This window comes from Olleya marilimosa CAM030, assembly GCF_000518485.1.
Classification (GTDB): Bacteria; Bacteroidota; Bacteroidia; order Flavobacteriales; family Flavobacteriaceae; genus Olleya; species Olleya marilimosa.
On sequence record NZ_KI912443.1, the window covers coordinates 288,357 to 341,204 of the forward strand.

The 52,848-nt window shown below is 32.1% G+C and carries 49 protein-coding genes and 1 pseudogene (1 of these 50 cut by a window edge); 33 read left to right on the forward strand and 17 right to left on the reverse strand.

Annotated elements, in window-relative coordinates; all coding sequences use genetic code 11:
• The 5 genes from M890_RS0115210 to rlmN form a co-directional block, all read left to right on the forward strand.
• A protein-coding gene (locus M890_RS0115210) for a DUF3858 domain-containing protein (RefSeq protein ID WP_028284340.1) crosses the window boundary here: on the forward strand, positions 1 to 1,328 show its 3' portion. The gene continues 574 nt to the left of window position 1, outside the view; only the last 1,328 of its 1,902 coding nucleotides appear in the window; the start codon falls outside the window, past its left edge; its stop codon occupies positions 1,326 to 1,328.
• A 126-nt stretch (positions 1,329 to 1,454) separates the two neighbouring features.
• Positions 1,455 to 1,781 (forward strand): nucleotide pyrophosphohydrolase, encoded by a 327-nt coding sequence (locus M890_RS0115215; RefSeq protein WP_028284341.1) that lies wholly within the window; start codon positions 1,455 to 1,457, stop codon positions 1,779 to 1,781.
• Positions 1,782 to 1,817: 36 nt separating this feature from the next.
• Positions 1,818 to 3,050, forward strand: a complete 1,233-nt coding sequence (locus M890_RS0115220; RefSeq protein WP_028284342.1) for a 3-phosphoshikimate 1-carboxyvinyltransferase — start codon at positions 1,818 to 1,820, stop codon at positions 3,048 to 3,050.
• Between the two features lie 86 nt (positions 3,051 to 3,136).
• Positions 3,137 to 4,186 (forward strand): tRNA preQ1(34) S-adenosylmethionine ribosyltransferase-isomerase QueA, encoded by a 1,050-nt coding sequence (queA, locus tag M890_RS0115225; protein ID WP_028284343.1) that lies wholly within the window; start codon positions 3,137 to 3,139, stop codon positions 4,184 to 4,186.
• A 244-nt stretch (positions 4,187 to 4,430) separates the two neighbouring features.
• Positions 4,431 to 5,471, forward strand: a complete 1,041-nt coding sequence (gene rlmN / locus M890_RS0115230; protein WP_028284344.1) for a dual-specificity RNA methyltransferase RlmN — start codon at positions 4,431 to 4,433, stop codon at positions 5,469 to 5,471.
• Between the two features lie 76 nt (positions 5,472 to 5,547).
• Here the strand turns inward: rlmN and M890_RS0115235 are convergent, their stop codons facing one another.
• Positions 5,548 to 6,708, reverse strand: a complete 1,161-nt coding sequence (locus M890_RS0115235) for a T9SS type A sorting domain-containing protein (RefSeq protein WP_028284345.1) — start codon at positions 6,706 to 6,708, stop codon at positions 5,548 to 5,550.
• Positions 6,709 to 6,852: 144 nt separating this feature from the next.
• On the opposite strand from M890_RS0115235, the gene M890_RS0115240 reads away from it, so the two are divergent.
• The 10 genes from M890_RS0115240 (at position 6,853) to dnaG (ending at position 17,020) form a co-directional block, all read left to right on the forward strand.
• Positions 6,853 to 7,830 carry a polyprenyl synthetase family protein gene (locus tag M890_RS0115240; protein ID WP_028284346.1) on the forward strand — a complete coding sequence of 326 codons (978 nt, stop codon included), beginning with the start codon at positions 6,853 to 6,855 and terminating at the stop codon, positions 7,828 to 7,830.
• 82 nt (positions 7,831 to 7,912) lie between these two features.
• On the forward strand, positions 7,913 to 8,473 hold the full coding sequence (locus M890_RS0115245) for an RNA polymerase sigma factor (RefSeq protein ID WP_028284347.1): 561 nt from the start codon (positions 7,913 to 7,915) through the stop codon (positions 8,471 to 8,473).
• Positions 8,460 to 9,182 (forward strand): hypothetical protein, encoded by a 723-nt coding sequence (locus tag M890_RS0115250; protein ID WP_028284348.1) that lies wholly within the window; start codon positions 8,460 to 8,462, stop codon positions 9,180 to 9,182. The genes M890_RS0115245 and M890_RS0115250 overlap by 14 nt, the downstream gene beginning before the upstream one ends.
• Before the next feature lie 31 nt (positions 9,183 to 9,213).
• A complete protein-coding gene (locus tag M890_RS0115255; RefSeq protein ID WP_028284349.1) occupies positions 9,214 to 10,263 on the forward strand; it encodes a hypothetical protein in 1,050 nt (349 codons plus the stop codon).
• A gap of 419 nt (positions 10,264 to 10,682) precedes the next feature.
• Entirely contained in the window at positions 10,683 to 12,080 is a 1,398-nt protein-coding gene (locus M890_RS0115260) for a type III PLP-dependent enzyme domain-containing protein (RefSeq protein ID WP_028284350.1), read from the forward strand.
• Entirely contained in the window at positions 12,070 to 13,008 is a 939-nt protein-coding gene (gene speB / locus M890_RS0115265; RefSeq protein WP_028284351.1) for an agmatinase, read from the forward strand. Before M890_RS0115260 ends, speB begins: the two co-directional genes overlap by 11 nt.
• Positions 12,998 to 13,972, forward strand: coding sequence for a deoxyhypusine synthase family protein (locus M890_RS0115270; RefSeq protein ID WP_028284352.1), 975 nt, complete (start codon positions 12,998 to 13,000; stop codon positions 13,970 to 13,972). Before speB ends, M890_RS0115270 begins: the two co-directional genes overlap by 11 nt.
• A 14-nt stretch (positions 13,973 to 13,986) precedes the next feature.
• Positions 13,987 to 14,310: a hypothetical protein gene (locus tag M890_RS0115275; protein WP_028284353.1), complete on the forward strand. Its 324-nt coding sequence runs from the start codon at positions 13,987 to 13,989 to the stop codon at positions 14,308 to 14,310.
• A gap of 179 nt (positions 14,311 to 14,489) precedes the next feature.
• Positions 14,490 to 14,825 carry a hypothetical protein gene (locus M890_RS0115280; protein WP_028284354.1) on the forward strand — a complete coding sequence of 112 codons (336 nt, stop codon included), beginning with the start codon at positions 14,490 to 14,492 and terminating at the stop codon, positions 14,823 to 14,825.
• 239 nt (positions 14,826 to 15,064) lie between these two features.
• Positions 15,065 to 17,020 (forward strand): DNA primase, encoded by a 1,956-nt coding sequence (gene dnaG, locus M890_RS0115285; protein ID WP_028284355.1) that lies wholly within the window; start codon positions 15,065 to 15,067, stop codon positions 17,018 to 17,020.
• Here dnaG and M890_RS0115290 read toward each other — a convergent pair.
• Both M890_RS0115290 and nadE read right to left on the reverse strand, forming a co-directional pair.
• Positions 17,015 to 17,638, reverse strand: a complete 624-nt coding sequence (locus M890_RS0115290; protein WP_028284356.1) for a response regulator — start codon at positions 17,636 to 17,638, stop codon at positions 17,015 to 17,017. The genes dnaG and M890_RS0115290 overlap by 6 nt on opposite strands.
• A gap of 100 nt (positions 17,639 to 17,738) precedes the next feature.
• Positions 17,739 to 18,530 (reverse strand): NAD(+) synthase, encoded by a 792-nt coding sequence (gene nadE / locus M890_RS0115295; protein ID WP_028284357.1) that lies wholly within the window; start codon positions 18,528 to 18,530, stop codon positions 17,739 to 17,741.
• A 91-nt stretch (positions 18,531 to 18,621) separates the two neighbouring features.
• Between nadE and gldB the strand changes: the two genes are divergently transcribed.
• Both gldB and gldC read left to right on the forward strand, forming a co-directional pair.
• Entirely contained in the window at positions 18,622 to 19,584 is a 963-nt protein-coding gene (gene gldB, locus M890_RS0115300; protein WP_028284358.1) for a gliding motility lipoprotein GldB, read from the forward strand.
• A complete protein-coding gene (gene gldC / locus M890_RS0115305) occupies positions 19,584 to 19,916 on the forward strand; it encodes a gliding motility protein GldC (RefSeq protein ID WP_028284359.1) in 333 nt (110 codons plus the stop codon). Before gldB ends, gldC begins: the two co-directional genes overlap by 1 nt.
• Before the next feature lie 74 nt (positions 19,917 to 19,990).
• Here the strand turns inward: gldC and pruA are convergent, their stop codons facing one another.
• The 3 genes from pruA to M890_RS0115320 all read right to left on the reverse strand — a co-directional run bounded on the left by pruA (position 19,991) and on the right by M890_RS0115320 (position 23,488).
• A complete protein-coding gene (pruA, locus tag M890_RS0115310) occupies positions 19,991 to 21,619 on the reverse strand; it encodes an L-glutamate gamma-semialdehyde dehydrogenase (protein WP_028284360.1) in 1,629 nt (542 codons plus the stop codon).
• A 143-nt stretch (positions 21,620 to 21,762) separates the two neighbouring features.
• Positions 21,763 to 22,149 carry a Co2+/Mg2+ efflux facilitator ApaG/CorD gene (apaG, locus tag M890_RS0115315; RefSeq protein WP_028284361.1) on the reverse strand — a complete coding sequence of 129 codons (387 nt, stop codon included), beginning with the start codon at positions 22,147 to 22,149 and terminating at the stop codon, positions 21,763 to 21,765.
• Positions 22,150 to 22,237: 88 nt separating this feature from the next.
• Entirely contained in the window at positions 22,238 to 23,488 is a 1,251-nt protein-coding gene (locus tag M890_RS0115320) for a type IX secretion system plug protein (RefSeq protein ID WP_028284362.1), read from the reverse strand.
• A gap of 159 nt (positions 23,489 to 23,647) precedes the next feature.
• On the opposite strand from M890_RS0115320, the gene M890_RS0115325 reads away from it, so the two are divergent.
• From M890_RS0115325 to M890_RS0115395, 15 genes are all read left to right on the forward strand, one after another.
• The gene (locus M890_RS0115325; protein ID WP_028284363.1) at positions 23,648 to 25,003 is read left to right on the forward strand and encodes a Na(+)-translocating NADH-quinone reductase subunit A; all 1,356 of its coding nucleotides are present in this window, start codon (positions 23,648 to 23,650) and stop codon (positions 25,001 to 25,003) included.
• A complete protein-coding gene (locus tag M890_RS0115330; RefSeq protein ID WP_028284364.1) occupies positions 25,003 to 26,217 on the forward strand; it encodes an NADH:ubiquinone reductase (Na(+)-transporting) subunit B in 1,215 nt (404 codons plus the stop codon). Before M890_RS0115325 ends, M890_RS0115330 begins: the two co-directional genes overlap by 1 nt.
• A 2-nt stretch (positions 26,218 to 26,219) precedes the next feature.
• Positions 26,220 to 26,981, forward strand: coding sequence for a Na(+)-translocating NADH-quinone reductase subunit C (locus M890_RS0115335; protein ID WP_028284365.1), 762 nt, complete (start codon positions 26,220 to 26,222; stop codon positions 26,979 to 26,981).
• 2 nt (positions 26,982 to 26,983) lie between these two features.
• Positions 26,984 to 27,628: an NADH:ubiquinone reductase (Na(+)-transporting) subunit D gene (locus M890_RS0115340; RefSeq protein ID WP_028284366.1), complete on the forward strand. Its 645-nt coding sequence runs from the start codon at positions 26,984 to 26,986 to the stop codon at positions 27,626 to 27,628.
• Between the two features lie 7 nt (positions 27,629 to 27,635).
• A complete protein-coding gene (gene nqrE, locus M890_RS0115345) occupies positions 27,636 to 28,349 on the forward strand; it encodes an NADH:ubiquinone reductase (Na(+)-transporting) subunit E (protein WP_036597752.1) in 714 nt (237 codons plus the stop codon).
• A gap of 1 nt (position 28,350) precedes the next feature.
• Positions 28,351 to 29,664: an NADH:ubiquinone reductase (Na(+)-transporting) subunit F gene (gene nqrF, locus M890_RS0115350; RefSeq protein ID WP_028284368.1), complete on the forward strand. Its 1,314-nt coding sequence runs from the start codon at positions 28,351 to 28,353 to the stop codon at positions 29,662 to 29,664.
• A gap of 159 nt (positions 29,665 to 29,823) precedes the next feature.
• Positions 29,824 to 32,694, forward strand: a complete 2,871-nt coding sequence (locus tag M890_RS16310) for a T9SS type A sorting domain-containing protein (RefSeq protein WP_051437564.1) — start codon at positions 29,824 to 29,826, stop codon at positions 32,692 to 32,694.
• A 64-nt stretch (positions 32,695 to 32,758) separates the two neighbouring features.
• The gene (locus M890_RS0115360; RefSeq protein WP_028284369.1) at positions 32,759 to 33,631 is read left to right on the forward strand and encodes a DUF4846 domain-containing protein; all 873 of its coding nucleotides are present in this window, start codon (positions 32,759 to 32,761) and stop codon (positions 33,629 to 33,631) included.
• A 53-nt stretch (positions 33,632 to 33,684) separates the two neighbouring features.
• On the forward strand, positions 33,685 to 34,059 hold the full coding sequence (locus M890_RS0115365) for a DUF8840 domain-containing protein (protein WP_028284370.1): 375 nt from the start codon (positions 33,685 to 33,687) through the stop codon (positions 34,057 to 34,059).
• Between the two features lie 38 nt (positions 34,060 to 34,097).
• On the forward strand, positions 34,098 to 35,081 hold the full coding sequence (locus M890_RS0115370) for an FAD:protein FMN transferase (protein WP_028284371.1): 984 nt from the start codon (positions 34,098 to 34,100) through the stop codon (positions 35,079 to 35,081).
• A gap of 94 nt (positions 35,082 to 35,175) precedes the next feature.
• On the forward strand, positions 35,176 to 38,088 hold the full coding sequence (locus tag M890_RS0115375) for a sensor histidine kinase (protein WP_028284372.1): 2,913 nt from the start codon (positions 35,176 to 35,178) through the stop codon (positions 38,086 to 38,088).
• 10 nt (positions 38,089 to 38,098) lie between these two features.
• Positions 38,099 to 38,851: a LytR/AlgR family response regulator transcription factor gene (locus tag M890_RS0115380; protein WP_028284373.1), complete on the forward strand. Its 753-nt coding sequence runs from the start codon at positions 38,099 to 38,101 to the stop codon at positions 38,849 to 38,851.
• A gap of 102 nt (positions 38,852 to 38,953) precedes the next feature.
• Positions 38,954 to 41,032, forward strand: coding sequence for a T9SS type A sorting domain-containing protein (locus tag M890_RS0115385; RefSeq protein ID WP_028284374.1), 2,079 nt, complete (start codon positions 38,954 to 38,956; stop codon positions 41,030 to 41,032).
• 152 nt (positions 41,033 to 41,184) lie between these two features.
• Positions 41,185 to 42,045 carry a hypothetical protein gene (locus tag M890_RS0115390; protein ID WP_028284375.1) on the forward strand — a complete coding sequence of 287 codons (861 nt, stop codon included), beginning with the start codon at positions 41,185 to 41,187 and terminating at the stop codon, positions 42,043 to 42,045.
• Between the two features lie 37 nt (positions 42,046 to 42,082).
• Positions 42,083 to 42,439 carry a hypothetical protein gene (locus tag M890_RS0115395; RefSeq protein ID WP_157243308.1) on the forward strand — a complete coding sequence of 119 codons (357 nt, stop codon included), beginning with the start codon at positions 42,083 to 42,085 and terminating at the stop codon, positions 42,437 to 42,439.
• Between the two features lie 50 nt (positions 42,440 to 42,489).
• On the opposite strand, the gene M890_RS0115400 is transcribed toward M890_RS0115395, so the two are convergent.
• The 4 genes from M890_RS0115400 to map are packed head-to-tail and all read right to left on the reverse strand — an operon-like array spanning position 42,490 to position 45,258.
• Entirely contained in the window at positions 42,490 to 42,858 is a 369-nt protein-coding gene (locus tag M890_RS0115400) for a DUF423 domain-containing protein (RefSeq protein ID WP_028284377.1), read from the reverse strand.
• Between the two features lie 16 nt (positions 42,859 to 42,874).
• Positions 42,875 to 43,645: a class I SAM-dependent methyltransferase gene (locus M890_RS0115405; RefSeq protein ID WP_028284378.1), complete on the reverse strand. Its 771-nt coding sequence runs from the start codon at positions 43,643 to 43,645 to the stop codon at positions 42,875 to 42,877.
• 5 nt (positions 43,646 to 43,650) lie between these two features.
• Positions 43,651 to 44,430 carry a DUF3050 domain-containing protein gene (locus M890_RS0115410; RefSeq protein ID WP_036597755.1) on the reverse strand — a complete coding sequence of 260 codons (780 nt, stop codon included), beginning with the start codon at positions 44,428 to 44,430 and terminating at the stop codon, positions 43,651 to 43,653.
• A gap of 9 nt (positions 44,431 to 44,439) precedes the next feature.
• Positions 44,440 to 45,258, reverse strand: coding sequence for a type I methionyl aminopeptidase (gene map, locus M890_RS0115415; protein WP_028284380.1), 819 nt, complete (start codon positions 45,256 to 45,258; stop codon positions 44,440 to 44,442).
• 122 nt (positions 45,259 to 45,380) lie between these two features.
• On the opposite strand from map, the gene M890_RS0115420 reads away from it, so the two are divergent.
• The gene (locus M890_RS0115420) at positions 45,381 to 46,652 is read left to right on the forward strand and encodes an acetyl-CoA hydrolase/transferase family protein (protein ID WP_028284381.1); all 1,272 of its coding nucleotides are present in this window, start codon (positions 45,381 to 45,383) and stop codon (positions 46,650 to 46,652) included.
• A 2-nt stretch (positions 46,653 to 46,654) separates the two neighbouring features.
• Here the strand turns inward: M890_RS0115420 and M890_RS0115425 are convergent, their stop codons facing one another.
• From M890_RS0115425 to M890_RS16895, 7 genes and pseudogenes are all read right to left on the reverse strand, one after another.
• Positions 46,655 to 47,056 (reverse strand): BT0820 family HAD-type phosphatase, encoded by a 402-nt coding sequence (locus tag M890_RS0115425; RefSeq protein ID WP_028284382.1) that lies wholly within the window; start codon positions 47,054 to 47,056, stop codon positions 46,655 to 46,657.
• A gap of 375 nt (positions 47,057 to 47,431) precedes the next feature.
• A complete protein-coding gene (gene gpmI, locus M890_RS0115430) occupies positions 47,432 to 48,949 on the reverse strand; it encodes a 2,3-bisphosphoglycerate-independent phosphoglycerate mutase (protein ID WP_028284383.1) in 1,518 nt (505 codons plus the stop codon).
• 80 nt (positions 48,950 to 49,029) lie between these two features.
• A complete protein-coding gene (locus M890_RS0115435; protein WP_028284384.1) occupies positions 49,030 to 49,797 on the reverse strand; it encodes a M48 family metalloprotease in 768 nt (255 codons plus the stop codon).
• A gap of 23 nt (positions 49,798 to 49,820) precedes the next feature.
• Positions 49,821 to 50,549, reverse strand: coding sequence for a M15 family metallopeptidase (locus M890_RS0115440; protein WP_028284385.1), 729 nt, complete (start codon positions 50,547 to 50,549; stop codon positions 49,821 to 49,823).
• Complete coding sequence (locus M890_RS0115445; RefSeq protein WP_051437565.1) at positions 50,546 to 51,019, reverse strand: GNAT family N-acetyltransferase; 474 nt, start codon at positions 51,017 to 51,019, stop codon at positions 50,546 to 50,548. The genes M890_RS0115440 and M890_RS0115445 overlap by 4 nt, the downstream gene beginning before the upstream one ends.
• Positions 51,020 to 51,227: 208 nt before the next feature.
• Positions 51,228 to 52,337, reverse strand: a complete 1,110-nt coding sequence (locus M890_RS0115450; protein WP_232219164.1) for a T9SS type B sorting domain-containing protein — start codon at positions 52,335 to 52,337, stop codon at positions 51,228 to 51,230.
• Positions 52,338 to 52,368: 31 nt separating this feature from the next.
• Positions 52,369 to 52,848: pseudogene (locus M890_RS16895) on the reverse strand (hypothetical protein); the annotation flags it as partial.

Here is a 52,848-nt window from a genome sequence, read left to right on the forward strand (position 1 = left end):
TAGAAGATTTTAAAATCGAAAAACCTTCTGAATTTTATTACGAAGCTAAAAATATATCTGCTTTAAGTAACGAAGCCTATAGTCCGTCCTTTACACAAATAGTACCATCTGTAAAATTTGCGCTTAAACAATTTAGCATGGAAAGTGTAGCAGGTGAAAATACAGATTGGAATGAGTTTGGAAAATGGATTAATGACAAGTTAATTGCAGGAACGCAAGATTTACCAGAAACAGTAAAATTAGAAATTTTAAACCTTACAGCAGATGCAAAAACACCTCTAGATAAAGCTAAAATTGTGTATAATTATATGCAAAATAAAACACGCTACATTAGTGTGCAAATTGGTATTGGAGGCTGGAAGCCTATGCTAGCAAGTGATGTTGATAGGTTAGGTTACGGAGATTGTAAAGGTTTGTCAAATTATACTAAGGCACTATTGGACGTTGTTGGTGTACAATCTTATTACACCATCGTTTATGGTGACTCAGATATTAGAGATATAGATGCTACCTTTTCATCCTTACAAGGTAATCACGCCATTTTATCAATTCCAGATAATGACAGCTACATTACGTTAGAATGTACAAGCCAAACCGTTCCGTTTGGTTATAATGCTAATTTTACGGACGACAGAGATGTACTAATAGTTACACCTACAGGAGGTCAAATAGTGCATACTAAAGCCTATGCTACAAATGAAAATTCTCAAATAACTAAAGCCACAGTTAATTTAGATATTAGCGGAAATATTAACGCCAAAATAAATATAAAATCTAAGGGTACACAATATTCTAAATATAGAAGGTTAGAAGCTCAAACCGAAAAAGAAAATATTTTAGATTATAAAGCGTATTTTGATGGGATTAATAATATTCAAATAACTAATTTATTATTTAATAATGACAAAGATAGTATTGAGTTTGAAGAGCAAATAGCTTTAAATGCCAAAAACTATGCTAAAAAAGCAGGTAATAGATTGTTGTTTGAGCCCAACCTATTTAATAAGTCAAAAAACATACCTCCAAAATATGCAAACCGTAAATTACCATTTAAAATAGACAGAGGTTTTGTAGATATTGACCAGTACACAATAGTATTACCTAACAATTTAAAAGTAGAAGCGCTACAAGAGGATGTTACTATAAAAAACAAGTTTGGAGAGTATCAATTTTCAATTACAAAAACAAATGAAAACACTTTAGTTTACAACAGGACGTTAACAATAAATAAAGGAGATTTCAATAAAGAAGACTATAAAGCCTATAGATTGTTTAGAGCCGAAGTTGCTAAGCACGATGCTTCAAAAATTGTATTGCAAATAATCTAAGCTTTAAAAACTAGTAATTTTAAAAGCGTAATTAGTTTTACATATTTAGCAAAACAAACTAGTGACACAATTCAAATAGTAGTAAATTTATAAATTGAAAAAAAAGTACTTAAAAAAGTTAAAAAAATGGACATTAAAAACGCACAGTTAGAGGTAGATAATTGGATTAAAAATCATGGTGTTCGTTATTTTAACGAGCTTACTAATATGGCACAATTAACTGAAGAGGTTGGTGAAGTTGCACGTATTATAGCTAGACGTTATGGAGAGCAAAGCGAAAAAGAGTCTGATAAAAATAAAGATTTAGGAGAAGAGCTTGCAGACGTTATGTTTGTGGTATTATGTTTGGCAAATCAAACAGGAATAGATCTTCAGGAAGCTTTTGATAAAAAACTAGACCTAAAAACTAAGCGTGATCACGACAGACATCACAACAATCAAAAATTAAAATAAAGTACTAATTTCTGTTATAACAGAAATCCTTTAATTATGAATTTACACTTACACCAATCAACAATACAACCAACTAACGCTATCCAAATTACAGGATCAAAAAGCGAATCAAATAGACTGTTATTGTTGCAAGCTTTATATCCTGAAATTAAAATAAATAATATATCAAACAGTGACGATTCGGTTTTAATGGCTAAAGCCTTAGCCTCAAAAGATACGGTTATAGACATACATCATGCTGGAACAGCAATGCGATTTTTAACAGCGTATTTTTCAACACAAGAAGGCAGAACCATAGAGCTTACAGGATCTAAACGCATGAAAGAGCGTCCCATTGCTATTTTAGTTGATGCCTTAAATCAATTAGGAGCAGAGATTACTTATAAAGAAAACCAAGGGTTTCCACCATTACTAATTACTGGTAAAAAGTTAACCAATAACAAAGTGACACTTCAGGCTAATGTAAGTAGTCAGTATATTTCAGCACTATTATTAGTAGCTTCAAAATTAGAAAACGGACTAGAATTGACGCTTGAAGGCGAAATTACGTCTGTACCATACATTAACATGACTTTAAGCTTATTGGAAGAGATTGGGACAAAAACCAAATTTCAGGATAATGTAATTACCATTTACCCACAACAGCAACTAGCTGATAAAACGCAACAATTAACAGTAGAAAGTGATTGGTCATCAGCATCCTATTTTTATAGTATAGTAGCAATGTCTGCAATAGGTACAACAATTTCGTTATCATCATATAAGCAAAACAGCCTGCAAGGAGATTCCGCTTTAGCGACAATTTATAACGCATTTGGTGTGACCACAACCTTTAAAAACAATACAGTTGTCCTTCAAAAAACCGAAGCAACATCACCAGATACTAAAATTAATTTCGATTTAAAAAATGCGCCAGATATTGCGCAAACTATTTCGGTAACCGCATTTGGATTGGGATTAGAGTGTCACTTAACAGGATTACATACCCTTAAAATTAAAGAAACAGACCGTTTAGTAGCCTTAAAAACCGAAATTGAAAAATTAGGAGGACAAGTAGCTATTACAGATAATAGCCTAACATTAAAAAAAGCAATTAATTGGCATCAAAATGTTACTATAGCAACCTATAATGACCACAGGATGGCTATGGCATTTGCACCATTAGCCTTAAAAGTGCCAATAATTATAGAAGACTCAAAAGTAGTCTCTAAATCTTATCCAACGTTTTGGGACGATTTGGCTGCTTTAGGCTTCATTTTTAGTGTTTAATAAATAATAAATGGTCATTTACTTGACAACGCCTATCTCCAGATTGTATATTTGCAATCTTGTTAACTTAACATCTATATTAATAAATGAAATTATCACACTTCAATTTTGAACTACCTGAAGAGCTATTAGCAGAATATCCTGCAGAAAACAGAGACGAGTCTCGTTTGATGGTTTTAAACCGAAAAGAGCAAACTATCGAACACAAAATGTTTAAAGACTTAATCGAGTATTTTGACGAGAAAGATGTGATGATTCTTAACAACACCAAAGTATTTCCTGCACGTTTATTTGGTAACAAAGAAAAAACTGGAGCAAGAATCGAAGTGTTTTTATTACGCGAGCTTAACCAAGAACAACGTCTTTGGGACGTATTAGTAGATCCAGCACGTAAAATACGTATTGGTAACAAATTATACTTTGGAGACGACGAGACGTTAGTAGCAGAAGTTATTGACAACACAACATCTAGAGGACGTACATTACGTTTTTTATATGATGGATCATACCAAGAGTTTAGAATCAAACTACAAGAATTAGGAGAAACACCTTTACCTAAATATATTAAAAGAGAAGTAGAGCCAGAAGACGAAGACCGTTACCAAACCATTTACGCAAAAGAAGAAGGTGCAGTAGCAGCTCCAACAGCAGGACTTCACTTTTCTAAGCACTTATTAAAGCGTTTAGAAATCAAAGGTGTAGACTTTGCAGAAGTAACTTTACACGTAGGTTTAGGAACTTTTAATCCAGTAGAAGTAGAAGATTTATCTAAACACAAAATGGATAGCGAAGAGCTTAAAATTGAAGCTAAAGCTGTTGAGGTAATCAACAATGCTAAAAAAGATAAACGTCGTATTTGCGCAGTTGGTACAACAGCAATGCGTGCAATAGAAAGCTCAGTATCTTCAAGCGGAACACTAAACGAAATAGAAGGATGGACCAACAAATTTATCTTTCCACCATACGACTTTAGCATCGCAAACGCAATGATTACTAACTTCCACACGCCAAAATCTACACTATTAATGATGGTGTCAGCATTTGCAGGACACGACTTCATGAAAAAAGCATACGAAGAAGCAGTAAAAGAAAAATACAAGTTTTACAGTTATGGAGACGCGATGTTAATCATCTAATCCTATCAATATAAATTACTAAAACCTCTTTTCACTTTAATTAGTAAAGGAGGTTTTTTTATGGCATTACCCAAGGGTCGCGCTCTCGACAGTCGCTTTGCATTTGCTTTAAGGCAAATGCAAGAGCTTCAACAAATGTCTCCATCGCTAATGCACATGCCAAAGACCAGTTTTAAAATAATCTACAGTAAATCGTCAATCCTAATTCGTAAATCAATAAACGATTCACTATTTTTGCATTCCAATGGAAATCAAGAAAAAAGACATACGCGCATTAAGCAAGGACCAACTTAGAGACTTCTTTCAAAAAGAAGGAGACAAAGCCTTTAGAGGTAATCAAGTTTACGAGTGGTTATGGAGCAAAGGTGCACATACCTTTGAGGATATGACCAACCTATCCAAAGAGACGCGTCAAATGCTAGAAGACCACTTTGTAATAAACCATATCAAAGTAGACGTAATGCAGCGTAGTAGTGATGGTACAGTAAAAAACGCAGTACGCTTACATGACAATTTAGTAGTCGAGTCCGTTTTAATACCTACAAAAACAAGGACTACAGCCTGCGTATCAAGTCAAGTTGGATGTAGTTTGGATTGTAAGTTTTGTGCAACAGCACGATTAAAACGCATGCGTAATCTAAATCCAGACGAGATTTACGATCAAGTAGTCGCAATAGACAGAGAAAGTAGACTGTACTTTGACAGACCATTAAGTAATATTGTATTTATGGGAATGGGAGAACCATTAATGAACTACAATAACGTACTTAAAGCAATAGATAAAATAACATCACCAGAAGGATTAGGCATGTCGCCAAAGCGTATTGTGGTGTCTACATCAGGAGTGCCAAAAATGATTAAAAAAATGGCGGATGATGATGTAAAGTTTAAATTAGCAGTCTCACTGCACTCTGCAATTGACGAGGTTAGAACATCCATAATGCCTTTTAATGCAACCTTTCCGTTAGCAGATTTAAGAGAAGCATTAGTCTACTGGTACGAAAAAACAAAAAACCGTATCACCTATGAGTATGTGGTTTGGGAAGGTATAAATGACAAACGTAAAGACGTTGATGCATTGGTTCAATTTTGCAAATTTGCACCAAGTAAGGTTAATATAATTGAATATAACCCAATTGACGATGGTCAATTCCAACAAGCAAAATCTCAGGCAATTGATATGTATCAAAGTGTTTTAGAAGAAAATAACATAACCGTAACTATAAGACGTAGTAGAGGTAAGGATATTGATGCAGCATGTGGACAATTAGCTAATAAAGACTAATTTCAAAATATTTTAAATATAAAAAAGCGACTTTCAAATCAATTGAAAGTCGCTTTTTTTTATAATTATAACAATGTTATTCCTTAACAAACTTAAGCGTTTGCTTTTTGTCTTGAGTATTAATTGTCATTAAGTAAATACCATTATTTAAAGAGGCTACATTAATTAAGTTTTCAGTAATATCTGCACCTTTTCTGTTAATCACTAGTTGTCCTAGTTGGTTATATATTTCAACAGATTCAATAGCTAAGTCTGTTTTAATAGTTATAACATCTTTAGCAGGATTAGGATAAATACTAAAACTATTGTCTAATGTAAACTCATCAGTCGATAATGCAGGATCTGTTTCAGTTGTAAATGACCAAACAGCACTAGCAGTAGACCCAAAGCAATTAAAAGACTCAATAGACCAATAGTATGTCGTGTCATAAGCCCAGTTATAAGTAATACCGTTTCCATTAGTAGCACCATTTATAGTGCCAATATTTGTTCCTGCTGGATCTGTACCCAAAGATAAATTAAAAACGGTTGCAGATGGTCCAGGAGTCCAGTTAAACGGAGTAATTAAGGGTGTTGTACCTGTAACATCTATAGCTACATTTGTGGCACCATTAGCAGGAGTAGTTGCAGTTGCAGCAGTAGGAGCAGTAGTTTCTGTACAAGAAAAGACCTTTACATTGTCAAAAGCCCAAAAATAAGACCAATCTCCAACCCATCTAAACCTTACTTTTGCATTACTTACACCTGCCAATTGTGCAGATACATTATAAGATTTAAAACCAAAATCAAGGTCGTTTGCTCCACTAGTATTGTTTGTGCTGTTAAATAGTGCAACTTGTACCCAAGCTGTTCCATCAAATACTTCAACAAAACCATTACCACCAATTTCTGCACGAATAACATGATTAAATGTTAATTGCACATCAGTTAATGCAGAAGCATCGAAAGTTGGACTTTCTAAATAAGTATCTTCAGCTTCACCATCATCACCCAAAGCATCACTATCAAAAATCGGATAACTTCCAGAAAAACCTTGATCATACAAAACAACGTTTCCTGCTCCAAAACCAGGAGCTTCTCCAGTGTTGTCAAATGACCAAACACCACCATTAGCAAGTTCAATATTAGACCAACCTGCAGGTGTGCTTAATCCTGCATCAAAATTTTCATCAATTAAAACTTGACCAAATGCAAATGAAGCAGTGAGAAATAAAAATAAAAATGTAATTTTTTTCATGTGTGTGTGTTTAAGGATTAATATGTTTAAATATACTAAAAATTAAAGCATTAGCTTTTTTTAGTATAAAAATTGCGAATTAATAATATTATGGTCTATTAGTTTATTCGTATTTTTGGTATTACTAAAAGTTACATCTTTATTTTGAAAATAACAGAACAAATAAAACAGCCTATTGCTTTTGAGATGGATCTTTTTGAGCAAAAATTTAGGCTTGCTATGTCATCAAAAGTTGCTCTGTTAAATAGGATCACTTATTACATAGTCAATCGTAAAGGAAAACAAATGCGTCCAATGTTTGTTTTTTTAGTGGCTAAAATGGTGTCAAATGGTGAGGTTAGCGAAAGGACTTACAGAGGAGCATCTGTTATAGAGTTGATTCACACTGCCACATTGGTTCATGATGATGTTGTGGATGATAGTAATAAGCGTCGTGGTTTTTTCTCTATTAATGCACTATGGAAAAATAAAATAGCAGTTTTAATTGGTGACTTTTTACTGTCTAAAGGGTTGTTGTTATCCATTGATAATAATGATTTTGATTTATTAAAAATCATTTCTATTGCTGTAAGAGAGATGAGTGAAGGCGAATTACTTCAAATAGAAAAAGCTAGAAAACTTGATATAACAGAAGCAGTTTATTATGATATCATTCGCCAAAAAACAGCAACACTTATTGCTGCCTGTTGTAGTCTTGGTGCAGCATCAGTAAAACCTAATTCTGTTGAGGTTGAAAGCATGCGTAAGTTTGGAGAACTGATAGGTATGGCATTTCAAATTAAAGATGATTTGTTTGATTATGGTACCCAAAGTATAGGTAAGCCTACTGGTATTGATATTAAAGAGCAAAAAATGACCTTGCCTTTAATTTATGTGCTAAATAATTGTTCTACAAAGGATAAGAAGTGGTTAATCAATTCGGTAAAAAACCATAATACGGATAAAAAACGAGTTAACCAGGTTATTCAATTTGTAAAAGACAATGGAGGATTAGATTATGCTGTTTCAAAAATGAAAACGTTTCAGCAAGAAGCATTATTGTTACTAAATAGTTTTCCTAAATCAGAATATAAAGACTCGCTTGAGTTAATGGTTAATTATGTCATAGAAAGAAAAAAATAATTTTTTTTTTCATACTTCAGGCAACCTTCTTAAAAGCTTTTGCGTCTTTATAAATAGAAGACCAAACTAAACAACACTATTTGTGAAAGTCGTTACCTTATTTAATAACGAAGTAAAGCTAATTAAAAAAGCTACTCAGAATAATCGTGAAGCCCAACATGTATTGTTTGAGCTGCATGCACCTAAAATGCTAAGTGTATGTCGTTATTATGTAAAGGACATGCAACATGCGGAAGAAGTCATGCTAAACGGTTTTTTAAAAGTATTTACTAATCTTAAAACATTTAAACACGAAGGTAGTTTTGAAGGTTGGATTAGACGCATAATGGTTAGAGAAGCAATCTCCTTTTTACGACAAAAAAAGACGATTCAGTTTGTAGATGAAGAGTATCAACATATAGAAATTCAGGATGAAACCACACAGCAATATGATGTGGCACAATTGCAAGAGTTAATAGACAATTTGCCTGAAGGATATAAGATGGTATTTGTAATGTATGCAATAGAAGGCTACAAACACGCAGAGATTGCAACACTTTTAAACATTAGCATTGGGACTTCAAAATCTCAGTTATTTAAAGCAAGAAAAATGCTGCAAGACAATATTAAGATACTTAATACCAAAGAATATGGCACCAAATAAATTTGAAAAGCAATTAAAAGACACGCTAGAGCGTCGCACAATTGCACCAAGCAAAATAGCTTGGAGCCAATTAGATACGCAATTAGATGTTCAAAAAAACAAACAAAAATTCCCGTTTTGGTGGTTTAGTATAGCAGCTACGTTTTTAGGTGTATTTTTAGCAATTTTTGTTTTTAATGACAAACAAGATCCAATAAATGTAGTTATTGAGGATGTTAAAAATGAAATACTATTACCAAGTGAAATCAATCAAATTAACAAACAAAATAAAGTAACTAAAATAATAACAAGTCCAGAATTAGTCGTTGATAAGGTAAATGTTAAACCAAAAAATAAAGCGGTAACAAATAAAAACAAAGCAACAATACAAAGTGTTCAGGCAGAGAAATCTAATGTTGTTTTGGTTGTAAACGACAAAATTAAGCTGGAAGACAAGGCAACTATAGCCTCTGCTACTAATTCAGAAAAACCTATTGATAAGACTAGTCAAACGACAACAATAACATCTGAAGCAGACCTATTATTAAAAGAAGCATACTCTGATGTGCAAGATAACTATAACACCTATATACCAGAAAAAATTGACGCTAACTCATTGTTGGAAGATGTAGAGATGAAATCTGAAAAATCTCTAAAAAATCGTTTGTTTCATGCTGTAAAATCAGGCTACGAAACATTAAAGACAACAGTGGCAGAGCGTGACTTATAATTCAATTAATCATTAAAAAAAACGAACAGTTATGCAAACCATTACAAAACACTTAGTTTACTTAATTATTTTATTTACTGTTAGCCAAATTAGCGCACAAGTAAAAGACACAATTCCTAAAATTGAAACTTTAAAACAAAACATTATTACACAAGAACGAGATGCTTTAAAAGTTGAAATTGATGCTATTAATGACAGGTTGGAAGCTGACGATATTACTTTTGACGAAGCAGAGCGTCTAAAAAAAGAAGTCGCAGAAAAAAGAGCATTAAATATTGAAAACAGAGTAGCAATTGCAGTTAATAGATTAGAGTTTTTAAAACGAAACAAACAATTACAAGATGATGAAGATAACGTTAATGTCTTTTCAATTAAAATTGGAGCATCAGATAAAGAGTTAATCGGAGTCACAGCAAATCGTACTCCTCCAAAACAAGACATACGTACAAGTAATCAATTATTATTTGCTATGGGTTTTAATAACGCAATTATTGATGGTGTTAGTTTAAGTGATTCGCCATATAAACTAGGAGGATCAGGATTTGTAGAATTAGGATGGCTTTGGAAAACAAGAGTCTTTAAAGAGTCTAACTTCTTAAGATTAAAATATGGACTATCTGTACAGTGGAATAAATTAGATATTAAAAACGATATGTATTTTGTTCAAGAAGCAAATCAAACCACTTTACAACCTTTTGAAGGAGATTTAAAACGCGCTAAGTTTAGAACAACCAGTTTAGTGATTCCTGTGCATTTTGAGTTTGGTCCTTGGGATAAAAAAGTGTATGATGATGGTAGAGTCCGTTACAATACCTACAATAAATTTAAAATAGGAGTAGGTGGATACTTTGGCGTTAATGGTAAAGCGGTTCAAAAATTAAATTATAAAGCAGATGGTGAGCGTGTAGAAGAAACTATTAGGAGAGGTTTTAACACAAACACATTTACTTATGGTGTTAGTGCATATATAGGTTATGGAGATTTAAGTTTATATGCTAAATATGATTTGGCACCAATATTTAAAAACCAATTAGTAGATCAAAACAATATATCTTTAGGTGTTAGACTAGATTTAGATTAAACAAAAAAATATTTATTTTAAAAGCGTCTTTTTTATTATTAAAAAAGGCGCTTTTTTGCTTTAAAAGGGTTGTAAACACTGATGTTGTCAAAACTTTAAAAAAATATTATTTTTTTTAAAAAAAAGTTTTTAATTAAAAAAAAAGTATTTCATTTGCATCATATTAGCTGAACACCTTGAACTCTGTTTCTATGTTCGGGCTTTTGGAAATTAGGAAGTCATATTCAAAAGCAGCTTACAGATTAAGTGACCGAATTTTAAAGCTAACTTCCGCTTTCACTACAATATTTGCTAGCCAGCATCAGTTTGGCTTCATACCTACTTGTGAGCTAAAAATTCAGATTTGATAGAATTATTTTGACATAATTGCATAATAAAAATATTATGTTTTATCTTTAAAGTAATTTCTAAATAAAGTAATGAATACAAAATACATAGACTTAATAAGTCAAACCTTTGATTTTCCTCAACCAGAATTTAAACTAGAGGAAAAAACGCTACAATTTCACGATATAAATTTAATGGAATTAGTAGAAGAGTATGGTGCACCATTAAAATTTACGTACCTACCACAAATCTCAAACAATATACAACGTGCTAAATCTTGGTTTAATGACGCCATTAAAAAGTACGATTATAAAGGAAACTATAATTATTGTTATTGTACTAAAAGCTCACACTTTAAACACGTTTTAAATGAAGCTTTAAAAAATGATATACATATAGAAACCTCTTCTGCTTTTGATATTGATATAGTCGAAAATTTAAAAAAAGAAGGTAAAATAACTAATAAAACTTTTGTTATCAGTAATGGTTTTAAACGTGATCAATACGTAACCAATATTGCTAGATTAATTAATGGTGGTCAGGAAAACTGTATTCCGATTATTGATAATTATGAAGAGATAGAGTTGTTGTCAGAGCAAATTGACGGTAATTTTAAAGTAGGTATTAGAATAGCATCAGAGGAAGAGCCTAAATTTGAGTTTTATACCTCAAGATTGGGTATTGGATATAAAAACATTGTACCTTTTTTCAAAAATCAAATAAAAGACAATCCTAAGATTGAGCTTAAAATGCTTCACTTTTTTATCAATACAGGTATTAGGGATAATGCCTATTATTGGAATGAGTTATTAAAGTGTTTAAAAGTGTACACAAGCTTAAAAAAGATTTGTCCAAGTTTAGATAGTTTAAATATTGGAGGAGGTTTTCCAATAAAAAACTCGTTAGCTTTTGATTTTGATTACGAGTATATGATTGATGAAATTATCAATCAAATTCAACAAACTTGCGAAGATGAAGAAGTAGATGTGCCAAATATATTTACAGAGTTTGGAAGCTTTACAGTTGGTGAAAGTGGAGGAGCTATTTATGAGATATTGTACCAAAAGCAACAAAACGATCGTGAAAAATGGAACATGATAAACTCATCTTTTATTACAACGTTACCAGATACTTGGGCTATAAACAAGCGTTTTATTATGCTTGCTATTAACCGTTGGAACGATTCTTACGAGCGTGTTTTGTTAGGTGGATTGACTTGTGATAGTGATGATTATTACAATAGTGAGCAGCACATGAATGCAATCTATTTACCAAAATATAATAAAGACAAACCTTTGTATATAGGCTTTTTTAATACAGGAGCCTATCAAGAAACCATAGGTGGTTTTGGAGGATTACAACACTGTTTAATACCTTCTCCAAAACATATTTTAATAGATAAAGACAAGGATGGCAACATCACCAAAACATTATTTTCAGAACAACAAAAAAGTGAAGACTTACTTAAAATTTTAGGCTATGCAAAGTAAAACTTATGCTGGTATTCCAGAAGAATTAGCAAAATTAGAACAAGCAAAAATTGTATTAATTCCAGTACCTTACGATGGGACTAGTACATGGCAAAAAGGAGCAGATAAAGGTCCAGAAGCTTTTTTAAATGCTTCAGAAAACATGGAACTTTATGATATCGAAACTGATACAGAAGTATACCAACAAGGTGTCTTTTTAGCAGATCCTGTTTCAGAAAATAGCTCACCAGAAGCTATGGTGGAAGCAGTGCATCAAGCAACAAAAAAGTATATTAAAAAAAATAAATTTGTAACCATTTTTGGAGGAGAACACTCTGTGTCTATTGGTACTATTCGTGCCTTTAACGAGATGTTTCCTAGTTTAACGGTGTTACAATTAGATGCACATGCCGATTTACGTAAAGAGTATGAAGGCTCTAAATGTAATCACGCTTGTGCAGTTTACGAGGCTAGCCAAACAACTAATCTAATCCAGGTAGGAATTAGATCTATGGACGCAATCGAGAAAACAGTTATGGACGAAGAAAAAACATACTTCGCACATGAAATGGCTGTGGATGATACATGGATGGATAGCGCAATTGATCAAATGACGGACAATGTATTTATTACAATAGATTTAGATGCGTTTGACCCATCAATTATGCCAAGTACAGGTACACCAGAACCAGGTGGTTTATTATGGTATGAGACCTTAGAGTTTTTAAAACAAGTATTTGAAGAAAAAAATGTGGTAGGTTTTGATATAGTAGAGTTATGTCCAAACACAGTTGACAAATCATCAGACTTTTTAGCAGCAAAATTATATTATAAAATGCTAAGCTATAAGTTTATGGATCAAGGTGTAGAGGACGAGTACGACAATACTTACGACAGTAACAAACAAAAAAATAATAGTTCAAAATTTAACGAAGACGATGAGTACTAAAGGACCAATATCACAATTTATTCAACACCATTATTTACACTTTAATGCAGCAGCTTTAGTTGATGCAGCAAAAGGGTATGAAACGCAATTGGATAATGGAGCTAAAATGTTAGTGTCATTAGCAGGAGCTATGAGTACTGCTGAGCTTGGAAAAAGTTTTGCAGAAATGATTAGACAAGACAAAGTACACATTATTTCTTGTACAGGAGCAAACCTAGAGGAAGATATCATGAATTTAGTTGCACATTCACATTATAAGCGTGTACCTAATTATCGTGATTTAACACCTCAAGAAGAATGGGACTTGTTAGAAAAAGGACTTAATCGTGTAACAGATACTTGTATTCCAGAGCACGAAGCCTTTAGACGTTTACAACACCATATAGAAAAAATATGGAAAGATGCAGAAGCAAAAGGAGAACGTTATTTACCGCATGAATACATGTATAAAATGTTATTATCTGGTGTTTTAGAGGAATATTATGAGATTGACTTAAAAGACTCTTGGATGTATGCTGCAGCCGAAAAAAACCTACCAATAGTATGTCCAGGATGGGAAGACAGCACAATGGGTAACATTTTTGCTAGTTATGTACTAAAAGGAGAGCTTCAAGCAAGTACAATGAAATCTGGTATTGAGTACATGACTTTTCTTGCAGACTGGTACACAGACAACTCTCAAAAAGGAATCGGGTTTTTCCAAATTGGAGGAGGTATTGCTGGAGATTTTCCAATATGTGTTGTACCAATGTTATACCAAGACATGGAGCGTACAGAGACCCCTTTTTGGAGCTATTTTTGTCAAATCAGTGACTCAACAACAAGTTATGGATCATATTCTGGAGCAGTTCCAAACGAGAAAATTACTTGGGGTAAGTTAGATATAGATACACCAAAATTTATTGTAGAAAGTGACGCAACAATCGTTGCACCACTTATATTTGCTTATATATTAGGATTATAATTGCTATATAAAAAATGAAAAAGCCAGACAATTTAAAACGCGTCATTGTTGATTTTAAAAAACTAACACCAGAAATTTTAAAGCTGTTAGTAGATAAATATCCAGAAGGATACGATGAAGACCACATTATCGAATTTAGAAACGCTAAAAACGAATTAATCGAAGCTGTTGAAGTTACAACAGAAGACACTAAATATCTCGTTAAGGTTAGTACTAAATTAGTTAAAACTATGGAAAACTATGACGAGGATGATTATGAAGATTTTGATGATGACGATCCAGAAGCAGTACAGGATCCACAGATAGAAGAAAGTGAAGAACAAGATCACGATTTTTAAAATTTTAATTAATAAACTAAAAAAACAGTTTCATAATCTAAATAGATATTACTAAACGTATTTAAAGTAAAACCACGTGTTATTGTTTGTGGGTAAACAATACTAAAAGCAGATTCGGACTTGAGGTGGCTAAAATCCGAAACCAATTAACACAATATCAACTTTAATATAGTATTAAAATGAAAACAAAAATTTTAGTTTTAACTATTGCTTTTTTAAGCTTAACTTTAAGTTCTTTTACAATTTCAAAAAATCAAGTAGTATCTGGAGTTTATGATGGTGTAGAGGATACCAATTACGTATTTACAATTACTAAAGGTGACAAGACTGAAAGGATGGAATTTAACTACCTTTCAGAGGATGTTTTTGAAAATTTTGACTTAGACTCAGATGAGCTAATTGGAACCAGCTTTACTATTACTTACGAGAAAGAAAAAGAAATGATTGTAAATGATGATGGTGAGGATGAAGAAGTGGAGTATTTAACAATAACTAAGTTAAGCGTTAATGACTAGAAATAGTCGCTTTACTTAATATAAAATGAAAAGCCGGAATTTATTCCGGCTTTTTTTTGCTTAAAAAGCAATGGAGTCTTGGGTTTAATGTAATAATTTAATGGCCAAAAAAAGCACTAGGATTTTATGTATTTCAAACTAATGTAATTCTAAAAACGTCAAAACTTAAAAGTTTCTAAATTGAAAAACGTGTTATTTTGTATTACTTTTACATTCTAAAAATTCAATAAAATTTAACCTTGATAACAAAATCTACCATAGACCAAGTATATGAAACAGCCAGACTGGAAGAGGTTATTGGTGATTTTGTTCAGCTAAAAAAAGCTGGAAGTAATTTTAAAGGATTAAGTCCTTTTTCAGATGAGCGTTCGCCTAGTTTTGTTGTGTCTCCAGTTAAGCAGATCTGGAAAGATTTTTCAAGTGGAAAAGGCGGGAATGTTGTGGCCTTTTTAATGGAGCATGAACATTTTACTTACCCAGAAGCAATAAAATATTTAGCTAAAAAATATAACATTGAAATTGAAGAAACAGAGCAATCTAACGAGCAAAAACAAGCACAAGACAAACGTGAGAGCTTATATTTAGTTAGTGAGTTTGCTAATAATTATTTTCAAAATATACTTCATAATACAGATCAAGGTAAAGCTATAGGTTTAAGTTATTTTAAGGAGCGTGGTTTTACCACAGAAACTATCAAAAAGTTTGAACTTGGTTATAGTTTAGATCAATGGAGTGCCTTCACTGATGCAGCCTTAAAAAAAGGATATAATTTAGATTTTTTAGAAGCTACAGGATTAACCATAGTTAAGGAAAACAAACAATTTGATCGTTTTAAAGGTCGTGTTATGTTCCCTATACAAAGTATGAGTGGTCGTGTTTTAGGATTTGGTGGTCGTATTTTAACCAATGATAAAAAAGCTGCCAAATATTTAAATAGTCCAGAAAGTGACCTTTACCATAAAAGTAAAGTGCTGTATGGTATTTATCATGCAAAACAAACCATTGCAAAGGAGGATAATTGTTATTTAGTAGAAGGTTATACAGATGTTATCCAATTCCATCAAACAGGAATTAAAAACGTTGTATCAAGTTCTGGTACAGCATTAACTAGCGATCAAATAAGGTTAATCAATCGTTTAACAAAAAATATTACAGTCTTATTTGATGGTGATGCAGCAGGTATGAGAGCCTCTTTAAGAGGTATAGATTTAATCCTTGAACAAGGTATGAATGTTAAAGTTTGTACTTTTCCAGAGGGAGAAGATCCAGATAGTTTTGCTAAATCAAACACACTAGAAGAACTAACAGCCTATTTAGATCAAAATGCTAAGGATTTTATACAGTTTAAAGCTTCGGTTTTATATGAAAGTGCTAAAAACGATCCAATAAAAAAGGCTGAAACAATTAGAGATATTGTAAATAGTATTGCTAAAATTCCGGATAGGATTAAAACAGAAATTTACATCCAAGAGTGTGCTAGAATCATGGATATAAGTGAGGAGGTGTTGTTTTCTACTTTAGCTCAAATGACTAATAAAGAACAAAATGATGCAGCAAAACAACCTCAAAGTCCCCAAGCTTTTGAAGTCATAAAAAACCAACCACCAGTTAAAAAGGTTGATGTGCAATATACGCTAGAGCGAAAAATTATTGAGATATTACTACTTTACGGAAACAGAAAAGAAGATTTTGAAGATCTAGTTTTAAAAGAAGCAGATAATGGGCAATTAGAGTTAGAGCCAGTCATACAAGAAGCCAAAGTATTTGAAAAGATATACTTAGACCTTCAAGAGGACGAAATGGAGTTTTTAAACCCACAATTTAAGGACATTTATTTTGCAATAATTGAAGCTTTAAATCAAAATCCAGAATTTAAAATAGAAAGTATAATAAATACTATAGATCCTATTTTAGCCTCAGAAATTACGTCTATTTTAATGGAAGATGAGCGTTATTCGTTGTCTGATTGGCATCGTAATAACATTTTTCCAAAAACTAAAGCAGATACCGTATCGCAATTAGTTAGCGAGACTATTTTGACTTTACGTTGTTTTTTGATAGATCAAAAAGTATCACAATTTCAAAAAGAAACATTACAAGATAAAAACATGATAAACCGAGAAATCTTAGAGGAAGTCAAAGATTACTCGGGTTTAAAAATGTTGCTGTCCAGAAAGCTTAATAGGGCTTTATAAATCTAGGCTTTTTGCTTGGTTAACTAAATCAATTAAGTTAGTAACGTTAAGCTTTTTCATTAGCCTAGCACGATAAGTACTAACTGTTTTTTCATTAATTTGTAATTCCTCAGCAATTTCTTTGTTACGTCTACCATTAGATAAAAGTTTTAAAACTTCAACCTCTCTGGTCGATAGTTTTTTGTAGTAATTACTTTTACCAGAATTTTTATCCAATGCAATTTTTCTAGATAAATTTGGGCTTATATAAAGTCCTCCCAAATATACTTTCATAATGGCATCTTTTAAAGTTAACAAGTCAGTGGACTTATTTACATAACCGTCTGCTCCAGCTTTTATAGCACTAACAGCATAAACTTCCTCTTGCTGTGCGCTGTAAATAATAACTTTTACTTCTGGGTTTTCTTTTTTAATGCGACGTAATACGCTTATACCATTTAATTTTGGTAAGTCAATTTCGCAAAGTAAGATGTCTGTTGTGTACTGTTTTAGTGCGTCAAAAATAGCCTCACCATCTGCAACTGCTTGGACAAATTTTATGTCTCTAGAGTTAGCAAATAGCAATTCCAGTCCTTTAGTTACTATAGGATGATTATCCGCAACCATTAGTTTAACCATGGTCAATTCGTTTTTTAAAGGCCTTTTTAATTAAAAAAAGACTTGAGTTATAGAAATAATAATAGCGTCGTAAAGGTATATAAAATTATAGGATTACGGACTATTTGATTAAATCTTTAGGTATTTCGCAAACAGGAATAGCAATCATTTTGTGTAAATTGTTGGTATTGTATCGTTTAAAAATTTTAAAGACTTCTAATTCTCTACCGTTAAAGTCAGATTCAGTCTTACCTTCGTCATTCATATTCATTGCCCACTCTAATTCTGGGTATGATGCACCAATTTGGTCTTCGTCACTTCTAGCATCTCCAAATAAACCATCACTAGGTGCAGCTTTCATAATAGATTCCGGGACTTTTAAAAATTCACCTATTTTGTACACTTCGCTTTTCATTAAATCAGCAATAGGACTTAAATCCACACCACCATCACCATATTTTGTGTAAAAACCAACACCAAAATCTTCTACTTTGTTACCAGTTCCGGCAACCAATAAACCTAATAAACCTGCATGATAATATAACGTAGTCATACGCAAGCGTGCACGTGTGTTGGCAAGAGCCATGTCAACCACTTCTTGTTTTCCTTCTAAAGACACTTCAGTTTTAAACTCTTCAAAAACTGGTGTTAAATCGGATATTATACCTTCAACGTTAGGATAACGTTTTTTTAACTGTTTAATATGTTCTTGACCTCTAGACACATGACTTGCAGCTTGGTGTATTGGCATTTCTACACATAATACCTTTAAGCCAGTCTCAGCACATAGTGTTGAGGTTACAGCGCTATCAATTCCGCCAGATATACCTACAACAAAACCATTTACTTTTGCGTTAGTAGCATATGTTTTTAACCAATTTACAATATGTTTTACAACTTTTTCTGTTTGCATAATCAAAGAATTTAAAGCAAAGTATAGTACCTTTGCCTAACAAAAATAAAGTAATCCTATTAGTAATAAAAATTAAGCGACCTTAAGTTTTATGAGAGTATTCATTTTAATAATATCATTATTTTTTACATTGTTTTCTTGTCAAGATGATAATAAACAAGCTAGCCAAATAGCAAAGATTAATGTAAATCTTGATGTGGAGCGTTTTGATATCGCTTTCGCGGAAGCTAAGCCACAGGATTTATCACAATTAAAAAAAACATTTCCATTTATGTTTCCAAAGCAATTTGATGATGACTTTTGGATTCAAAAAATGAATGATACGTTACAGATTCAATTAAGTGAAGAGACTATTAAAAAATTTCCAAATCTTAAAACTGAAACTCAAGAGATTAAGCAATTGTTTCAGCATTTAAAATATTATTTTCCAAATTTTAAAACACCAAGACTTATTACTTCTACCTCTGATGTTGATTACCGTAATAAAGTAATAGTAACAGATACGATTGCTATTTTAGAATTAGACACTTATTTAGGACCAGATCATTTTTTTTATCAAGGACTACAAACTTACATTACTGCTAACATGAAACCTGAGCAGATTGTAGTAGACTTGGCAGATGCCTATGCTAAAAAAATGATATTAAATTCCAAAAGATCAAATCTATTAGATGAGATGATTTACTCAGGAAAACTATTGTATTTAAAAGATATGATTATACCATTTAAAACAGACGCTCAAAAAATAGGATATACGCAACAGCAGTTAGATTGGGTAACTGTTAACCAGGAGCAAATCTGGCAATACTTTATAGAAAAAGAGTTGTTGTATAGTACAGATTCTAAATTACCTAATCGTTTTATTAATCCTGCGCCTTTCTCTAAATTTTATTTAGCAGAGATAGATAATGAATCACCCGGAAAAGTAGGACAATTTGTAGGCTGGCAAATTGTTAAAGCCTACATGGATAACAATGATGTTACATTAACAGAATTGCTTAACACACCAGCACAAACCGTATTTAATAAATCTAAATATAAACCAAGACAGTAATGGCTAAAATAACTTCAGAAATAACACTAAAAGTAGAGTTAGACGAAAACAGAGTGCCTGAAAAATTAAATTGGACAGCACAAGATGGAGGCATAAAAAATGCCGAAGCTAAAGCAATGATGTTATCCGTTTGGGATAATGTAGCACAAGAATCTTTAAGAATAGATTTATGGACTAAAGATATGCCTGTGGATGAAATGAAAGTGTTTTTTCATCAAACCTTAGTAGCAATGAGTGATACTTTTAATAGAGCCACTCAGGACGAAAAAATGACTGCTACAATGAAAGATTTTTGTGACTACTTTGCAGATAAATTAGAGCTTAAAAAGTAATTTTTTTTAAATATTTAAGAATAAAAAACGCGAACCATTTGGTTCGCGTTTTTTATATGTTAGTTTTTATAAAACTATTCTCCTAAAAAAGGATATCTGTAATCTACTGGAGTTACAAAAGTCTCTTTAATCATTCTTGGAGATACCCAACGTAATAAATTTAAAGCACTACCTGCCTTGTCATTAGTTCCTGATGCTCTTGCACCACCAAATGGTTGTTGTCCAACAACAGCTCCTGTAGGCTTATCGTTTATATAGAAGTTTCCAGCACAGTTTTGTAATGCTTTAGTAGCTTCAACTACTGCATATCTATCTTGAGCTAAAATGGCTCCTGTTAAAGCGTACTCGCTAGTTTGATCTACTAATGTTAATGTTTCAGAAAATTTATCATCATCATATACATAAATTGTAATTACAGGACCAAATAATTCTTCACGCATTGTAGTATAGTTAGGATCTTCAGTTACAATAACTGTAGGTTCTATAAAGTAACCTTTAGTTTTGTCATGGTTTCCACCAACTATAATTTCTACATTACTATCTGCTTTAGCTTGATCTATGTATTTAGCCAATTTATCAAAAGATCCTTCATGTATTACAGCAGTAATAAAGTTGCTTAAATCTTCTGGAGAACCCATTTTAAAAGAGTTTACATCTTTAATTACATAATCTTTAACTTCATTCCAGATGCTTTTTGAAACATAAGCTCTAGAAGCTGCACTACATTTTTGTCCTTGAAACTCAAAAGCACCTCTTACAATAGCAGTAGCTACTTGTTTTGGGTGTGCAGTTTTATGTGCTACGATAAAATCTTTTCCACCTGTTTCTCCAACAATTTTAGGATAAGTTTTATAGTTGTGTATGTTGTTTCCTATTTGTTTCCATAGCTCTTTAAAAACATAAGTAGAACCTGTAAAGTGTAATCCAGAAAAATCAGGACTAGCTAAAACGGTATCTGTTATCATAACTGGATCACCAAATACAACGTTAATTACACCTGCAGGTACACCTGCTTCTTTAAATACATCCATGATTACTTTAGCAGAATATATTTGAGAATCACTTGGTTTCCAAACAACAACATTACCCATTAGAGCCATACATGCAGGTAAGTTACCAGCAATAGCAGTAAAATTAAATGGTGTTACAGCATAAACAAATCCTTCAAGAGGTCTGTATTCTAAACGGTTCCAAGCATCACTTGTACTTTCTGGTTGGTCATGATAGATCTCAGTCATGTACTGTACGTTAAAACGTAAAAAGTCAATTAGCTCACAAGCTGCATCGATTTCTGCTTGATGTACAGTTTTTGATTGTGCTATCATTGTAGCAGCATTAATTTTAGCTCTGTAAGGACCTGCAATTAATTCGGCAGCTTTTAAAAAGATACCAGCTCTATGTTCCCAAGGTGTATCTGCCCAAGCAGTTCTAGCTTCTAAAGCAGTAGATATTGCCTGGTCAATATGTTTTTTTTCTGCAATAGCGTGTGTTCCAACAACATGTTTATGGTCATGTGGAGGAGACATTGTATGTGTTTTTTCTGTTTTAACATCTTGCCCATTAATGTACATTGGTACATCAATTTTACTGTTAAACATTGTTTTATATTCGTCTAAAACTGCTGCTCTTTCTGGAGAGCCAGGAGCGTAACTTTTTACAGGTTCATTAACAGCAATTGGTACATTGAAAAATCCTTTTCCCATGATAAGTGTTGTGTTTTTAGTTTAAAAAATTACTGCAAAGTTACAATTTTTTGTTGGGTTATTACTGTTAGTAAAACCGTAAAAAAAATGGAACTATTAGTATGAAGGTTGTTTTTGGAAAGTAAAATTAAGTGGTGTTACTTTTAATTAAGTGCAAATGGAGCGCTTAATTTAAAAGTAGGAATGATAACTTCAAAGTTTTTTGCAGTAGTATAATTTACCATACTGTAAAAACCTTTCATTGCTCCAAAAGGAGAGGTTAGTAAGCATCCTGAAGTGTAAGTGTGCGTTTCACCTGGTTGTAAAATTGGTTTTTGACCAATAACTCCTTCGCCTGAAACTATTTCTATGTTATTTAAAGCATCATAAATAGTCCAATGTCTTGCATTAAGCTGGACAACGTCCTTGCTTTGGTTTTCAATGGTTACGTTATAGCCAAATGCGAAGTTTATTTTATAGTTTTTATAAAACGTCCCTTCAAACTTAGTTTCGACTGATATTTTTATACCTCTTGTAACTTGCTGCACCATATTATATGTAGTTGCTTATTGTAAAAATAAGAAATTTATATGTTTATTTTGTCGTTTTTAAGTGATTATACTTACTTAATATGCCACTTTAGTTGGTTATTCCAACCGAGTTAGCTTCGCCTAAACCTATAATTTTATCATATCTAGCTCCTAACTCTCTGTAATACACCAAGACTTTGTAGTTGTTTTCTGTTTGCCAAAAACTACCTCCTATAGTGTGTTCATCTATTGTTCCATCCTTATCTACAATAGCATATTTATAGTTGTAAAAACCTTGTTTTAATTTTATAGCTACGCTGTAAATACCTTCTTCTTCAAAATGCTCAAGTTTAGTTTGTGGTTCAATATGGTAATTGTTAAAGTTTCCAAAAACGTATATGGATTGACCCTCTTTGATGTTTGGGTACTGTAATGAAAAATGAACCCAAGCGTAATCTGCTTCTGTATCTGGTTTGTCAGAGTTTAAAGCAGTAATAAAAAAGTTTCCGTTTATATCAGGATTGTAGGTGTATTCTAGGTTAGCACGAGAGGTGTTGGTGTACAGATAAGTTTGGTATAAGTCTTCAAGACTAATATATTGCACGCCATTATTTGCTGCGCGAATTTCTTTGTTTTCAAAACTTAAAAATTCATTTCCGCCAAAAAAGCTAGAAGCTTCATTGTATCTATAGCTTAACTCGTTACCAAGTATATATTGAGGTTTTAAGTCTGTAATAGCTGTGTTTAAATTGTTATTTTGAATTATTACTGTTTTTACAGTTTCTTTTGGGTTTACAAATTGTAATTGGCCAGAACTTATAGTAATATCTACAGATTGTTTTTGGTCTATGGTTTGGACATCACGAGAGCGTCTTATTTGTAAACCTACGTTAGCTTGTTGCTCGTATACCATAAATTTTCTACTAAAAATAATATCATCATAGTCATCATAAATGGTAATGATATAATTTCCTGTAAGTTTGATGCTTTTTGTAAATTGGTTTGGAATGCTGACTTTATAATGAGAAAAAGTTTGCAAAGTGTTAAAAGAATTTTCGTAGGTTCTAATACGTTGCTCATCAAAACCATCTAAATATTCTGATTCAACTAATATGGAAGGTGTCCAGTCAAAATTATAGTGCTTAATTTCGTAATAATAATCATCTTCGTTACCATTTAAAACGTCAAACTCTAATAGTATGGGTTGACCTAATTGTATGATAGGTAGCTGGCTTTCAGGTGTTCCGCCATTAAAATAAATAGTCTTAACGTAATCTGGAGGCGTGATTTCTTCAACTTGTGCAAAACATAAGGAAGTAATAAAAAAAGTCAGAAAAGTATGTTTAATGTTATTAAGCATTTACAGGCAGTTTTATACTACAAAGATAAACAAAATCTATGCCTAAAAGTTTTTCTGTATAAATTGTCAATTAATTACCTATTTATTATTAAATTTGCACGGATTTTTAAGCCTATAAAAATCACAATCAGTATAACTATTAACCAATAGATTTATAATATGTCAAACGACATTAAGATTAAAAAAGGTCTGGATATTAAATTAGTCGGAGAAGCTGAAAAGGCTACCGAAAATGCTATTGTAAGCAATTATTATTCAATTAGACCTGAAGATTTTCATCAAGTTACACCAAAATTAATGGCTAAAGAAGGCGATAAAGTAAAGGCAGGACAACCTGTGTTTTATGATAAGTCTAATGAAGCTGTAAAATTTGTATCTCCTGTTTCAGGTCAGATTATAGAGGTAACTCGTGGTGAAAAAAGAAAAATACTTTCAGTAAAAATTCAAGCAGACAAGGAGCAGACGTTTCAGGATTACGGTAAGCTAGATTTAAATTCAGCTAAAGCTGAAGATATTAAATCACGTTTATTAGAGTCTGGATGTTGGGCATTTGTAAAGCAACGTCCTTACGACGTTATTGCAAATCCAGCAAACACGCCTAAAGCTATATTTATTTCGGCTTATGCAAGTGCACCTTTAGTAGCAGATTTAGACTATGTCCTACAAGGGAAAGAGGCTGAGCTGCAAGCTGCTGTTACTGCTTTAAGTAAATTAACTAACGGTAAAGTACATGTAAGTGTTGCAAAAAATGGTAATTCGCCATTAGCAGGACTTTCAGATATTACTTTGCATAAAGTGTCTGGTCCACATCCATCAGGAAATGTTGGAACACAGATTAACAAAATAGACCCAATTAATAAAGGTGAGGTTGTTTGGACAATTAATGCTCAAGACCTTGTAATTATTGGAGAGTTATTGTTGACTGGTCGCTTTAATGCAGAACGTATTGTTGCTTTAGTAGGTTCTTCAGTAAAAAAACCACGTTATTTTAAAACTAAATTAGGAAGCGAAATCGCTACTATGGTTTATGATAATGGAGTAGATAAAAACGGTAATGATCGTATCATTTCTGGAAATGTCTTAACCGGAAAACAAGTCAAGCCAGATGGATATTTAGATTATTATAGTAATACTATTACTGTGATACCTGAAGGTGATGATTACGAGTTTTTTGGATGGAACAAGCCAGTTTTTAATAAAGTATCAACTTCTAGAGCTTTAACTTTTTCTTGGTTAACGCCAAATAAAAAGTTTGATTTAAATACCAATACTAATGGTGAGCATCGTGCTTTTGTTATTACTGGTAGTTATGAAGAAGTATTTCCTTTAGATATCTTTCCAATGCAAATATTAAAAGCTTGTATGTACAAAGATTTAGACGAAATGGAAGCTTTAGGTATGTATGAAGTAGCACCAGAAGATTTTGCTTTAACAGAATTTGTATGTGTGTCAAAACAGCCACACCAAAAGATAATTAGAGAAGGTTTAGACTTAATGCTTAAAGAAATAGGATAATGGGCTTAAAAAGTAATTTACATAATTTAAAAGAAAAGTATAAAGGTACCAAGATGGCTCCTGCGTTTAACGCAATTCATACTTTTTTATACTTGCCAAATGAAACCACTCATGGTGGAACGCACATTAAGGCAGCAGATGATTTAAAACGTACCATGAATATTGTAATCATGGCTTTAGTGCCATGTTTAATATTTGGTATTTTTAATGCAGGTTACCAACATTATGCAGCTATTGATGCAGCAGCAGGAGTTATTAGAGAAGCCTCTTTATTTAGCAACTTTATAACTTGGGATAATTTTGTAGTTGGAGCTTGGACAGTATTACCATTGGTAATTGTATCTTATGGAGTTGGTCTTATTGTAGAGTTTATTTTTGCAGTAATTAAAGGACACGAAGTAGAAGAAGGTTACTTAGTAACAGGTATGCTAGTACCATTAATTGTTCCTGTTGATATTCCATTATGGATGTTAGCTGTAGCAGTTATTTTTGGTGTAGTAATCGGTAAAGAAGTTTTTGGAGGTACAGGAATGAACATCCTAAATCCAGCATTAACCATTCGTGCTTTCTTGTTTTTTGCATATCCAACATGGATGTCAGGAGATAAAGTATGGGTACATGAAGCGGTTGAACGTGCAGGAACTGCAGATGCAATATCAGGAGAAACATTACTTGGTGCTTATGCACAAAATAGTAGTCTTGCAGGTATTGATTATATGGATATGTTTTTTGGATTTATTCCAGGATCAGTTGGAGAAACGTCTAAGTTATTAATCATCATTGGAGCTTTATTTTTAATCTTTACAAAGGTTGGAAGCTGGAGAATTATAGTGTCTACTTTAATAGGTGCTTTAACAATGGGATTAATATTTAACGGAGTTGTATCTGCTGAATGGATTGGAGAATCTAGCAAATTTTACGGATTAATGAATGTACCATTCTGGCAGCATTTAATTATTGGTAGTATTTTATTTGGTGCAGTTTATATGGCAACAGATCCAGTAACTGCTTCTCAAACAAATAAAGGTAAATGGATTTATGGATTCTTAATTGGTTTCATTTCAATAATGATTCGTGTATTTAATCCAGCGTATCCAGAAGGTGTATTTTTAGCTATTCTATTAATGAATGTCTTTGCACCAACTATTGACCATTACGTAATACAAGGAAACGTAAAACGCAGAATGAAACGTTTAAAAGTTAAAACAGCATAATCATGGCAATGAACACAGATAAAAATTCATATACTGTAATATTTGCAATTGTAATGGTGCTTGTTGTAGGGTCTTTATTAGCCTTTACTGCAGCAACCTTAAAACCAAATATTGCTGAAAACAGAAGAATGGAAAAGCAACAGAATATTCTGTATGCTATGGGAGTTAATGGTAACGAAGGTGATGGAGACATAACTTTTGTATCTACAGACAAAGTTGCAGCAGATTTTTCAAAATACATTACTAAACAATTAGTAATTGAAAATGGTGTAGCTAAGGAAGATAATGAAGCTTATTTAATAGATATCAAAAAAGAACAAGCTAAAGCTAAAACAGGAGGAACAAGACGTTTACCTTTATTTGTTGGAGAAAAGGATGGTAAAACATTCTACATCGCTCCAATTAGAGGTAAAGGACTTTGGGATGCTATTTGGGGTTATGTTGCAATGGATGAAAACATGGTTGTTCAGGGTACATTTTTTGACCACGCAGGAGAAACACCTGGATTAGGAGCAAACATTAAGCAACGTTACTTCATGGACGATTTTTATGGTGAAAAATTACTAACTGATGCAGGTGTATTCAAAGGGATTACTGTAGCTAAAGGTAATAATGATCCTAAAAACGAAATTAAAGATGATTACGAAGTTGATGCATTAGCAGGAGCAACTATCACAGGTGATGGTGTGACAGCAATGATTAAAAAAGATTTAAGATTATATCAACCTTACTTCGAGAACTTAAAAAAACTAGCTAGCAATTAATTATGGGACTACTTTCAAAAAAAGACGCAAAGTTAATAACAGATCCTTTAGCAGATAATAACCCAATTACAATCCAAGTATTAGGTATATGTTCTGCTTTAGCAATTACCGCAGAGTTAAAAGCGTCGTTGGTAATGGGTATTGCTGTAATGTTTGTATTAGGAATAGGAAACGTAGTTATCTCTTTAATGAGAAACATCATACCTTCTAAAATCCGAATTATTGTTCAACTTATTGTAGTTGCTGCTTTAGTAATTATTGTTGATCAAGTGTTAAAAGCTTTTGCTTATGAGTTAAGTAAAACACTTTCGGTATTTGTTGGATTAATTATCACAAACTGTATTATTATGGGACGTTTTGAAGCTTTTGCTTTAGCAAACAAACCTTGGAGATCTTTCCTTGACGGAATTGGTAACTCTTTAGGTTATGCAGTCATCTTAATAATTGTTGGTTTTTTTAGAGAACTTTTAGGTTCAGGTACATTATTCGGAATACCAGTATTAGGAGATCCAATCGAGAAAACAGGAGTATATTCATTAGGATACGAAAACAACGGTTTTATGTTAATGCCTCCAATGGCATTAATAATTGTTGGACTTATTATTTGGGTACAACGTAGTAGAAACAAAGCATTAATCGAAGACTAAAAATATTATGGAACATTTAGAATTATTTTTCAAGTCGATTTTTATAGACAACATGGTATTTGCAGTATTCTTAGGAATGTGCTCTTACCTAGCAGTATCTAAAAAAGTAGCAACAGCTGTCGGATTAGGTGCAGCAGTAATATTTGTATTAGCAATTACAGTACCATTAAACTGGTTATTAGATCAATACATTTTACAACCAGGTGCTTTATCTTGGTTAGGAGCAGAGTATGCAGATTATGATTTAAGTTTCTTATCATTTATCATGTTTATTGCAACTATTGCAACAATGGTACAATTAGTAGAAATTGTGGTAGAAAAGTTTTCACCATCATTATATAACTCATTAGGTATTTTCTTACCACTTATTGCTGTAAACTGTGCCATCTTAGGAGGGTCTTTATTTATGCAATCTAGAGAAATCGAAACATTAGGCTTAGCCTTTAACTATGGTGTATCATCAGGTATTGGATGGTTTTTAGCTATTCTAGCAATTGCTGCAATTAGAGAGAAAATAAGATACAGTAACGTACCAGCACCTTTAAGAGGATTAGGTATCACATTTATCATCACAGGATTAATGGGAATAGGTTTCTTAAGCTTTGGAGGTATGCTAACTGGAGGAGATGAAGAAGCGCCTAAAAAAGAAAAAACAGTTAAAGTAGACACTAAAACTGTTGATACAAAAGAATTAGCTAACAATACTAAAATAGTAGAGTAACATGATTTTAGCAGCAGGAACATTAGGGACAGTAATAGCAACCGTAGCAGCATTTTTACTAATTACTTTAGTATTAGTAAGCTTACTGTTGTTTGTTAAACAAAAATTATCGCCATCTGGTCCAGTAAAGATTTTAATTAATGGCGAACGTGAAATTGAAGTCTCTTCTGGAGGTACTTTACTTTCTACATTAGGAAATAATAAAATATTCTTACCATCAGCTTGCGGTGGAGGAGGAACTTGTATACAATGTGAATGTCACGTTTTATCTGGAGGTGGAGAAGCTTTACCGACAGAAACTCCTCATTTTTCAAGAAAAGAATTAGCACATGGTGCACGTTTATCTTGTCAAGTAAAGGTTAAACAAGACATGGAGATTACAATTCCAGAAGAAGTATTCGGAATTAAAAAGTGGGAAGCTACCGTAGTATCAAACTACAACGTAGCAACTTTTATTAAAGAGTTTGTGGTAGAAATTCCTGAGGATATGAACTACAAAGCTGGAGGATATATTCAAATTGAAATTCCAAATTGTACAGTTAATTATTCAGATATGGATATCACTGCGCATCCAGAAGATCACCCAGGAGAGCCTAACAAGTTTGAGGCAGATTGGGATAAATTTGGTTTACGTCCTTTAGTAATGAAAAATGATGAGTTAGTTGAAAGAGCATACTCGATGGCTTCTTATCCTGCAGAGGGTAGAAGAATCATGCTTAACGTGCGTGTCGCAACTCCTCCTTTTGATCGTGCCAAAGGTGGCTGGATGGATGTAAATCCAGGTGTTGCTTCATCTTATATCTTTAATCAAAAAGTTGGAGATAAAGTAACAATCTCTGGGCCTTACGGTGAATTCTTTATCAACGAGTCTGATGCAGAAATGCTGTACGTTGGTGGAGGTGCAGGTATGGCTCCAATGCGTTCTCATTTATATGAGTTATTTAGAACTATTAAAACTGGTCGTAAAGTTACGTATTGGTATGGAGGACGTTCTAAAGCAGAGCTATTTTACATTCACTATTTTAGAGCATTAGAAAAGGATTTCCCTAACTTCAAATTCTATATTGCATTATCAGATCCAACTGAAGCTGATAACTGGAAAATAAAATCTGATATTAATGATGAATCTGGTGATGGATTTGTTGGATTTATTCACCAAGTGGTAATTGACCAATATTTATCTAAACATGACGCTCCAGAGGATATAGAATTATACTTCTGTGGTCCACCATTGATGAATCAAGCAGTGCAAAAAATGGGTGAAGACTTTGGTATTGATGATGAAAACATCAGATTTGATGATTTCGGAGGATAAAATACTAGACTTCTAAGTCCTATAAATATTAAAGCCAGAACTTAATTGTTCTGGCTTTTTTTTGTTTGCAAAATTAGGGTGTTAAAGTTTCTTACTTTATTTATTATGTTTCGTAAATTCGGCAAAAAGTAACATTTTAACGTTTATTAAAATATCAATATGAACAAAATTACCCTTAAAGGTGCATTGGCCTTTTTATTATTAGGTACTAGTGTTTCCGCAGTAGGACAGATTCAAACTAGTAATGCAAGTTTAAATTCAAACCTTGAAGTTAAAAGAGGTCCATTTGAATTGACTGAAGCGACAAAACAGTCTATAGAACTGATTGGTTATGCTAAATGTTTAACCGATGAAAACGAAATCTTATTACAGCAAAAATATCCAAAGAGAGCTACAGATGCTCAGTTTGAAGAATGGTTAGCTCCTAAATTAGCTCAAATTCGTACTGAGAGAGCAAGTGGAAGAAGTGAGCAAGTTGTATATAATATTCCTGTAATTATTCATGTTGTACATGATGGTGATGCCTTAGGAACTGGAGAAAATATAACAGATGCGCAAGCCTTATCTCAAATTCAAGTAATGAATGAAGATTTTAGAAGGTTAGCTGGTACACCAGGAGGTATAAATAGTACTGGAGCTGCAGTTGATGTAGAGATAAATTTTTGTATTGCACAACAAGATGAAAGTGGTAATCCTACCACAGGAGTAGTTAGACACGTAATTACTCCGTACAGTAATAGTCAAACACCATCTAATACTGGTGATTGGGAAATTAGATCTGATGTGGAGACTATGAAAGCTAACACACAATGGGATCCTACAAAATATTTAAATATGTGGACCATACGTCCAGGAGGTAACCCTTTAGATGATAACGTTAATCCTGGATTAGGAGGATTATTAGGTTACGCACAATTTCCTAGTAACTCAGGATTAATTGGTTTAAGTACAAATGGAGGAGCAGCTAACACAGATGGTGTTGTCGCAGCATTTGACTCTATGGGAACTTTAGCTGAGGATGATGGTACATTTATGCTTAATCCAACTTATAACTTAGGAAGAACAATGACTCACGAAGTTGGACACTGGTTAGGTTTACGTCATATTTGGGGAGATAATTCTAACTGTGTTGGAGGTAGTTCAGCAGGAGATTTTTGTGCTGACACACCAGATTCTAATCAACCAAATTACTCTTGTGTAACCGTAGATAATTGTGTATCCGATGGCTTAGGTAATGACCAAGTACAAAACTATATGGACTATACACCAGATGCATGTATGGATACTTTTACTCAAGATCAAAAAGATAGAATTGTAGCAGTTATGCAGTCTAGTCCAAGACGTATGGAGTTAAATGCATCTAACGTATGTAATCCATCTCAGCCTACAATTAGTTTTACTACAGCAGCTCCTACTTCGGCATTAGAAGGTAGTGATTGTGATTTTGTAGATTATAATTTTGATTTAAATATATCTGAAGGTGGTGATGCAACAGCTACAGCTACATTGGTTGCTACAGGTACAGCAGTTGAAGGAGAAGATTTTGAATTATTAAATAATTCGGTTGTATTTGCAACAGGAGCAACTACTGCTACAGGAAGTAATGTAGTAACTTTAAGAGTTTATAATGATAGTTTTGTAGAAGCTGATGAAACAGTTATACTAAATGTAAATGTTACTACAACAGGTAGCACATTGGCTTCGGCAGCGACTCATCAATTAACAATATTAAATGATGATGCAGCAGCAGCATTAACAACTACTGTTAATGTTTATAGTAATAATTTTGATGATGGTACAGGTTTATCTGTATATGATAGAGATGGAGATGGTAACGCATGGTATGCAGGTGTTGGTGGTTTAGATGGTTTTGGAGATATTGTAGGTGATACAGCTCTTTCTGAGTCTAATGGTACACTTTTAAATACAGGACCAGGTGGATATACACCAGACCAATATTTAGTATCTGAAGCATTTACTATTCCAGCTAGTGCAACCAATGTTGCGGTATCTTATGTAGTTGGATCTTATAATACGAGTGGTGGTTATCAGGAACATTACTCAGTATATTATACCACTGTTAGTACTCCAACAGCGTATGCAGATTTAGAAGAGTTTGTATTAGAAAACGATAGAATAGTACCTGCTACAGGAACAGAGATTAGAACACACGATTTAACGCCTTATGCTGGTACAACAGGTAAAATTGTAATCAGACACCATAATACTCCTGGTGATGGGTTATTACTATTTGATACATTAAGTGTAGATGCTACTACTGGGACTTCTATTCAAACAGCAGAAAATTTTGCAACTATGGATCAATTAAGCTTAACAACTTCAGGAACAATAACATCAAGTGATGCTGTAAGTTCTGATTTAATGTTAGACATGACAAATAATGGGACAGAAGACTTTGGTTGTTTAGATGTATTTGTATCTAGAGCAGGAACTAGTGCACAAAGTTATAATGGTAATACAACACCAAACTTTTTTGCAGATAAAACGTTTACCATTACACCAACAAATGCTTTAACAAGTACAAATGCTGTAATCGAGTTTTACTTTACTAGTGCAGAATTAGCAGGTTGGGAAGCTGCAACAGGTCAAACTACTGCATCTTTAAGTATTATTAGAGAGCATGGGACAGAAGTAGAAGTTGTGCCAGCAGCAGTAACAGCTTTTGGATCAGAGTTTGTAGTATCTGGAACATTTACAACTGGAATTGACGGAACATTCTATTTTGGTGTACCTCAAGCTAGTTTATCTACTTCAGAGTTTGCTTTTGATCAATTTAGTGTTTATCCAAACCCAACTTCTGGAGCTATTACTTTATCAATAAGTACTACTGAAGATGTAACACTTACAGTTTATGATATTAGAGGACGTCAGATATTAAACGACAAGTATACTAACACAGGATCTTTATTTAATAAGACAGTAAATTTAAATGCTAAATCAACAGGAATTTATATTCTTAAAGTTGAAGCAGGTAATAAATCTGTATTTAAAAAGATTATTGTAAAATAATTTTAAGATAATTTTAAATATAAGCCCAATACGAAAGTATTGGGCTTTTTCGTTTTAAAGCTATATGAGAAAAATAATCCTTGTTATTTTAATATTTATAACCTTGTTACTTTTAGTCTACAAGCTTAATCCAAAACCTGTTAAGCAGTTTGTAAATAAGCTATCTAAAAGTGTTACATCATCAAATATTAATAAGGATAGTTTAACTATTGCGTCTAGGGTAAATCCTCCAAAAGGATTTAAAAGAGTTGATTATCCGATTGGAAGCTATCAGGATTATCTCCGGAATTATGCTTTAAAACCTTATGGCAGTAAAATTATTAATTATGATAATTCTGTTTATTATTGGCAAAAAGGACATGAAGGGATATTAGACATTAGTGTACCTAAAAATGGATTACAACAATGCGCAGATGCACTAATTAGAATAAGAAGTGAATACCTTTGGGAAACCAATAAAAAAGACCAAATAGGGTTTAATTTTACCTCAGGTCATTACTGTTCTTGGTCAGATTATGCTAAAGGATTTAGACCTAAAATAAATGGTAATAAAGTCACTTTTAGTAAGACTGCAACAGCAAATAATAGCAAGGCTAATTTTTATAAATATTTAAATTTAATATATACCTATTCTGGGACCTTATCACTTTTTAACGAGTTAGAGCCAGTAACTAAAGCAGACGATTTGCAAATAGGTGATATGCTAATTTTAGGTGGCACTCCTGGACATATTGTAATGCTAGCAGATCAAGTTGTAAACGATAAAGGTGAAAGCTTGTTTTTATTATTTCAAGGTAATACACCTGCACAAAGTGTTCATTTAGTAAAAAACCTTGAGGATGCTTCAATTTCTCCTTGGTATAACTTAAAAATGGATACTGTAATTCCAGTTTCAAATTTTACATTCTACAATTCTAAATTTGCACGATTTAAGTAATTTGTTAGTCGGCTTTTTTTCCGCGAAAGCGAAATAAACTTTATTTTTGTAGTATGAAAGCACTATCAAAACAAGAGTTACATAATCTAGCCATGAATCATGTAGGTAAAGACCTAGAGAAGCGTGGTTTTGAGTTTATAGCAATTAATAGTCAATTAAAAAGTAATCCGCAATTTGTAGTTATGGATAAAAATAAACAATACTTTTTTGTAATTGTTCGTGCTGTCTTATTACCAAATAATGCTAATAATTATGATGTAATTTGGATGGAATCTTTTAAGAAGCATGCTACAGACCATAATTCTAAAATACTATATGCTGGTGTTGGATTAGGGAATCCTAAGGGAGAAGACTTGCCTGTTTATTTAAATGAAGAATATTTAATAGAATATAATGGGATTCAATTAATTGAAACCAACCTAAATTAAGACTTATAATTTTCTTTTTAATTTACAACTCAGCCTAAATGAAACATTACACGCTTATATTTTCTATCCTACTTATCTTTTTTTCTTGTAAAAAAGAACCTCAATTACTAAAAGTGTCAGGTCCTGTGTTTGGTACAAGTTATAGTGTACAGTATTTTGATTTGGATGGCACAAGTTATAACAAACAATTTGATAGTCTGTTTGCAATTATCAATAAATCCATGTCTAATTATCAAGATAACTCTGATATTTCACGGTTAAACCGAAATGAAGAAGTTGACGTGGACGACCATTTTATAACCGTTTTTAAGGCATCAAAACAAATTTATCGCGAAACCGAAGGTGTTTTAGATCCAACTATTGGAAGGATTGTTAATGCTTGGAATTTTGGTTCAGAAAACAATACAATGACTCTAGATAGCGTCAAAATTGATAGTTTAATGCGTTTTGTAGGCTTAAACAGAGTTGGCTTGGTTGATCGTAAAATAAAAAAACCAGAAGCCTCATTTATAGATTTTAATGCGATTGCTAAAGGGTATGGCGTAGATGTAATTGCAGATTTTTTAGAATCTAAGAACATAAAAAATTATATCGTGGATATTGGAGGAGAGTTAAGAGCAAAAGGCATTAATATTAGCAAAGCAAAGGGATGGACTGTTGGTATTGAAAACCCAAATTATGATGGCTCTCAAAGCTACAACAAGACGTTAGTTTTAAAAGATCAAGCTATGGCAACTTCTGGGACATACCGTAAATTTAAAATTGACGAAAACGGAAATAAATACGCACACATTATAAATACTAAAACAGGTTATCCATCTAAAACCAATATTTTAAGTGTGTCTGTTATTGCACAAACCTGTATGATGGCAGATGGTTATGCAACTGCTTTTCAGGCAATGGGAATTGAAAAAGTGGATTACTTTATGGCAAAACATCCTGAGTTAAAAGCATTTTTGATTTTTGAAAACGATAAAGGAGAATTGGAGTCTAAAGCATTTAATAATTTTCCAGTTAATTAATCTTATTACCATTTAAATAGGTTTTTATACCGTTCGCTAATAATTTATAATTTAATAGCAGTCAATTTTGTAGCTTTGAGAAAAGCATAACTGATTGATCCATCGCTATTTTATATTATTTTTAGTCTTCCTCGCTTATCATACTGGTTTAGCGCAACAGCCTGTATCCATACATCTTACAGAAAAAGATGGTTTGCCTGACATAGAATTTTATGATTTACTAGAGGATAATAAAGGCTTTATTTGGTTAGCAGCAGATAAAGGTTTGTATAGGTATGATGGTAGAAACTATAAATTATTTACCAATCCAGATAAAAGAGGACGCTCGCTTTTTGGTTTAAAATTAGACAATCAAGGACGACTTTGGTGTAATAATTTATCAGGTCAATTTTTTTATGTCCAAGATGAGGAGTTAAAGCTTTTTGAGGATTATGGCCATATTAAAACGTTAGTAGATTTTAATATCTACGATAATCATTTAATAATTTATGAACCATCCAGAATAGTAACTGTAGATATTAGTACAAAAAGTATTACTGCGACATTAAATAGTTCGACAAGGTCTTATATGGTAGATTTAAACTACAACTCAAAAGGGTTTTATTATAATAAAAATAGTATAATATGTTTTTCTTCAACAGTTGATTTTCAAGATGCTAAAACTTTAAATAATTCACCAATTGCAGCATTTAATCAACGGGTTATAAGAAAATTTTTTGAATGGAATGACCAAATATATTATTTCAACCAATTACAAACAACTAGTAAAACTAGTTTGTATCAATTATTAGATGGTGGTATAATCGAAGTGGACATCCCAATACAACTTCAAAATGTCATTGTAATTCATTCTTATAACCTCAACAATAACTTATGGATTTTAACAAATAAAGGCATTTTTATATCTCAATTGGATAGTGATGTTTTAATAGTAAAAGAACATATTTTTAAAAACCAATATATCACAGATCTTGTTATCGATAAGGATAATAATTACTGGTTGTCAACGCTTAATAATGGTGTTTTTGTACTACCAAATAAGCAACTAAATAAAATAAATTTACCTGATAATGTTGGTGTACAAGCTATAGAGAAAGTTAATGATGATTTATTATACATAGCTACTAACTCAAATGAGGTTTTTAGTTATAACCTAAAAAAAAATAAATTTAAAAAATTACCAGAAAGCTTTAATAATAAGATATATAATATTTGCTATAACCCTTTAGCAAAGGACTTGTTAATGGTTGCGACTACGGATTCAAAAATTTATAATCTAGACACCAAGCAAAGTCAAAGCAGTAACCTGATTGTAACAAAATCAATTGATGTGTTGGATCATAATCAATATTTAATTAGTCTTCCACATTCACTTTCTATTTATAATAAAAATAAAGACTCTATTTATAATCTTAGGACATTAAGAAGCTATGGATCTGTATTAAATAAAACAAAAAGCAAAGCGTATTGTAGTTTTGTAGATGGCTTAGGTTGGGTAGATTTAAAGACTAATAAGTATAAAAAAATAACACATAATAACAGTCCTATTTATGCCTTAAAAATCGCGATAAGTCATGACGATATGGTTTGGGTTGCTGCAGATGAAAAAGGATTGTTAGGATTTAAAAATGATAGTTTAATAAAAACAATAAATATAAAAAACGGACTAGCATCAAACTTAATTAATGTACTAGTAGCAGATAAAAATGTAATTTGGATAGCTACAGATAAAGGCTTACAAAGCTATAATTATAAAACAAAAACATTAAATACTATTAATAAACAAGATGGTATAGACTCTTACAATATTAATGCTATTGAAGTCGTAGGAGATCAAGTGTTTTTTAGTTCAAATACTGGTTTGTATCAATTTAATAGTAATAAAATTAATACTGTTAGAAGTACTTCTCAACCTTATTTTACTAATGTATCCATCCAAGAAAGAGATACTATTATAAAGACGTCATATACCTTAAAGCAAACAGAAAGCGAAATTAGATTTGGATTTAATGTCAATGGATTTCAAACAAATCAATTTGTCGATTTTGAATATCAGTTAGAAGGTTATGATAAAAATTGGATAGCCTTAGACAACGGATTAAACTTTGTTAAATTTAATACATTGCCAGCAGGACAATTTAAATTTAATGTAAGAGCTAAAAATAGATCTCAAAATAATTACACAAATCCAATAAGCATTGCCTTAACAGTCCGTTTACCATTTTATAAAACCTGGTGGTTTTATCTATTGTTTTTACTAAGTTCTGTTGGGTTGGTTTGGTGGTACTATTCCCAAAAAACAAAACGATTAAATATCGCACAATTTCAAGCTTTAGAAAAAGCAAAGATCAATCAGCAATTGGTGTTTTCGCAATTAGAAAATTTGAGATCACAAATGAATCCTCATTTTATATTTAATGCCTTAAACTCTATCCAAGATTATATTATTTTAAACGAAAGTAAATTAGCGCGTCAATATCTAGTTAAGTTTTCTAGACTTATAAGGACCTATTTGGAACATAGTCAAGCCAATGAAATTACTTTAAATGAAGAAATTAAAACGCTTAGACTTTATCTAGAACTTGAAAAAGATAGATTTGATGACGATTTTAAATTTGAAATTAATATCCATCAAGATCTAGATTTAGAAAACACTTTTGTCCCAACATTATTTATTCAGCCTTATGTTGAAAATGCTTTAAAACATGGTTTACTTCATAAAAAAAACAATAAAAAATTAGTGCTCAATTTTAAACAGGATATTAATAATCAAAGTCTAATATGCGAAATTATAGACAATGGTATTGGACGTAAAGCATCCGCAATTATAAAAAACCAACGTCAAGATAATTACAAGTCTTTTGCAACCTCTGCAAATCAAAAAAGGATAGAGCTACTAAATCGTAGTCATAATAAAGCAATTACATTAACTATTGAAGATGTTATTAATGAAAAACATGACATTTGCGGTACAAAAGTGGTAATTAAAATACAAGTAACAGATTAAAAATTAGACAATGAAAGCGATAATTATAGACGACGAAAAAAGAGCTAGACGTATTTTGCGTACGCTGATAGAGGAGGAGTGTCCAGAAATTGTAACCATTTTTGATGCAGAAAATTTATTGGAAGGTGTAGCAATAATAAAATCAGAACAACCAGACGTCGTGTTTTTAGATATAGAAATGCCTAACCATTCTGGGCTTCAAATTTTAGAGTTCTTTAAAAATGATACTATTAATTTTCAAATCATTTTTACGACTGCTTACGGACATTATGCGATTGATGCGTTTAAGTTATCAGCTGTAGATTATTTATTAAAACCAATTGATATTGATGAATTAAAAATAGCAATAAATAAAGCATCTAATAGTTTAGAAGAAAATTTTATAAAAGAAAAGTTACTTAATCTAGAACGTAATTTTCAACAACTAGCATTAAATAAAATAGCTTTAGAAGTCCCAAAAGGAATACGATTTGTTTCGCATGAAGACATCTTGTTTTTTGAAGCAGATGGTGTTTACACTAAAGTGTTTTTGCAAAATGGTAAAACAGAATTAATTTGTAAAACGTTAAAACATTTTACAGAGCAATTAAGTAATAAACCATTGTTTTATAAACCGCATAGATCGTATTTAATTAATCTTAAGTACATGACAGAGATCACTAAAAAAGATGGCCTTCAAGTTATAATGAGCAATAACAAAAGCATTCCAATTGCACGAGACCGTAAGGATGAATTTATGGATATTATTAATCGTGTATTTTAAAATAACCATTCATTTACAAATACTTACCATTCACTAAAAAGTTTAAAAATTAAAGTCTATAGTTTAGCATTTTTGTTTCATAATTTTAAAATTAAATATATTATGAGAATAAAATTACTTTATGTCATGCTTCTAGTTAGTGGTTATGCTTTTGCGCAATTCCCATCAGATGCAACTAAGCACTATTCCTTTACAAATGGTGATATAACAAATCAAGTAGGTAGTAATTATGATTTGGTTGTTAATACAGGTTATGGGACTCCAACTTTTGTAGATGACCGTTTTGGTAATTCAAATTCCGCTGTCGACTTAAATAGTGGACATTATAACATGGGTGTAATGCCCAATCGTTCTGGTTATTCTGGTAACCAACTATCTTTAAGTTTTTGGATCAAATCGACTACAGATGGTATTTTATTTCATCAATACGATAATGTTCAAGAAAATGGCTGGATTTTAGGACTAACAGGTAATTCTATATTTTATAGGACTGGGTATTTTTGTTCCTATGGATTTTCTTGTGGTAGTTTTCCAGACAACCAATATATAGCTAGTAACGTTTTAGATAATAATTGGCACCATATTGTAGCTATTGTCGGAAAGGAAAATGATGGTGTTGATCAACAATATATCAAACAATTGTACATTGATAATGTACTACAACTCGACTTTGTTTTAACCACTGTGCCTTTTAACGGTGTTCAGGAAGTTGGAATGTTAAATAGTGGCGATTTATATAATGCTTTAACAGGTGGTACAACTGGTAATAATAGATACGACGGAGTAATGGATGATATTTATTATTTTGAGCGTAAAATTACAGCTGCCGAAGTAAATGCGTTGTATAATAATGGATTGGTAGTAGATATTCCAGATGCTAATTTAAAATCAAACTTGATATCTAATCCAGCCATCAACACTAATGGAGATAATGATATACAAACTGCTGAAGCCATAAATTATACAGGAGCTATTAATGTATCTAATTTAGATATAAGTAATAGTCAAGGTATCGAGGCATTTGTAAATATTACTAGTTTAGATATTAGTAATAATAATTTAGAATCTTTAGACTTATCATCCAATATTGCATTAACAAGTTTACAGGCTCAAAACAATAATTTAGTAAGTTTAAACATTAAAAACACAAATAATAATGCTATTAGTAATGCTAATTTTAATGTGTCAAACAACTACGCTTTATACTGTGTAGAAGTTGATAATGTCAGTTACAGTCAGGCAAATTGGACCAATGTTAATGCATACACAATTTTTTCTCTTGATTGTTATACAGCAATTGTTAATATTCCAGATACGTCACTTAAGACTAGTTTATTAAATAATATAACTATAAATAGTAATGGTGATTCTGAAATACAAGTATCTGAAGCTAAGGGCTTTACAGGAGGTGCTTACTTAGGGGTTAATGGGATCCAAAGCATAGAGGGTTTACAAGCTTTTGCATATATAACTAGTTTAGATTTAGATAATAACAATATCTCTAACATGGACCTGAGAGCGCATAAATACTTAACCAATATATACATTAGTAATAATCCATTAATGACTTTAAATATCGATGGATTAAAATTAGCTACTTCCATTGTAGTAAGTTATACAGGGTTAACAAATATTGATGTATCAAGTATTACTAACTTGCAATATTTTGAAGCCCAATATGTACATAACTTAGGTAATTTAGATTTTTCTTCAAATTTGGATGTAAATTATATTTACGTTAGTGGTAATTCTCTAGCAAATATTGATTTAAGAACAGGAACCAATGTGGCCAATAATTTATATATAGAAACTATTGGGTCGCCTAATCTGACTTGTATTTTTGTTGATGACCCTTCATTTAGTCAAAGTAATTCTTTTAAAAATTCAATTACCGAATTTTATCAGTTAGATTCAGAGTGTGCTAATTTTACATTAAACATAGAGGATTTTCAAATTCAATCTAACTCAATCTCATTATACCCAAACCCAACAAAATCTACCTTAAATATAAAAACAGCAGCAGCTATTTCTAATATATCTGTCTATTCATTATTAGGAAAACAAGTTATTAAAACTAACTCTAAAACTTTAAATGTTTCTAGTCTTTCAAACGGTGTTTATCTAATAAAAATATTGGATGTAAACGGAAATCAACATGTAAAGCGATTTGTAAAAGAATAAAGCTATCTATTAATTTTATAAAAAAGGAAAGTCAATTTGGCTTTCCTTTTTTTTGTTGCTATTCATTAATAAAACCTTACCATTCACAAAAAAGCAGAAAATGGATTACTATTATCGCTTCATATTTGTATCAAACCAGAAACAAATATATTATGAAGTACATTATTTTATTTTTTATTGCATTAGTAACCACAAGTACATTTGCTCAAAACACAATTTTCGAAAATTTAGAACAACATGGAGATAGTATTACCTATTTAGAATATGGAGCTATTAGAAAAGATAATAAAGGCAAGCTTTACGCACATCTTAATCCAGGAAAACAACCAGAAGAAGTACAGATAAAAATAAGAAGACACGAAAATATCCCTTGTGGTATTGAAATCTTATCTATTTCAGAAGATGGAAAACAATCTGTAAAATATTGGCAAGATATGACTAAACAAACCTATATAGATCTAATTAACTACCCATTTACCTCTATTGCGTTTCATAATGGGTATTATGAAGGTTATGTGGCAATAGGTAACTACGTGTTTTTTCTTAAAGGCTTTAAAAGTAAAACCGAATTCTCAGAGATTAGTCGTGTTTATGTATTAAAAGGTACAACACCAGATGGAGAAGAACCAGCAAAAAAGAAAAAGAAGAAAAAGTTTGGCAAATTTTTAAGTAAAGTAAAAGACGTTGCTTTAAACACAAAGTCCGAAGTGGATTATACCAAAGCACCAGAGTATAAAGCATTGATGTCTCAGGATAATAAAAAAATGATTACCGATTATTTAGTGGCAATGAAAGCAAAACAAGCAGCTCACACAACAACTGCTAAAGAAGAAGCAGATTTAGAGATTGTAAAAGCTGAAGGTGAAAAATATGCGGAGTACATTAAGACTAAAAACAATGCCTACTGGCAAAGTCCTGAAGGTCAAAAAACACTCAGAGTTTGGAAATTAAGAGACCAGCATAAAGCAAGTTGTCCTAAAACAGCAGAATCGTGTGACAGTTCCTATCATTAATAAAGACGTTACTAATAATCTAAAAATTCAACTAATTATGAAAAATTTTAAAACACTATTGTTATTATGCTTAACTGTATTACTGTTTAATTGTAATGCAGACGACGATCAAGCACAAGTAAATAATAATCCAAGTGATTTTACCTTAACAGAAGGTGTAGCTACAGCAGATGGCATAACTTTTAATTGGACTGCATCTGTAGATCCTGATAATCAGGATGTCGTTTATGCAATTTATTTAAACGGAGATTTATTATCCGCTAACTTAACTGTATTGACTTATATTATAGACTATAATTTATTTGTAGGAGGAGAGGATACTATTGTAGTTATAGCTTCCGACGGTTTTGGAGGTGTTACTGAACAGCAGATTATTGTTAATTTGATATCGTAATCAAATAAGACTAAAATAAAAAAGGCTACTTAAATGTAGCTTTTTTTATTTTAAAATATATTAACTATCAATAACAACCAACCTGTCACTAAAAGTAAACCACCAATTGGTGTTATAGGACCTAAAAATTTCAACTTTTTACCTTTAGCATCAGATAAAATTAAACCATAAATACTAAACGAAAACAGCAGTATTCCAATAACAAAGCACCAATAAATAGCAGTAGTCATTGGTCCTTGACCATAGCCAATAGCTAATAAAACTATAGCGTGATACATTTGGTATTTAACACCAACCTCAAAACTATGTAATTGATCTTTAGATAAAATCTTTTTTAAAGCATGAGCTCCAAATGCTCCAAAAATAACAGATAGCATACCAAATACAGCACCTGTTGCAATTAATACTTGTGCAGTCATAATTTATAATTTTAGGTTATTGTTTTTTATAAACGACAGGTATAATTTCGCCTTTTGCTAAGCAGTATTTTTCTATCGCTTTCGCGGAAAGTTTGCCAGTATAATCTACTTCATTGACCATAAAACCAATGTCTCTTAGTTTATTAAAGTAGTCGTAGCCATATACACGTACATGATCATATTGACCAAAAATTTCAGCACGTTCTTTTTTATCAGTAATACTATCGTCCTCAAAAGTGGTTTGTCTACTTAAATCTTGCGGAATTTGAAATATGCCATAACCACCAGGTTTCATAACACGATATAACTCTTGCATAGCTTTAGTGTCATCAGGAATATGTTCTAGCACGTGATTACACAAAATAATATCATAAGTGTTATCCTCAAACGGAAGATTACAAATGTCTGCTTTTACGTCTGCAATTGGAGATAGTAAATCTGTTGTTGTATAATCAATATTGTCTAAGGCTCTAAAGCGTTTTAAAAAACATTGCTCTGGTGCAAAATGTAGTACCTTTTTTTGATTTGTAAAAAAATCGGTTTCGTTTTGTAAGTATAACCATAGTAACCTATGGCGCTCTAAACTTAAGGTGGAAGGTGACAAAACGTTATTGCGTTGTGTGCCATAACCATATGGTAAAAAGCTTTTAAAGCTTTTGCCATCAATTGGGTCTGTAAACGTATTTCCTTTTAAAAAAAAAGCTAGAATAGGACGCACTACGTAACTAAGCCTTATTAGTAAAGGTCTAGGTATTAGGTTTAATATAAGTTTAAATAGTTTTTTCAAAGGACTTAAGCTTCAACTGCTTCGTGTGCTGTTATTAAGTTGTAAATACCATCCCATAATCCAATACGATAATTTAAAGCTTGTTTAGAAATTTCTAAAACATCTTCCCATTTATTGGTGTCATCACCACAAAGTTCTTCAATCATTTTTAAAGATAAAGGTCCATGCTCATCACCATCTAACTCGATATGACGATTTAAATAATAGGTTAGTTTGCTATAGGTATCTTGATTTGTTTTAGATTGATTTATAATCTGAAAAAACATATCAGGTATTACATCTTCACGACCAAAAGTAAATGCAGCTGCTATTTTATGGGCTTGATTTGTTTCAATAATTTTGAATGTAAATAGTACAAACGCTATAGTTTCAGGATTCAATTGGACTTTGTTTAAAGCCTGGTTAATTGAAATTCCTTGTTGTAAACAGGAAATTAAATGATGAATTTGAGTGGTATTAGCTTCAATTTGTTGCATTGCTTCCAAATACATTTCAAAGTGGCTTTTTGCTTCGCCTAACTCATTTACATCACTTTCTTCACCCAAAACTATTTCATTTATAAATCTAGCAGTGGATGGATTTGCAACCGGAACCCAAGGTAATGTTGTCGTTGTTAATTTATTTTGAAGCGCTTTTAGTAGCGACATAAAATCCCAAACAGCAAACACATGTTGTTCCATAAACAGCTTAACATCTTCAATGTTAGCTAAAACAGAATATAATTTGTGAGTATTTAATGCTTGTCTTAAAGGCTGAAGTTGATCTTCTAAATAACTAATGGACATCTTTATATTTTATAAAACTAATGGGTTTTGTCTAAACTCGTCTTCTTCATTGCTAACAATTCCTAAGGCATCATAGATGTATGCAAAGGTCGATAACAACTCAGGTTTACCATCTACGATAGCAACATCGTGCTCAAAATGTGCACTTGGTTTACCATCTAATGTTGTGATGGTCCAACCATCTCTATGTTGTTTAATACGTTGTGTACCAAGATTAATCATAGGCTCAATAGCCACAACCATCCCTTCAATAAATTTTTTACCACGACCACGTTTTCCGTAGTTTGGCATTTCTGGGTCTTCGTGCATTTTAGTTCCTAAACCATGACCTACTAACTCGCGTACAACACCATAGCCATGATCTTCGCAATATTTTTGTATGGCATAACCAACATCACCAACGCGATTACCAACTTTAAATTCTTTAATACCAACGTATAAAGACTCTTTAGTGACTTGTAATAATTTTTCGGTTTCTGGGTCTATTTCGCCTACAGCAAAAGTATAAGCATGATCACCATAATATCCATTTAAAATAGAGCCACAATCAATAGATATAATATCTCCATTTTCTAAAGGTGTATTATTTGGAATACCATGTACCACTTGAGAGTTTGGACTCATGCACAAGGTGTTAGGAAAATCATATAATCCTAAAAATCCTGGTACAGCACCTAAATCTCTGATGTGTTCTTCAGCAATTTTATCTAATTGTAAAGTGGTAACACCTGGTTTTACAGCTTTTGCAACTTCACCTAATGTTTTAGAAACAACTAATGCTGCTTCGCGCATTAACTCTATTTCTTCTTTTGTTTTTACTATAATCATGGTTAAAAAAAATATGTGCAAATATACTTAAAATAAACTGCTTATTTTATTTTGAGGACATGACATTTAGCAGGTTTTAAAGTATTTTGATGTATTATTTTTGTACTCTAAATTTTAAAATTATGTTTACATCAGTCACAGCAGAAGACGCTGTAAAAGTTATAAAATCTAATGATCGTGTTTATATTCAGGCTGCAGCAGCTGCACCTCAGTCGTTAATTCAGGCAATGACTAAAAGGCATGAAGAGTTAAAGCATGTAGAGGTTTGTCACTTACATACCGAAGGAGAAGCACCTTACGCTAATCCAGAATTAAAAGATAGTTTTCATGTTAATTCATTTTTTATTGGAAAAAACGTTAGACATACTTTAAGAGCAGGCAATGGATCCTACACACCTGTTTTTTTAAGTGAACTACCTGTATTGTTTAAAAGAAACATTATTAATTTAGATGTGGCTTTTATACACGTATCTGTACCAGACAAACATGGATATTGCTCTTTAGGTGTTTCTGTTGAAGCGACTTTAGCAGCAATTGATAATGCAACAACGGTTATTGCGCAAGTAAATAAATTTATGCCAAGAACACATGGAGCAGGTATTATACATGTGTCCGAAATTGATACGTTTGTAGAAAGCCATCAGCCTTTACCAGGACATAATATGGTTTTACCCAATGCTATAGAAAATACTATTGGTGATTATGTGGCTAATTTAATAGAAGACAGAAGCACCTTACAAATGGGAATTGGATCTATTCCTAATGCTGTACTTACAAGATTAACAAATCATAAAGATTTAGGGTTGCATACCGAAATGTTTTCTGATGGTGTTATTGATTTAATTTTAAAAAATGTAATAAACGGAAACTATAAAGCTATTAACAGAGGACGTGCTTTGTCTACCTTTTTAGTAGGATCACAACGTTTGTATGATTATGTTGATGATAATCCTTTTGTTGAAATGCGTGCATCAAATTATACTAATGATGTATCAATTATTAAACAAAACCCTAAAATGGTAGCTATTAATAGTGCAATAGAAGTTGATGTTACTGGTCAAGTTTGTGCAGATAGTATTGGTGCACATATGTACTCTGGTGTAGGAGGACAAATGGATTTTATTAGAGGTGCATCTTTAAGTGATGGTGGAAAAGCAATTATAGCACTACCATCGGTTACTAAAAATGGAATTAGCCGAATTGTCCCAACATTAAAACCTGGAGCAGGAGTGGTTACAACACGATCGCACGTGCATTATGTGGTTACAGAATATGGTGTTGCTAATTTATATGGAAAAACCATAAAAGAACGTGTAAAAGCATTAGTTAATATAGCACATCCCGACCATCGAGAACTTATTGATAGACAGTATTTTGATTTAATAAAGTACTGATTTTAAAATTTAAACCAACCTTTTTTCTTTGGTTTAGGTATTTGGGGAGTGTCATTAGTTAACATCTGATAGATTTCTCCCCAACCTAATATACCACCTATATTACGGTCGTCAATAAAAAGGTCTGCGTTGATTTTTCTACTTACTTCATTATTAAAGGTTTCTTCAGGAAAACTTTGGTTTACAGCATAAAAGGTAATCCCATTATCATTACAAAAAGTTACAGCTTCATCTAACTTTTTACCATGTCTGTAAGTCCATAAAATTAATCTGTGACCATCAGCTTGTAAACGTTTTAAAGTTTCAAAAGCAAAAAGACGTGCTTCACCAATGCCTGGATAAGCGTCTTCTACTATGGTACCATCAAAATCTACTGCAATTATAAGTCCTTTAGAAAGCTTCATTTAATATAAAAATTGAATTCAAAAATACAATAATTATTGGTAAAGTAAAGGGTAATCTTAATAGTGGTACTTCAATTAATGAAACTCAAAATTAATTAAATTGGAGTTCTCGATACACTTTTTTCGTGCCTCAAAAAGCACTCGAACTGACGTATGAGTAGAATAAGGTGTATTATAAATTGGGTTGTTTTTTAGCTTTCCTCTTTTTTTAAGAGCAGTATGATTTTTTCTTTCACTTTAAAAGAAATAAAAAGAAAGAGGAGTTAAGTAATACTAAGACATTATAAATGTTTGATTTAGTTTTAATTTTTGAAACAAAAAAAACGTCCTATCGATTATAATAGAACGTTTTTGATATTTAATATTGAATTTTTGCTACACTAAGCTATGACAAGTCATTGCTTTTGGTTGTTCTACACCCATTAATTTTAGTATAGTTGGAGCCATATCTCCTAAAACACCATCTTTAATTGTTTTTAATTCTTTATCAATTAAAATAAGTGGTACTGGATTAGTTGTGTGTGCTGTATTTGGAGATCCATCAGGATTAATCATTGTTTCGCAATTACCATGATCGGCAATTAGTAGTGTTGTATAACCATGTGCTAAAGCAGTAGTGACCACTTTTTCTACACATTTATCTACAACCTCACAAGCTTGAATTGCAGCAGACATTGATCCTGTATGACCTACCATATCTCCATTTGCAAAATTTAAACATACAAAGTCTGTGGTTTCTTTCTCTAATTCTGGGACTAATGCATCTGTTAATTCAAACGCAGACATTTCTGGTTTTAAGTCATAAGTAGCAACTTTAGGCGAATTTTTTAAGATGCGACTTTCTCCTTTAAAAGGTGTTTCTTGTCCTCCAGAAAAGAAAAATGTCACATGAGGATATTTTTCAGTTTCAGCAATTCTTATTTGTGTTTTGTTATGCTTTTCTAATACTTCACCTAAGGTTTCAGTAATGTTGTCTTTGTCAAAAATGACTTTTATTCCACTAAAGGCATCACCATAATTGGTCATTGTGACGTAGTACAAATTTAATTTATGCATGTTTTGCTCATGATGGTCGTTTTGGTATAACGCATCTGTTAACTCACGTCCACGATCCGTCCTAAAGTTAAAAAAGATAACCACATCGTCTTCTTTAATGGTAGCTAACGGAAGGCCTTCAGCATTCGATTTTATGATTGGCTTAATAAACTCGTCAGTAATATCTGTATCATAATGATTTTGCACACTTTGTGGTAAGTTATTAGATAGTTCTCCTGTTCCATTAACTAAAGCATCGTATGCTAATTTAATGCGTTCCCAACGATTATCACGATCCATAGCATAGTAACGACCTGTTAAACTAGCAAGTTTAGTGTTAGTGTTTAAAGTGAAATCTTCTATATCTTGAACAAATCCTTTTCCTGATTTTGGATCCACATCACGACCATCTGTAAAGGCATGTATAAATGCATTTTTTACGCCTGAAGCTTCAGTTGCAGTAATTAGTCCTTTTAAGTGGTTAATGTGGGAGTGTACTCCACCATCACTTAATAATCCTAAAAAATGAACGTTTTTATTTTCCGCTTTAGCGTAATTAAAAGCGTCAATTAATACTTGTTCTTGTGCTAATGTATTGTTATCAATTGCTAAGTTGATTTTTGCTAAATCTTGGTATACAATTCGTCCTGCACCTAAATTCATATGACCAACTTCGCTATTACCCATTTGACCTTCAGGTAAGCCAACGTGTAAACCATCTGTACGTAATTGTGCGTTTGGGTAATTATGATATAAACTATCTATAAAAGGTGTGTTAGCATTATCTATTGCAGAGACTTTTGGGTCAGGAGATTTTCCCCAACCATCTAAAATCATTAAGATTACTTTTTTGTTCATTTTATTAGATTTTGTTTATACAAATATAAAAACAAAAGTCCTGCGATTGCAGGACTTTAAAGCTTATTTACTATAACGTTTTAGTTAAGACTATACTTTTTAATAGACGCTCTAATATGCTCTATACGGTTGTCTGGATCAGGATGTGTGCTTTGCATTTCTGGTTGTCTGTTAGGTCCTGCTGCACGTTTTAAAATTTCCATTACATCTATCATTTCTTCAGGATTATAGCCTGCACGAAGCATAAATCGGACACCTAAATCATCGCTTTCTAATTCGTCATCACGACCATTGGTTAATAATTTGGTCATTCCGTACTGTTGAATAAATCCACCAGCATCAGCACCTACAGATCCTGCTGTAGATAACCCTTGCCACAATTCTGAATTAGCAATACGTTCGGCACTGTGTTTTCCTAAAACGTGACCAATTTCGTGACCTAAAACGCCAGCTAATTGGTCTTCGTTTTCTAATTGAGAAAATAAGGCATAGGTTATAAAAATTTGTCCTCCAGGTAATGCAAATGCATTAATAGTGTTAGGATCTGCTAACAAATGGAATTCGTATTTATAGGGTGTATCTTTAGCAATACTGTTGTTTACTAGTTTGTTTCCAACATTGTCTACTAAAGCTTGATAATTTTCATTTGGATATAAACCACCATGTTGAGCAGCCATTTGATCACGACTTTGCAAACCCATTTGGATTTCTTGATCAGGAGTCATGGATATGGCTTGTTTTTTACCTGTGTATGGATTTATTTCTTGTTGACTACAATATTTAAAGCCAAAAAAAGCAGCAATACATAAGCCTATTAGAAGTCTTCCTTTTAAGTTTCCTCTCATTATATTATATAAATTAATGTTACAATTTACAAAAGTTCTGGGTTAATATCTAAAATATTTTGAGAGATGTATTTGTTAATGAAATCTGCTGTAAATGAGTCGATTCCTGATAATCCTTCAGTTTTTAATATTTCAGAAATATTTAATTTTTTGTAAGCTTTTAAATATGTAGCAGAAAGTGCTTTATAGCTAAAATGCCAAGGTTCGTATTTAAAACCTTTGCGATTAGCATTATCTGTATACACCAAATAAAATCCATAAGTTGAAGCATTTGTGTCCATCCATTCTTTTAGCTTGCAATATGGACCATTATTGTGATAGTTTTTAGGTAATAAAACGTTTTTTGGTTGCTTAACATTGGTTTGGTATATGTCAATATCTGTTCCCCAATGATGACGAGATGTCCCAGGAATTGTAGAGTATTCTATTATTTTTTTGATGTTATCAAGATCAGATAATCCTTTTGCTTTGTTGTTATTAAATTTGCGTTCCCAAATGCGTTTTTGATGTGCAAAACTTCTATAACTTGAAATTGCACCAATACTAATTCCGTCTTTTAATGCTGCTACTTGCATTTTTTTAAATGATAGCTGTGCTTCTTCTCTTAATTTATAACCGTTGCCAAATAATTGAGGGTTACCTTTTCCTATTAATTCTTGTTCAGAAATAGTAGATTGGTTAAATGCGAATTGTGGTATTGTAGCAATTAAAATTAAACTAAAAGCTATAAAGTTTAATAATGTGTTTTTTATCATTTTAAAGATTTATGCATGACGTAATGTGGGCCAACTTCTGGGATGTCAAAAATTTCTCCAATAGTTTCAAATCCGTTATTCTTATAAAAGTCTAAAGCTACTATTCTTGCGTTAAACCATAATCTATCAACTTGTTTGGTTTTTAAAAAGTCTACACCAAAATTTAAAAGTTGTTTACCAAAATGCATGCCTTGATAATTATCTAATACACCCATAGCACGTAGTCTATATTGTTTTGAATCGTTAAATAATGTAGAATGATCTGACACAAAAGTGCAAACTGCAACTAGTTTGTTTTTGAAATATAATCCAAAATGAAAGGTGCTTTCTAGATCATCTTGGTCTATAAAGCAAGCTTCAATTGGTTTGCCTTGTCTTAGTACAGCATGTCTTATGGGAATAGTATCAATACCAGCAATTGGTTTTATTACTAAATCTTGATTTTGTGTCTGATTTAAATTATCAAGCATAAAGTTTTAACTCTTTTTTTATTAAAATTACACATCAAAATTAATCTATTTTAAACAAAACTTTAGCAATATTTGTAGTCTATAGATTAATTGAAAGTTAAATATGGACTTCGGTATTTAGTAATTTTTTGGCCTTTATAAAATAACCCTACGTATAAGTTTAATTATCACGAAGGGTTAATTTTTAATTTATATTAATTGTAAAGGTTTAATAGGTAATGTAAATATATCCCGAATAACTTTTATCCTCTTCTGTAAGTTTTAATACGTAAAAATATGTGCCTACAGGTAGTTTTTCCCCTTGATTACCGACTACTTTTTTGTTAGACACACCATTAAAGGTGTTGTCGTAGTTTTCTGCTTCATAAACAATTCTTCCCCATCGATTAAAAATTTGTAGATTATTTTTAAACAACTCGACACCTTCTATTATAAAGTTTTCATTTAATCCATCATTATTTGGGCTTATACCATTGTAAACAGTAAGTCCATCGCTACCAATTAAGGCTCCAAAAGTTATAATTTCATAATCTTCAGGAGTAAATACAATGGAGCTAATAGTTCCATTGTTTAAATCACCAGTTGTAGCAGAATTGCCTAAATCTAACCATCGGTTTTCAGCTTTACTCCAACCAACCACTCTTAAGTTAATAAGGTCGTTTACTAAATTGTCTATTTGACTTTCTTGATCCCAAGTTAATGTTACATAGGTTTCAACACGTCCATTAAAATCCCAAAACTCTTCAGTGTTTACTGCATTAATAATGCCCTCAGAGTTACTGGTGTCAAAAGTATTAACAAAAGTAGAAGGGAAGTTAGGGTCCTCGTTAAAATATGCAGCACTAAATTTTTCTAAAGATAATTGTGCAGGTGTAATTAACGGTCTGAGTTTATCGTCCTGTCCAATAGGGAAATTAAACGACTCTGTGCTAGAAACAGATGCATAACCATCAACATGTCTTAGATCGTCCTCTAACGTATATATTGCATTGTCAAGATAGTCAAGTGATACTTCTGGAGTTTCGCGAGGAGTAATAATATCTCCTATTAGATAATCTATTCCATTAGTGACTTGCGTGTTAATCTCTAAGAATAGATGGTTGTCAACAGCGACTTCCATATCGAAAAATTTTGGAATACTTGTCCCAGAAATAGTTAAAGAGTTGTCTTCATTATAAAAACCAGCAACGCCTAAGTTATCATTAAACATCCCATCATTTTCTAAGTTTACATGAAAGCCCATTTGACCTTGATCGTGTATCTGTAAGTTTCCAAAATTGTGAAGTGCATTTTGTGCTAACGCACTTTGTGAAAACATTATCGCTAACACTATTATAAATTGATGTAGCTTATTCATATGCTGTAAAAATTACAAGTATATTTTCGGTTCTATTATCTACGTTTATAGTAAATCCTGTAGGATTGAATGAAACAAAACTAGCAGAAGTTAATCCTAAATTATCTCCATTATTATTAGAGTATCGTATCCCTATACAGTGAGAACTTGAAGCGTAACGTGAAATATCATTAATTGAAGATCCGCTACCTCCAACGTATATGACTTGTTGAGTAGTACCTCTAACATATCCTGTCATAGATCCAAAAGAATTATTAAAACCATTATTGTTGTTACCCAATCCATTGTCTGCATTTATATTTTCGCTCTCAACATTCGGATAAGCCTGAAAACTTATTTGTGAGGGTTGAAAAGGTAGTCCTGTTATTGTTTGATTACCTGTAGCCGAAATTATAAAGTGGCCAATATAAGTACCTGATGGACCAACAGGACCTTGTGGACCAGTAGCACCATCAGCACCATCAGTTCCTGG

What these genes read in the sequence shown, in the direction of transcription:
- M890_RS0115215 (WP_028284341.1), top strand. Translation starts at nt 1,455, where the DNA reads ATGGACATTAAAAACGCACAGTTAGAGGTAGATAATTGGATTAAAAAT.
- M890_RS0115220 (WP_028284342.1), top strand. Translation starts at nt 1,818, where the DNA reads ATGAATTTACACTTACACCAATCAACAATACAACCAACTAACGCTATC.
- queA (WP_028284343.1), top strand. Translation starts at nt 3,137, where the DNA reads ATGAAATTATCACACTTCAATTTTGAACTACCTGAAGAGCTATTAGCA.
- rlmN (WP_028284344.1), top strand. Translation starts at nt 4,431, where the DNA reads ATGGAAATCAAGAAAAAAGACATACGCGCATTAAGCAAGGACCAACTT.
- M890_RS0115235 (WP_028284345.1), bottom strand. Translation starts at nt 6,708, where the DNA reads ATGAAAAAAATTACATTTTTATTTTTATTTCTCACTGCTTCATTTGCA.
- M890_RS0115250 (WP_028284348.1), top strand. Translation starts at nt 8,460, where the DNA reads ATGGCACCAAATAAATTTGAAAAGCAATTAAAAGACACGCTAGAGCGT.
- M890_RS0115255 (WP_028284349.1), top strand. Translation starts at nt 9,214, where the DNA reads ATGCAAACCATTACAAAACACTTAGTTTACTTAATTATTTTATTTACT.
- M890_RS0115260 (WP_028284350.1), top strand. Translation starts at nt 10,683, where the DNA reads ATGAATACAAAATACATAGACTTAATAAGTCAAACCTTTGATTTTCCT.
- speB (WP_028284351.1), top strand. Translation starts at nt 12,070, where the DNA reads ATGCAAAGTAAAACTTATGCTGGTATTCCAGAAGAATTAGCAAAATTA.
- M890_RS0115270 (WP_028284352.1), top strand. Translation starts at nt 12,998, where the DNA reads ATGAGTACTAAAGGACCAATATCACAATTTATTCAACACCATTATTTA.
- M890_RS0115275 (WP_028284353.1), top strand. Translation starts at nt 13,987, where the DNA reads ATGAAAAAGCCAGACAATTTAAAACGCGTCATTGTTGATTTTAAAAAA.
- M890_RS0115280 (WP_028284354.1), top strand. Translation starts at nt 14,490, where the DNA reads ATGAAAACAAAAATTTTAGTTTTAACTATTGCTTTTTTAAGCTTAACT.
- M890_RS0115290 (WP_028284356.1), bottom strand. Translation starts at nt 17,638, where the DNA reads ATGGTTAAACTAATGGTTGCGGATAATCATCCTATAGTAACTAAAGGA.
- nadE (WP_028284357.1), bottom strand. Translation starts at nt 18,530, where the DNA reads ATGCAAACAGAAAAAGTTGTAAAACATATTGTAAATTGGTTAAAAACA.
- gldB (WP_028284358.1), top strand. Translation starts at nt 18,622, where the DNA reads ATGAGAGTATTCATTTTAATAATATCATTATTTTTTACATTGTTTTCT.
- gldC (WP_028284359.1), top strand. Translation starts at nt 19,584, where the DNA reads ATGGCTAAAATAACTTCAGAAATAACACTAAAAGTAGAGTTAGACGAA.
- pruA (WP_028284360.1), bottom strand. Translation starts at nt 21,619, where the DNA reads ATGGGAAAAGGATTTTTCAATGTACCAATTGCTGTTAATGAACCTGTA.
- apaG (WP_028284361.1), bottom strand. Translation starts at nt 22,149, where the DNA reads ATGGTGCAGCAAGTTACAAGAGGTATAAAAATATCAGTCGAAACTAAG.
- M890_RS0115320 (WP_028284362.1), bottom strand. Translation starts at nt 23,488, where the DNA reads ATGCTTAATAACATTAAACATACTTTTCTGACTTTTTTTATTACTTCC.
- M890_RS0115325 (WP_028284363.1), top strand. Translation starts at nt 23,648, where the DNA reads ATGTCAAACGACATTAAGATTAAAAAAGGTCTGGATATTAAATTAGTC.
- M890_RS0115330 (WP_028284364.1), top strand. Translation starts at nt 25,003, where the DNA reads ATGGGCTTAAAAAGTAATTTACATAATTTAAAAGAAAAGTATAAAGGT.
- M890_RS0115335 (WP_028284365.1), top strand. Translation starts at nt 26,220, where the DNA reads ATGGCAATGAACACAGATAAAAATTCATATACTGTAATATTTGCAATT.
- M890_RS0115340 (WP_028284366.1), top strand. Translation starts at nt 26,984, where the DNA reads ATGGGACTACTTTCAAAAAAAGACGCAAAGTTAATAACAGATCCTTTA.
- nqrE (WP_036597752.1), top strand. Translation starts at nt 27,636, where the DNA reads ATGGAACATTTAGAATTATTTTTCAAGTCGATTTTTATAGACAACATG.
- nqrF (WP_028284368.1), top strand. Translation starts at nt 28,351, where the DNA reads ATGATTTTAGCAGCAGGAACATTAGGGACAGTAATAGCAACCGTAGCA.
- M890_RS16310 (WP_051437564.1), top strand. Translation starts at nt 29,824, where the DNA reads ATGAACAAAATTACCCTTAAAGGTGCATTGGCCTTTTTATTATTAGGT.
- M890_RS0115360 (WP_028284369.1), top strand. Translation starts at nt 32,759, where the DNA reads ATGAGAAAAATAATCCTTGTTATTTTAATATTTATAACCTTGTTACTT.
- M890_RS0115365 (WP_028284370.1), top strand. Translation starts at nt 33,685, where the DNA reads ATGAAAGCACTATCAAAACAAGAGTTACATAATCTAGCCATGAATCAT.
- M890_RS0115370 (WP_028284371.1), top strand. Translation starts at nt 34,098, where the DNA reads ATGAAACATTACACGCTTATATTTTCTATCCTACTTATCTTTTTTTCT.
- M890_RS0115380 (WP_028284373.1), top strand. Translation starts at nt 38,099, where the DNA reads ATGAAAGCGATAATTATAGACGACGAAAAAAGAGCTAGACGTATTTTG.
- M890_RS0115385 (WP_028284374.1), top strand. Translation starts at nt 38,954, where the DNA reads ATGAGAATAAAATTACTTTATGTCATGCTTCTAGTTAGTGGTTATGCT.
- M890_RS0115390 (WP_028284375.1), top strand. Translation starts at nt 41,185, where the DNA reads ATGAAGTACATTATTTTATTTTTTATTGCATTAGTAACCACAAGTACA.
- M890_RS0115395 (WP_157243308.1), top strand. Translation starts at nt 42,083, where the DNA reads ATGAAAAATTTTAAAACACTATTGTTATTATGCTTAACTGTATTACTG.
- M890_RS0115400 (WP_028284377.1), bottom strand. Translation starts at nt 42,858, where the DNA reads ATGACTGCACAAGTATTAATTGCAACAGGTGCTGTATTTGGTATGCTA.
- M890_RS0115410 (WP_036597755.1), bottom strand. Translation starts at nt 44,430, where the DNA reads ATGTCCATTAGTTATTTAGAAGATCAACTTCAGCCTTTAAGACAAGCA.
- map (WP_028284380.1), bottom strand. Translation starts at nt 45,258, where the DNA reads ATGATTATAGTAAAAACAAAAGAAGAAATAGAGTTAATGCGCGAAGCA.
- M890_RS0115420 (WP_028284381.1), top strand. Translation starts at nt 45,381, where the DNA reads ATGTTTACATCAGTCACAGCAGAAGACGCTGTAAAAGTTATAAAATCT.
- M890_RS0115425 (WP_028284382.1), bottom strand. Translation starts at nt 47,056, where the DNA reads ATGAAGCTTTCTAAAGGACTTATAATTGCAGTAGATTTTGATGGTACC.
- gpmI (WP_028284383.1), bottom strand. Translation starts at nt 48,949, where the DNA reads ATGAACAAAAAAGTAATCTTAATGATTTTAGATGGTTGGGGAAAATCT.
- M890_RS0115440 (WP_028284385.1), bottom strand. Translation starts at nt 50,549, where the DNA reads ATGATAAAAAACACATTATTAAACTTTATAGCTTTTAGTTTAATTTTA.
- M890_RS0115445 (WP_051437565.1), bottom strand. Translation starts at nt 51,019, where the DNA reads ATGCTTGATAATTTAAATCAGACACAAAATCAAGATTTAGTAATAAAA.
- M890_RS0115450 (WP_232219164.1), bottom strand. Translation starts at nt 52,337, where the DNA reads ATGTTTTCACAAAGTGCGTTAGCACAAAATGCACTTCACAATTTTGGA.